The sequence below is a fragment of the Acinetobacter sp. NigerLNRRAM0016 genome (assembly GCF_054112845.1).
Map to the genome: position 1 here is coordinate 230,686 of NZ_JBSYVT010000001.1, position 57,671 is coordinate 288,356.

Genomic DNA, 57,671 nt, shown 5'->3' on the forward strand with positions numbered 1-57,671 from the left:
AAGCTCTGCAGCCTCTGCTTCTTGACGACGACGTTCTAAATGGTAAGCCAAACCTGTACCTGCAGGAATTAAGCGACCTACAACCACGTTCTCTTTCAAGCCACGTAAATCATCTTCTTTACCTGTTACAGCCGCTTCAGTTAACACACGTGTGGTTTCCTGGAACGATGCAGCAGAGATGAACGAGTCAGTAGAAAGCGATGCTTTGGTAATACCCATCAATTGACGTTCAAACTTCGCTGGGAACTTGTTCTGAGCAAGTACTGCTTGGTTTTCACCTACAACGCGGATGTAATCCACTTGTTCGCCTTTGATGAAGCTTGTATCACCACCATCCGTGATGTCTACTTTACGTAGCATCTGACGCACAATTACTTCAATGTGTTTGTCGTTGATTTTTACACCTTGGAGACGGTAAACGTCTTGAACTTCGTTCACGATGTAGTTGGTTAATGCAACTTCACCTTTCAAGCGTAAAATATCATGTGGGTTTTGTGGACCATCAGAAATGGTTTCACCACGGTTCACATGTTCACCTTCAAACACGTTGATTTGACGCCATTTTGGAATCAATTCTTCGTAAATTTCAGAACCATCATCAGGCGTGATTACCAGACGGTTCTTACCTTTGGTCTCTTTACCAAAGCTCACGATACCTGACACTTCTGCCAAGATTGCATGTTCTTTCGGCTTACGTGCTTCGAACAAGTCCGCAACGCGTGGAAGACCACCGGTAATATCACGAGTACGTGAAGATTCTTGTGGTACACGACCAATAACGTCACCCACACCAATTGTTTCGCCATCACGGACAGAAAGAATAGTGTTTTGTGGCAAGAAGTAGAACTGTTCGCCGCCATCAGCAGTATCCAATACCACCGCAGGACGTAAATCTTTACCAGAAGCAGGACGTGCTGTTACAGGCAAGATTTCAACAGTCGTCATACCTGTTGCATCATCCGTCTTAGAGGTTGCTGTAACACCATCAGCGATTTGGCTGAAACGGATTTTACCTGCAACTTCAGTAACAAGTGGATGTGTATGCGGATCCCAAGTCGCTACGATACCGCCCGCTTCAACAGCTTCGCCATCTTTCAACAAGATTGACGCACCGTATGGCAGTTTATAACGCTCACGCTCACGACCTAAGTCATCTGCAATACCGATTTCACCTGAACGTGAAACAGACACCAAGTGACCTTTGGCATGCTGTACAGTTTTCACGTTATGGAAACGTACTGTACCTTTGTTACGTACTTGTACACTGTTCGCAGCAGAAGTTCGGCTCGCAGCACCACCCACGTGGAAGGTACGCATCGTTAACTGTGTACCAGGCTCACCAATTGATTGCGCAGCCATTACACCCACAGATTCACCTGGGTTCACCAAGTGACCACGTGCAAGGTCACGGCCATAACATTTCGCACACACGCCAAATGTAGATTCACAGTTTACAACTGAACGCACTTTAACTTCGTCGACACCCGCTTCTTCAAGGAAGTTGGCAAGTTTTTCGTCAATTAAAGTGTTACGTGGAAGAATAACTTCGTCAGAACCCGCTTTCTTCACATCTTCTGCAACTACACGACCTAATACTCGAGTACCTAAGTTCTCGATCACGTCACCGCCCTGAATGAACGGAGTCATCACTAGGCCACCTAAAGTACCACAGTCAGGCTCAGTAATTACCAAGTCTTGTGCCACGTCTACAAGACGACGTGTTAAGTAACCAGAGTTCGCAGTTTTCAATGCAGTATCGGCCAAACCTTTACGTGCACCGTGCGTTGAAATAAAGTACTGAAGTACCGTTAAGCCTTCACGGAAGTTCGCCTTAATTGGCGTTTCAATGATCGAGCCATCCGGTTTTGCCATCAAACCACGCATACCTGCAAGCTGACGAATCTGCGCCGCACTACCACGGGCACCTGAGTCAGACATCATGTAGATACTGTTGAATGATTTTTGCTTCTCATCTTCACCCTGTTTGTTTTTCACAGTGGTATAAGACAAGTTGTCCATCATCGCTTTCGCAACTTGGTCGTTGGTACGCGCCCAAATATCGACAACCTTGTTGTAACGCTCACCGGCAGTTACGAAGCCTTGCTCAAACTGTTGTTCAATTTCACGAACTTCAGTTTCAGCTTTTTCAATAATTGAATATTTCGCTGGTGGAATAACCATGTCTTCCATACCAACCGATACGCCTGAACGAGTCGCTTGACGGAAACCAAGGTACATCAATTGGTCAGCAAAGATAACAGTATCTTTCAAGCCCAATTTACGGTAGCAAGAGTTGATTAACTTCGAGATGTTTTTCTTGGTCATCTCAACGTTAATTTGTTGGAAATCCATACCTTCAGGAACAACTTCCCAAAGTAAGCAACGACCCGGTGTAGTATCTACAACGATGGTTTGCTGTTCACGGTTACCATTTTCATCAATCACAGTTTGGTGTACACGTGCTTTAACGCGAGCGTGTAACGCAACCTGACCTGTTGCCAATGCGCGGTTTACTTCGTGAGTATCCGCAAATACCATGCCTTCACCTTTGGCATTGATTGCATCACGTGTGATGTAATACAAGCCCAAGACCACGTCCTGAGAAGGAACGATGATTGGCTCACCGTTTGCAGGTGACAAGATGTTGTTGGTCGACATCATTAACGCACGAGCTTCTAATTGAGCTTCAAGTGTTAATGGTACGTGTACCGCCATTTGGTCACCGTCGAAGTCGGCGTTGAACGCAGCACAGACGAGCGGGTGTAAACGGATTGCCTTACCTTCAATCAGAATCGGTTCAAATGCTTGAAGACCCAAACGGTGAAGTGTTGGCGCACGGTTCAACATCACTGGATGTTGACGAATCACAGATGCAAGAACGTCCCAAACTTCCGGAGTCTCACGCTCAACCATTTTCTTCGCAGCTTTAATGGTTGTTGCCTGACCAGATGCTTGTAATTTCGCGAAAATAAACGGCTTGAATAATTCAAGTGCCATTTTCTTCGGAAGACCACATTGGTGTAAACGTAAGTTAGGACCTACAGTAATTACCGAACGACCAGAATAGTCAACACGCTTACCAAGTAAGTTTTGACGGAAACGACCTTGTTTACCTTTGATCATGTCTGCCAAAGATTTCAATGGACGTTTGTTCGAACCCGTAATTGCACGACCACGACGACCATTATCAAGCAATGCATCTACAGACTCTTGTAACATACGTTTTTCGTTACGTACGATGATGTCTGGTGCAGCAAGGTCAAGAAGACGCTTCAAACGGTTGTTACGGTTGATCACACGACGGTAAAGATCGTTCAAGTCAGAAGTCGCGAAACGACCACCTTCAAGAGGAACCAACGGACGAAGATCTGGTGGAAGTACTGGAAGTACGTTCATCACCATCCATTCTGGTTTGTTGTTCGACTCTTTGAATGCTTCCATCAATTTCAAGCGTTTAGACGCTTTCTTCAACTTCGTTTCAGAAGTTGTTTGTGGAATTTCTTCACGAAGACGAGAAATCTCAGCTTCAAGATCGATATCTTTAAGCAAGTCTTGAACAGCTTCTGCACCCATTTTCGCAGTGAATTCATCACCGTGTTCTTCTAACGCATTGAAGTATTCTTCATCGTTAAGAAGTTGGTATTTCTCAAATGGAGTCATACCTGGGTCAGTAACCACATAAGATTCGAAATACAATACGCGTTCGATATCACGTAGTGTCATATCAAGGAGCAAACCGATACGACTTGGTAATGATTTCAAGAACCAGATGTGTGCAACTGGAGAAGCCAATTCGATGTGACCCATACGCTCACGACGAACTTTCGCAGTTGTTACTTCAACGCCACATTTTTCACAAATGACGCCTTTGTATTTCATACGCTTGTATTTACCACACAAGCATTCGTAATCTTTTACTGGACCAAAGATTTTGGCACAGAATAAACCATCACGTTCTGGCTTGAACGTACGATAGTTGATTGTCTCAGGCTTTTTCACTTCACCGTGAGACCATGACTTAATCATTTCTGGTGACGCAAGACCAATACGGATGCGATCAAACTCAACTGGAGCATGACCGTCTGAGTCCGTCTTTTTGCGCATGATATCGAGCAAGTCTTTCAATTTTTTTCTCCGTGTGTTGTGGAGATTTTCACTTCACAACTGGGTCACAAATATTGTTTCTTAACTGATTAATCCCCCTACTCCCCCTTGTAAGGGGGAAAGTCCCTCTTTCTCAAAGAGGGATTTAGGGAGATTTAATGGAGAGAATTAGTCACCATTTTTCAGTTCAATGTTGATACCTAAAGAACGGATCTCTTTGGTCAATACGTTGAACGATTCAGGCATACCTGGGTCCATGTAGTGGTTACCATCTACAATGTTCTTATAGATACGGGTACGACCTTCAACGTCATCCGACTTCACAGTAAGCATTTCTTGAAGTGTATAAGCTGCGCCATAAGCTTCAAGTGCCCAGACCTCCATCTCACCGAAACGCTGACCACCGAATTGAGCTTTACCGCCCAATGGTTGTTGCGTTACTAATGAGTAAGAACCAGTTGAACGCGCATGCATCTTGTCGTCAACCAAGTGGTTCAACTTCAGCATGTACATATAACCAACAGTTACAGGACGGTCGAAACGCTCACCTGTACGTCCATCAAACAATACCGTTTGACCAGAACGTGGAATTTCAGCCAACTCAAGTAACTCTTTGATTTGCTCTTCTTCAGCACCATCAAATACAGGTGTTGCTAAAGGTACACCAGCGCGTAAGTTACCCGCCAATACCAAGATTTCATCGTCAGTTAAGCTGTCTAGATCTTCTTGCTGACCGCCAACTTTGTTGTAGATCTTGTCAAGGAAGATACGTAATTCAGCAATTTCACGTTGTTGTTTGAGCATCTTATCGATTTGCTCACCCAAACCTTTCGCTGCCATACCCAAGTGAGTTTCAAGAATCTGACCCACGTTCATACGCGACGGTACGCCCAACGGGTTCAATACGATATCCACTGGTACACCATTGGCATCATGCGGCATGTCTTCAACAGGCAAGATGTTGGATACAACACCCTTGTTACCGTGACGACCCGCCATCTTATCACCAGGCTGGATACGACGTTTAACTGCAAGGTAAACCTTCACAACTTTCAATACGCCAGTTGTAAGTTCATCACCTGTAGAAAGTTTGCGTTTTTTCTCAGCAAACTTCTCGTCAATTTCGAAGCTCTTCTCTTTCAAGAACACTTGAATTTGCGTCAAACGCTCAGCAATTGCTTCATCGCTTGGCTGGATTTCAAGTAAGTCAACCAACTCTAAGCCAGACAACATATCTTCAGAAAGTTTGTCGCCACGCTTGGTACCGCCACCGCCATTCGATTCTTGACCCGTCAACAAGCGAACCACACGTTCACGAGCTGCTTCTTCGAAGATTTTATATTCTTCTTTCAAGTCTTTACGGTAAGCATCTAATTGAGCTTTCTCAATTGCAAGCGCACGTTCATCTTTTTCTAAGCCATCACGCGTGAATACTTGAACGTCGATGACTGTCCCTTTCGTGCCCGATGGAACACGTAAAGAAGAGTCTTTTACGTCAGCCGCTTTTTCACCGAAGATTGCACGAAGCAGTTTTTCTTCAGGTGTTAATTGCGTTTCACCTTTAGGCGTTACTTTACCGACAAGGATGTCACCCGCAGCAACTTCAGCACCGATATAAACGATACCAGACTCATCCAGTTTAGAAAGAGCAGCTTCACCCACGTTCGGAATATCAGCGGTAATTTCTTCTGCACCCAATTTAGTATCACGTGCAACACATGACAATTCTTGGATATGAATCGAAGTTAAACGGTCTTCTTGAAGGACACGCTCAGACAATAAGATCGAGTCTTCATAGTTATAACCATTCCACGTCATGAACGCGACGCGCATGTTTTGACCTAGCGCAAGTTCACCGCCATCTGTAGATGGACCATCAGCCAAGACGTCACCGCGAGCAACTTTGTCGCCCATACGCACTACAACGTTTTGGTTGATACATGTATTTTGGTTAGAACGTGTGTATTTGATCAGGTTATAGATATCTACACCTGCTTCACCCGCAACCATTTCTTCTTCGTTGACACGAATCACGATACGAGAAGCATCCACGTATTCAATCGCACCACCACGGTTTGCGATGACACACACACCCGAGTCACGCGCTACGTTTGCTTCCATACCTGTACCAACAAGTGGCTTGTCAGCCAATAATGTCGGAACAGCCTGACGTTGCATGTTCGAACCCATTAATGCACGGTTCGCGTCATCGTGTTCAAGGAACGGAATCAATGATGCTGCTACAGATACAACCTGCTGAGCAGATACGTCCATATGCGTCACTTTTTCAGGAGGCATACGTACGAAATCACCTTGGTGACGTACAGAAACAAATTCTTCTGTTAAATGGTTGTCCGCATCAACGGCAGAGTCGGCCTGTGCAATAACAGTACCTACTTCTTCAATCGCAGATAAGTATTCAACTTCGTCTGTTACACGACCATCAACAACTTTACGGTATGGAGTTTCCAAGAAACCGAAGTTATTACATTTTGCATAAACAGAAAGCGAGTTGATCAAACCAATGTTTGGACCTTCAGGCGTTTCAATTGGACATACACGACCATAGTGAGTTTGATGTACGTCACGTACCTCAAAGCCTGCACGCTCACGTGTCAAACCACCAGGACCAAGCGCAGATACACGACGTTTGTGTGTAATCTCAGACAATGGATTGTTTTGATCCATGAACTGAGACAATTGGCTTGAACCAAAGAATTCTTTGATTGCAGCAGCAACTGGTTTCGCGTTGATTAAATCTTGCGGAGACAAGTTGTCTGTTTCTGCTTGGCTTAAACGCTCTTTTACAGCACGTTCAACACGAACTAAACCAACACGGAATTGGTTTTCAGTCATTTCACCAACAGAACGCACTCGACGGTTACCCAAGTGGTCGATATCATCCACTTCGCCTTTACCGTTACGGATTTCAACTAATGTTTTTAATACATCAGTGATATCACCGTTTGAAAGAATACCTTCAACTTCACGTGACTTCTGGTCAGTACCCACTTCATATGGACGACCAAGACGACGGTTAAACTTCATACGACCCACTGGCGATAAGTCATAACGCTCAGAAGAGAAGAACAAGTTGTTGAATAAGTTTTCAGCCGCTTCTTTTGTTGGTGGCTCACCTGGACGCATTACCTTGTAGATTTCTACAAGTGCTTCTTCACGACCTGTCGTCGTATCGGCACGTAATGTATCTGCGATGAATGAACCGCGGTCGATGTCATTAGTGAACAGAATATTGAACTGTTTCACACCGCCTTCAGCCAATTTCACCATGATTTCATGGCTCAACAAGGTGTTAGCAGCAATCACTTCACCATCACGTAAAGTAATGTCTTCAGCAGTGATACGCTCGTACAAGTATTCATCTGGAACAGAAAGCTTGGTTAAGCCAGCAGCTTCCATTTGACGTACATGACGCGCATTGATACGTTTACCTTGTTCAACAATCACTTTGCCGTCATTATCAGCAATGTCGAATTGCGCCATTTCGCCACGTAGACGTTCTGGTACAAGGTCAATTTGATAGCTACCCATGTCTAAATAGACAGGTACTTTCTCGTAGAACAAGTCTAGAATTTGTTCGTTGCTGTAATCCAATGCACGAAGCACCACAGTCGCCAATAATTTACGACGACGGTCAATACGTACATAGACTAAGTCTTTCGCATCAAATTCAAAGTCTAACCATGAACCACGGTAAGGAATAATACGTGCTGAATAAAGCACTTTACCGCTTGAATGGGTTTTACCCTTGTCATGGTCAAAGAACACGCCCGGTGAACGGTGTAACTGAGATACGATTACACGCTCAGTACCATTAATAACGAAAGTACCGTTATCCGTCATGAGTGGCATTTCACCCATGTACACTTCTTGCTCACGCACGTCTTTGATTGATTTCGTTTCACGATCTTTAATGATCAAACGAATTTTTACACGCATTGGTGCCGCATAAGTTGAGCCACGAAGAATACATTCGCGTACATCAAACTCTGGCTTACCAAGACTATACTCAACAAATTCTAGAGCAGCATTGCCAGAATAACTTTCTATAGGAAAAACTGAACGAAATGCGGCTTGGAGACCGATATCTTCGCGGCTTTTTGGTGATTTGCCATCTTGCAAGAACGTTCTGTACGAGTCGACTTGAATCGCGAGCAAGTACGGAGCATCCATAACACTAGGCAATTTACCAAAATTCTTACGGATCCGTTTCTTTTCGGTATATGAGTATGCCATCTGGAGTCCTCGGAAAGTAAACTAAACCCGCCTGCAGAACGGGTTTAGAAGGAATTACGCAGGCCGATATGGCCACCACTGTTTACAAATGCTGCAATTTTTAGTGGTATTAAAACGCTTAACAATATTTTTTAAATGGAAAAATATTGGTAAGCGTTTAAAGTTTGTGTTTATTGTTTAAATTTGATGATTTTTACGTCAATCAAATTACAGTCGAGCCGATTATTGTAACGCAAAAAGGCTGATGACCCAAGAGCCATCAGCCATTTTGTGGAGCCGATTATAAAAAATCGACTCCCCTTAAGATTACTTAAGAGTAACTGTAGCACCAGCTTCTTCAAGTTTCTTCTTAAGCTCTTCGCCTTCTTCTTTAGACACGCCTTCTTTAAGAACTGCAGGGGCGCCTTCAACCATATCTTTAGCTTCTTTAAGACCAAGGCCAGTAGCTTCACGAACTGCTTTAATTACAGCAACTTTGTTAGCACCGAAAGAAGTCAACTCTACGTTGAATTCAGTTTGTTCTTCAGCAGCAGCAGCAGCGCCAGGAGCAGCAGCTACAGCTACAGCAGCAGCAGATACGTTAAATTTTTCTTCGAAAGCAGAGATAAGTTCAACAAGTTCAAGAACTGTTTTTTCAGCAACTGCGTTTAAGATTTCTTCGTTAGTTAAAGCCATGAGAATAACTCCAAATGGATATTGAATGGTGTGAAAGTAGGATTAAGCCGCTTCTGACTCGTTTTTCTCTTTGAGCGCTGTAATAAGGCGACCCAATTTCGAAATAGGAGCTTGAAGAACAGACGCAAGCATAGTAAGCGCTTTTTCTTGGTTCGGAAGATTTGCGATAACGCTAACTTCAGCACCTTGATAAACTTTGCCATCAAAGGCAGCAGCTTTAAGTTCAAATGCTTTGTTAGATTTTGCAAATTCTTCGAACAAGCGTGCAGCTGCACCCATGTCGTCTTCAGAAGTTGAGAAACCGAGAATGGTTGGGCCAACAAGATCGTCGTTCAAGATATTGAATTGAGTATCTTGAAGAGCGCGTTTAGCTAAAGTATTACGCACGATACGTGTAGTAACACCCAACTTACGAGCTTCAACACGAAGTTGTGTTAATTGCTCTACGCTTGAACCTTGATAGTTAGCCACAACAACAGAAAATGCCTTAGCAGCTACATCGCTAACTTCAGCAACAATCTGTTTTTTGTCTTCGATAAGAAGAGCCATTGTAAAACCTCCTAACGGTGATTTATGTACCTGTGAAGGCACACCCCAATTCGTAAGTCCTTTCAGACTTACACGCGGAGGAGGAATAAATCACACCACCGCGTCTACTCAGGCTGGGTTATTAAGAGAGAGGCATAAAACCCCTCTCGCCCGAGGTCTTTGACGCTGATAAATATATATTTATCAATTCAAAGTTTGCCTAAGTTCGCAAAATACGACAGCGCGTTTCTTGCGTAAAAATCAAAGCAGCACTTTGATTTTTACTCAGGGCTTTAAAATTCTGGACTAAGTCAAACTTAGTTAGAAACGTTGTTTACATCAACAACAAGACCAGGACCCATAGTTGAGCTCAAAGTGATCTTTTTGATGTATACACCTTTAGAAGTAGCTGGCTTTAATTTTTTCAAGTCAGCAACTAAAGTTTCAACGTTTTGGCGAACAGCTTCAGCAGTGAAACCTACTTGACCGATCGCAGCGTGGATAATACCTGCTTTGTCAACACGGTAGCGTGCTTGACCAGCTTTAGCATTTTTAACTGCACCAGCAACGTCTGGAGTCACAGTACCCACTTTCGGGTTTGGCATCAAACCACGTGGACCAAGGATTGTACCTAATTTACCTACAACGCGCATTGCATCTGGAGCAGCAATCACTACGTCGAAGTCAAGGTTACCTTGTTGAATGCTTTCAGCAAGATCATCAAAACCAACGATGTCAGCGCCTTCAGCTTTAGCAGCTTCAGCAGCAGCGCCTTGAGCAAACACAGCAACACGTACAGTTTTACCAGTACCTGCAGGAAGTGTAGTCGCGCCACGAACAACTTGGTCAGATTTACGAGGGTCAACACCTAGGTTTACCGCAACATCCAAAGATTCTTTGAATTTAGCAGCTGGTAAGCTAGAAAGAACTTGTACTGCTTCTTCCAAAGTGTAAACTTTGTTTGCTTCAATAGCAGCAGCAATGGCTTTTTGACGTTTAGTTAACTTTGCCATGTCTTATAGCTCCACTTCCAAGCCCATAGAACGTGCAGAACCAGCGATGGTACGAACACGTGCGTCTAAATCAGCACCAGTTAAATCTGGTTCTTTAGTAGTCGCGATTTCTTCTAACTGAGCACGAGTCAACTTACCAACTTTAGTTTTGTTAGGTACAGATGAACCCTTTTGGATACCAGCAGCTTTCTTAAGAAGAATAGATGCAGGTGGAGTTTTCATGATGAATGTGAACGACTTATCGTTGTACACAGTGATCACTACTGGAATTGGAAGACCTGGTTCAACTTTTTGTGTAGCAGCATTGAATTCTTTACAGAATGCCATGATGTTAACACCACGTTGACCTAGTGCAGGACCAATCGGTGGAGATGGATTTGCTTTACCAGCTGGAACTTGCAGCTTGATATAGCCGTCAATCTTCTTAGCCATTTCAATTACCTCTGGGTACGAACGCCTTTTACAGCTCCCCAATATTTTCTTGCAGTGGTATCCACTACAACAACAATGCCCGATTCAAGAAATCGGGCGTTTTAAACCAATTCAGATTAAATTGTTTTTTCGACTTGGCGAAATTCCAATTCAACTTGTGTTGGTCGATTAAATACATTAATCGTCAACGTTAAACGTGACTTATCGTATAGAACTTCTTCCACCACGCCTTTAAAGTCGGTGAATGGACCGTCAATTACGAGTAATTCTTCGCCTGGTTCAAACATCGTCTTCGGACGAGGTGCTTCACCAGTATTGCGTACACGAGCAAGAATCGCGTCTGCTTCACGCTGGGTAATTGGTGCAGGTTTTTCTGCTGTACCACCGATGAAACCTAAAACTTTAGGACACTCTTTTACGATGTGCCAAGTTTCATCATTCATTTCCATTTCAACTAACACATAGCCAGGAAAGAATTTACGCTCAGACTTACGCTTCTTACCATCCTTCATTTCTACCACTTCTTCAGTAGGAACGAGGACTTCACCAAAGCTATCGGCTACAGCGCTACGCTGGATTCGATCATTAAGTGAACGCATCACCTGTTTTTCATAACCTGAATAGGCATGAATAATGTACCAACGTTTCATAGCTCTCTTACCCGATAATAAACTTCATTAACCAGCCCAAAATATAGTCAAAACACCACAATAAAATAGATGCTACAACGACTACTGCAAGAACCTGCCATGAGGTGGTCACGGTCTCTTGCTTGGTTGGCCATGTGACACGACGCAATTCAATACGCGCATCTTTTAGCAAACGAACAAAGCCTTTGCCTTGATGGGTGGCGTATAATAAACCTAAAGCCACAACGATACAAGACAAAATTACACCAACACGCACCCAAATATCATTTGCTGGTGCCCAGTATGCTGGCAAGTGCTGATTTACCATGGTTGCACCAATGATTAAAATCAATGCAATAATCCATAGCACAACATCTAATGGTGAGCCAGAACTGACAACTTCAGCAGAATTATTTCTTTGAGGGATAGGCGCGTCGCTTAATGCGTCACGCGATTTATCATTCGACATTTTTTTACTCGTCGTAGAATTCGCGATTTATTATATGACTAGTTTAGCCAGCATCAAGCTCTTTTACGAAAAAAGTGGCAGGCCAGGAGGGACTCGAACCCCCAACATTCGGTTTTGGAGACCGACGCTCTACCAATTGAACTACTAGCCTGAAGAGTAAGTCGAGAATCGAAATTCTCGACTTAAAACATATGTACTTATTATGCAGTTACTTTCGCAACAACACCAGCACCTACTGTACGACCACCTTCACGGATCGCAAAACGTAGACCTGGGTCCATTGCGATTGGGTGGATCAATTCTACTGACATTTCAACGTTGTCACCAGGCATTACCATTTCCACGCCTTCTTGTAATTGGATCGCACCAGTTACGTCAGTCGTACGGAAATAGAATTGTGGACGGTAACCGTTAAGGAACGGAGTATGACGACCACCTTCTTCTTTAGAAAGTACGTATACTTCTGCGTCGAATTTAGTGTGTGGCTTGATTGTACCTGGTTTAGCAAGTACTTGGCCACGTTGTACATCTTCACGCTTAGTACCACGAAGAAGAATACCACAGTTCTCGCCCGCACGGCCTTCATCAAGAAGTTTACGGAACATTTCAACGCCAGTAACTGTAGTTGTTTGAGTATCACGGATACCAACGATTTCTACAGATTCGCCTACTTTCACGATACCAGCTTCTACACGACCAGTTACTACTGTACCACGGCCAGAGATAGAGAATACGTCTTCGATTGGCATTAAGAATGCTTTGTCGATAGCACGTTCTGGTTCTGGGATGTAAGAGTCAAGCGCTTCAACAAGAGCAAGAACTGAAGGCTCACCGTACTGACCAGCGTCGCCATTAAGCGCAGCAAGAGCAGAACCACGGATAACTGGAGTGTCATCGCCTGGGAAGTCATAAGTAGAAAGAAGTTCACGAACTTCCATTTCTACTAATTCAAGTAATTCTTCGTCGTCAACAAGGTCGCATTTGTTTAAGAATACGATGATGTAAGGTACACCAACCTGACGTGAAAGAAGGATGTGTTCACGAGTTTGTGGCATTGGACCATCAGTCGCAGCACATACAAGGATCGCGCCGTCCATCTGAGCAGCACCAGTAATCATGTTTTTAACATAATCGGCGTGGCCCGGGCAGTCTACGTGAGCGTAGTGACGAGTTGGAGAATCGTATTCTACGTGTGAAGTATTAATTGTAATACCACGTGCTTTTTCTTCAGGAGCAGAGTCGATTTGTGAGTAATCTTTCGCTTCACCGCCGTAAGTTTTTGCACAGATCGTTGCAATCGCAGCAGTTAAAGTAGTTTTACCATGGTCAACGTGACCGATTGTGCCCACGTTTACGTGTGGCTTATTACGTTCAAACTTAGCCTTAGCCATGTTTATATTCCTCGTTTACGTCGAACACACTTCTGAGAAAAGCTCAGCATCGACATATCGCCTAAAAAAGCAGACACCCAATACTTGAAAAGCAGACTAATAAGCCTGCTTTTTAAAATCTTTGTAGAATATCTACTAAACTGTATCTGGAGCTCTTATCGAGATTTGAACTCGAGACCTCTCCCTTACCAAGGGAGTGCTCTACCACTGAGCTATAAGAGCAATCATCTTCGATGGAGCGGGAGACGAGGGTCGAACTCGCGACATGTAGCTTGGAAGGCTACCGCTCTACCAACTGAGCTACTCCCGCTTAATGTTGGTAATGTACCACTTCAATCGAAGTCAATGGTGGTGAGAGAAGGATTCGAACCTTCGAAACTTTCGTAGCGGAGTTACAGTCCGCCCCCTTTGACCGCTCGGGAATCTCACCATATCACACTTATTTCAGTGTCGTTCTTTACTTCACAACTACACACCTTTAAGATGGTGCCGGCACACGGATTCGAACTGTGGACCTACTGATTACAAGTCAGTTGCTCTACCAACTGAGCTATGCCGGCTCTTCTTAGTGTTTCGTACATTTCGTATCGGAACGGTGTGCAGTTTAGCAAAACTTAGAATCCTTGCAAGTGTTTTTTTCAAAAAAATTGCGAAAAACTCATAAAATCAATCCATTTGACGATAATTCAACCGCTTTGATCACTGCGCGAGCTTTTATTTGGGTTTCATTCCACTCAGATTCAGGATTTGAGTCCGCAACCAGCCCTGCTCCAGCCTGAACATAGACCTTATTTTCACGAATGACACAGGTACGAATCGCAATCGACATGTCCATTTCACCATGCCAGCCTAAATAACCAACAGCACCACCAAAAATTCCACGTTTTACTGGTTCAACTTCGTCAATAATTTCCATGGCACGAATTTTTGGCGCACCAGAAAGTGTGCCTGCAGGGAAAGTTGCTTTAAAAACATCCAATGCATCTACATCATCACGTACTTCACCTTGCACATTGGAGACAATATGCATCACATGCGAATAACGTTCGATCACCATTTGATCAGTCACTTGTACTTTACCAATTTTAGAAACGCGACCAACATCATTACGTCCCAAATCAATCAACATTAAGTGCTCTGCAATTTCTTTTTCATCGGAAAGTAAATCTTTTTCCAACGCCAAATCTTCTTCTTTGGTTTTGCCACGTGGACGTGTGCCTGCTAAAGGTCGGACTGTGGCAATTCCGTTTTCTAAACGCGATAGAATTTCTGGAGATGAACCAACAATATGAAACGGCTTCTGATCTTCTAACGTCCGTCCTTGTACCAAGAACAAATAGGGCGATGGATTTAAGTGACGTAAAGCACGATAAACCTGTAATGCCTCACCATCAAAATCCGAAACCATACGATGTCCAGGCACCACCTGCATCACATCCCCTGCACGAATATACTCTTTGACCGTTTCAATTGACTCAAGGAACTTGTCTTTGCCCGTTAATGATTCAAAATGCGGTGCGGTATGTTTCTTCGCTTGCAAACTCACAGGGGTTGCTAGCAACCTTTCTAATATATCAAGCTGTGTTTGCGCTTTAAAGTAAGCTTCTGGATCATTCACATCGGCATGCACAATCAAAAACAGGGTGTCTTTTAAATTATCAAACACGATTACAGTTTTAGACAGCATCATCCAGATATCTGGCAAGCCTACTGGATCGGCTTCAGGTACATTATTGAGGCGTGGTTCGATATAACGCACCGCATCATAGCCAAAATACCCCACTAAACCGCCTGTAAAGTTTGGCAAAGTAGGTAAATCTGCTTGGGTTGGCACTTTAAATTGCGCTAGAAAATCACGAATGTATTGGAATGGATCGGCACAGGCCTGCTTTTCATGTGAACCATTAACATGCTGAATGGTGAGCTGTCCCGCATTACAGGAAAACACGGTCGACTCACCCAAACCAATAATCGAATAGCGCGCCCAGTTTTCACCACCCTCAACCGACTCGAATAAGTAGGCTTGCTGATGACCCTTTAGACGGGCAAAAACAGATAAGGGGGTTTCGGTATCCGCCAAACGTTGACGGTAAACGGGAATCAGGTTGTAGCCTTGTGTTTTTAATTGTTCGTATTGCACTTGAGTCGTCATAAGGTTCTCTTTAAATTTTCGATTAGGGTCAATTCAATTTTTCGTTACATCAGACTGAGCGACGCCATCGAAAAGCTTTACAACGACTCATGTGTCATTATTCCTTTTACAAATTATGCTGTGATTAATTCTCTTAAATCATCCACCACAAGTTGTGGTTGGCAATCCTGTATATCTTCTCCATGATTATAACCATAGCTTACGACAATACAATCAATACCCGCACGTCGTGCTGCTTCGACATCATTGCTTGAATCACCAAACATCAGTGTTTGAGATTTTTCAACCTGATATTCCTCGACACAATGCAATAACTGACGTGGATGCGGCTTACGCTCTTCAAAGCGATCACCACCAATGACATCGACAAAGTATTTCGACATCCCCAATGCTTCAACAATCATGCGTGCAGGTAGCTCAGGCTTATTGGTCACACAAATCATGGTTTTATTCTGTTGTAAGCCCCATTCCAGAAATTCCAGAATGCCGTGAAAAGGACGTGTTTCCACACAAGGCTCTGCATTGTAAATTTGCAAAAAGGTATCGAGCAATTGCTTATGCTGTGCAGGATCGACCTCGCCTGTGAGATATTGCAAGGTGCTGTGACAGAAAATTGAAGTCCCCTTTCCTACCCAAACACGGACTTGCTGCTCCGTGACCAATGGCAATTGAAGCACATTCAGGCTCATATTCATCGCACGATATAAGTCGGTTGCCGAATCGACCAAGGTTCCATCCAAATCAAACAGCATTAATTCACGGCGATCTAATTGTGCAATATTCATAAGCGACCCAAATTCTTCAGTAATAAAAAAGGCATGCCAGAGCATGCCTTTATTGTAGGGATTTCCCAGATTATTTAAACATCACCCACGCCAAGATGGCTAAAATCACCAAAACAATAATAGTGATTAAACCCAACGACGCATTTTTCTGTTGTACACGCTCTTCTTCGACACGCGAAACTGGTTGCTCAACGGGAATTGGCTCTGGATTTGGCGTGGCTTTAGACACATCCACACCTTCAGGAATTGGTGCAGGTTTTGGCACAGAGACATTCTGTGGCATACCATCTCGACTTAACTGCACATTGCCATCACGCTCAGTCAAGCTAGGCATTCCTTGATCATTCATCTGTTCTGCTGCGGTTTTTTCTGCAGTCGTTTCAGATGGTGCAACAGCTTCTGCAGGCTGCTCTACTAAGGTTTCAGCCTCTACAACGTCTGCCGATTGCGCAGGCGCTAACACGGAAAATTTAAAGCTGGCGAACTGAACAATGTCGCCCTCTTGTAATGGACTTTCAGTTTCAATTCTTAAGTCATTCACAAAAGTGCCATTAGATGAGTTTAAATCTTGCACCCATAACGCTTGTTCTTTTAACAACAACGCGGCATGTTTACGTGACACTTCTGCTGACTGCAACAACACATCTGCTTCTTGATGACGCCCAACCAACATATCGCGGTCAATGCTGATTTCCTGCCCCGCGTATTCACCCGTAATTGCCTGTATCTTCCAAGTCATTACATTATCTCTTTATTGATTTTGCATCATCATACCATGCAAGCAGTACATTTCAATTTTGCCCATTTACCATTAAGACGCTGGACGAACACTGATGGTGGTCACGGTATTTTTTGTTTTTTCCACTTCGGATTTCGGCACAGGCGTACTACTGATCGCAGGTTCAATCGCAACAGGAGTTGTTACGGCCACAGCATTAGATGGCTGTGCAGCAGAAGGCACTGACTGATAAGGACTGGTACGTGGTGCGCCAGATTTCACAGGCAAACGCTGCATATAAGCGTCATCTACCTGCTCAGGCAACTTGGCAAAACTACCATCTTTATCCAACGCCAACTGCAAGCTATACAACTGGCTATAGCGTTGCTGAGATAAGCGACGTACATCTTCACCGCTACCGACAATTGTTGGATGGATAAACACCAATAAATTGCGCTTCTGATTGGATTTCGAATCCGATCTAAATAAGCGCCCAACACCGGGAATTGCCCCCAATCCTGGCACAGATTGACGACTATAAACCGAATTATCTGAAATTAGACCACCCAAAACCACGGTTTGTCCATGTTCCGCCAGAATTGCAGTTTTAATCGCTCTTTTACTTGTCACCAGATCCGAAGCCTGACCTTTGCTGCTTTTCACTCCAGAAACTTCCTGCTCAACTTCCAAGCGAACCGTGCCATTTTCGCCAATGTGCGGAATCACTTTCAGCGTGACACCTACATCTTTACGCTCAATGGTGGTATAGGGGTTGACTGTGCCATTACTGGTACTCACTGATCCTGTCACAAACGGGACGTTCTCACCCACCACAATATAAGCTTCTTCGTTGTCCATGGTCACAATCGAAGGTGTTGAAAGCAGATTGGACTTGGTATTTTCCTTGAGCGCCTGAATCAGTGCACCATAAAGCTGACGTGAGCCATCACTGCTTTCTTTATAGTCACCCAGCACCAATGAACTACCAGCACCCGTCAATGCCTGCCCCAAACCAGAAGCACCGCCAGTTAAATAACCTGCTGCCAGACTCGCCAAACTTGAACCCACATTATCAAAGCTGATTAAGCCCACGCCGCTACTAATATCCCCCAAAGCCCATTGCACGCCAAGCTGATCGGCATCAGTGCCTTCAACTTCAATAATTGCCGCTTCAATCAGGACTTGCTGACGACGAATATCCAGTTGCTGAATCGCTGATTCGATTTCTCGCATCAATTGTGGATCGGCTTTGACCACCAGAGCATTTTGCGAACTGTCCGCAATGATACTGATGCCGTTGGCATTAAAACTGGTAATGTTATTTTGATTGCTACTCGAAGAACCTCCACCCAAATTAATAGATGGCGTCGAAATACTTGAAGAGGATGAACTGCTAGAGCTGGTGCTGTTATTACTATTTCCCAACATGCTGCTGTTCGAATTCGAAGCGCTGCTTCCCTTACTATCAGAGCCTGAAACTGCCTGCCCTGTCACTAAACCCTGTAAGATTTCCGCTAAATTTTTGGCACTGGCATATTTCAGACGAAAAACCTTCAACCCACCCAAGCGGTCCGCAGCAGGCACATCCAACATTTCAATCAACTGACGTAAACGCTTACGAGTTGCGGTATCACCTTTAATCAAAATGCGATTGGTCCGGTTATCCGCAATCACACGCACACGAGCACCTTTCAGGTCTTTGGCCGCACCCGTTGCTGTCATGGAATCCAATAAGCCAATCATTTCTTCAGCTTGGCTGGATTGCAAAGTAATAGCTTCAATATCGTGCTGGTCAGTCCCGTCCAAATTACGAATGATGGTTTCCAGTTGATAAATATTGCTAGCACGATCTGACACAATCAGTGCATTCGCCCCTGGCACAGCCGATAAGTTTGCGAACTGCGGCATCAATGGACGTAGTGCAGGAATCAAATCATTGGCATTGGTATTTTCCAGCCAGATCACACGGGTGACTATTTGATCCCCTGTCGCGCGCTTACGTGCATCGTAGGGAATACCAGAGCTTTTCACATTGCTGTCTGGCACAATTTTGACGGTATTACCTGAGGGAATCGCAACCACGCCATTTACATTTAATACCCCAAGGAACAGGTCATACACTTCATTTTTGTTCAGTGGCTTATTGGAAATCACCGTCACATTGCCACGCACACGCGGATCCACCGCAAAGTTTTTACCCGTAATATCGGCTACTTCATTAATAAATGCCGTTAAATCTGCATCACGTAGGTTAATTTTCCATGTTTGCGCATAGGTACTGCTACTTACAGCAGCAATTAAAGGTGCACTTGCGAGCAAAGCCCAAACTGGACGATTAGTATGAAATAAAGCCATATACTTCTGTGTTTCCTAACCCTAGGGGCGATTTCTCATCATTTAAAAATTTTGTTGTATGGTCATCACCTGATCACCACGTTTTATTTCAAGTTTGACTTGCCCTGCTTGTTTGGCTTGTTCAAGTAATTGTGCATCATTCTGTCCTTGTCCCACATTCTGTCCATTTAAAGACAAAATCCGGTCCCCAGGCTGCAATCCCAAAGTATTCCTTAATGCCGCTGGGGTTTTACTGGTCACCTCATAGCCTTCACCTGTTGCCGCCCCTACCCCCATATCTGCCAAGAACTGGTCACGGTTCTGCTGCATTTGCTGCACCGCCTGCCCCAGAGCATGCTGCGTCGTCGTTGGTGCTGTCGCTGTAGGCAAAGAGGTTGTCCCTGCGGGCGGAACGATCGGCTGATCTAAACCATTCGCAATACGGTTAAATGCCACTTCTCGGGTTTGCCCTGCCGCATCCCGCAACACAACATGATCCCAATACACTTCGGCCAATTGAAAGGCTGTACCTGCCAATGTTTCACCGACACGATATCGGTCAGCCACTTGATTGACTTTAATCACAGCGGAAGAGTATTGATTCGGATAGGACACCACCACGCCTTGCAAACTCAAATTATTGAGATTACTCATGCTGGCAGTATTGGACTCCTGAAACAAAGTAAATGCGCTGATATTAGGAACTTGCGGCTGCTGTGAACCTAACTGTACACGCTCTAGCTGCATAGGCATTGGCGGAGCGACCCACAACCAAAAAATACTGGCCAATTTCCAGCTTAGATAGGTCAACAATAACGCAAATAACCACGGTGCAAAACGATCCAACTGCCCAATGTTGAGTTTCTGTAGTTTGTCTTGTAACGCGCTCATCACATACCACCTTTCAATAGCGGTTGACGTGAACTCACCACATAAGTATCCAGACCTGCTTTACCCTGATAAGAAGGCACATTCATGAGCATACGCTGGGTAATCTGCACATCCAGCATCAGATTCTTATCCAATAACAGTTTTATCATTTTTTGGTCACGTTGATCACGTACATCAATATTCAGGACTTGATCACGATCACTCAAGCTTCCTTTTAAACTTGGGATATTCATTTGTTCTTGGCGTTGCGCAAACGTGTAAGTGAGTTCTCCACCGATCCATTGTGTTGCACCTTCAACCTTTTGAAAGCCATGTTCTTTTTGATATTTAAACTGAATATCTTGCAATTGAATCGGATTACTCGGCCATTGCCAATCTGCTACGCGCTTTAAGGTCTCAGGGGCTATTTCGCCAGAAAGCTCTTTAACCATCCAACGCTGTCCCAAACCATAACCGACTACCCCTTGCAACTGGGTACGGCCACTATGAATCTCAACTTGAGCACCTAATCGGAGTAACAATAGATCTAGGGGACGCACTTTCCAATTCAATGAGCCTTTTAATGCACCTTGATGCCAATCCGCCTGCCCCTGCCAAATATTGCCACTGACATTTTGTAGCACCTGGTTATTTTTATAAAATTTTGAAACGAGCCAAGCTGCTGGAATTTGCAGCACAACGAAAAATAAAAATGTACTTAAGGCAAAAATCCACCATCCAAGGTGCTTATTTTTTTTTGTCATCCCACCACAACCAACATCACTATTTTTCTTCCTAAAATATATATTTTATCTTTGCCACCCATTATGCACACTTTTTTTTCACCGCCAATTGATCAATATAAAAAAACCAAGCAGTTTTGCTTGGTTTGAATAATTTAATCAGATTGGATGACAATCTTATGAAGATTAGATAAGGAAATCTTCAAGTTTTGCACCTTTTTCCAATTCAGCCACTAACCAGCGCGGTTGTTTACCACGACCAGTCCAAGTTTCTGAAGCATCTGATTTATTGCGATAACGTGGTTCTACAGATTTACGAGTACTTTTCTTACGTTTAGTTGCGCCAAACTCTAAGATTTGTTCAATACTCAAACCTACTTTATCAGCAACATCCATAATCTGAGTATAAGCATCTTCAATTGCTTGATCTTTTTTAGAAACGATTAAGGCTTCCGCTTCTACTTGTAAACGCTTTAACTCTTCTACAGATAAATTACTAATGTCTGGCATCATATTAACTCCATTAAATACGATTTAATTTATAACACTGGATTATCATATTTTTATTAAATCCAATATTCAACACTTATATTTAAATTCACAACAATATACAAACAGTTTAAATAAAATAATCTAGATTCACTATTTAATAGTGCATCAGAATTAAATTAAATGTCCGACCGCATGTTCCATTTTGAGAATTTTTTCACGAATATCTTCTGGGATTGCCGCCTTTTGCATATTTTCTTGATCGACACACACGATCACTGCTTCTGCCGTTGCCACGAGTGCATTTTGTGCAGTGCTGAATAATTGATAGGTCATGCGCATTGCACTATTACGTAACTCATCCACTCGAACTGCAATTTTCAATTGATCAGGATAAAATACGGGACGTAAATATTTGCACTGATTTGATGCAACGACAGTTAATACTTTTTGTTCAAATATATTTAATGCATCAAAATAATTAATTCGTGCACTTTCAATATAGCGATAATACATCACATTATTTACATGACCAAAAGCATCCATATCCCCCCACGCGACATTTTGCTCATGCACGACTGGATATTCATTGAATAAAGACATATATTCCCTTAAATCTTAATTTTCATAAAATTTGCATTATTTTCAAAGATAAAATTTAACTGTTGAATCAAATCTTCACGATTTTTCAACGTCGATTTAATCCTCAAATAATTCATCAGCACATTATCAGGATATAAAGTTAATAATTCATCTGCTTTATTGAACCGACCAGTCGCGTCATAGACATGCCATTTTGCAAAGGTTAAAACAGGCAGCGACGGATACTTCAATTCCCAGTCCTGAATATGCTGTTCCACATCACTATAATTCGGCACTTGTTTCAACAACTGCTGCTGGAACCACAAATAAAAAACTTCTGCATTAAATTGCTGATCAAGCAAATGCAGGGCCAAATCTTCATGTTGCTGACTTAAATCGGGTAAGCGCGACAATAATTTCAACCATAAGGTTTTAATTGAATAACTCCGAGTTTCAATTTCGCTGGATAAATCTAAATAGCGCTGCTGCAAATCTTGCAAATTTTCAAGACTGGCACGATCAAACTGCTGTAACAGTTGTTCTAACCAAGCTTGCTTGGTTGCTTCATCCAGATGACCATATTGCATGGAACGTAAATATTGCCATGGAAACTGTACCGCAAATGCTCCCCATAACTCAGTTAAACGTTGCTCATAGGCCGTTTCTACATCTTTCAACCATGGAGAGAGTTCATGCTGGGTTAAAAACTCAAGGTGTGTCAGTGCCTGCTCTGCATCCTGCTGTGCAAGGAAAACCTGAATCCGCTGAATTTCTGCCAACTCAAATGCCATGGCATGACTCTGACTCAGTACCGACAAGGCTTCAGGATATTGTTGCTGCATCAAATACAGGCGTGAATCAATCACCCCACGCAACAATCCCGACTGGGTAAATGCATTCTGAATAAACTGCTGTTGCTCCCGTCCTGCATCCAAGAGCCAAATCACCGCCAACTGTTCATAAGGATGCAAGGTTTTGAAATCATAAATGGCTGTTTGCTTTCTTTGCTCACGGGTAAAATAACGTTTAAGCAATAACCAAACCAGCTGAAAGATAAAACCCAACACAGCCAATACGATAAACACAAACCAGACATTGCTCTGGAATTGCCATTCACGCCAATAGACGTAGACATAACCTGCGCCATAGCCATAACTCAAAACACTGAGCAATGCGATGAAGATCAGACAGATAAATACATAAGCCAAAAGAATCTGTTTCATATTAAGATCCCAGCAAAGCGCGTGTATTCAGGACTGGCATTGGAATAATGCTGAATCCTTTGATCTTCTCGACTTGCTGACGCAATTTCTGTGCCTGCGCATCAGGCAAGCTGGCTAAAATCTGGATAATCTCGTTTAAATCTTTTTGATATTCTAAATACTGCCCCTGCGTTAAGGCCTCACGTGCGACCAGTAAACGCAACTGTACTTCCTTCAAAATAATCGCCCGTTGCATCAATTGAGTTGCGGGCTGAGTAGCGGGTTGCAATACAAACCAGCGTTGCCAGAATGAGCTATTCTCCGCACTCGCTGGACGCATTTGCCCTTGTTTGATTTCTTGGGTTAATGCCAAATCAAGTTGTTGTGATAATTGTTGGATTTGTTGCTGTTGTTCTATCCGCGCTTGTACCGTCTGCTGGATCAGCTTCTGGTCTTTTGCAATCGCCTGATGCAAACTTTGTTTGAGGGCTGGTGCTAAAGCATACTGTTCCAGTTTCAGATTCAGCTGAGCCAACTTTTCTAAAGCATAATGATATTGCTGTTGCTGTAAGGCAAAACCCACCAAGTCTAATTGTTGACGAATCAATGCCATCGGATCAATCTGCAGCATGCTATTTGCCGCTGGTTCACCCGCAGCAGCAGGTGCTGATGCAGTGGTCGCTGCTTCAGACGGCTTAGGATTCTGACGTTGCAACGCCACAAGTTGATCGTTCAGACTGGCGCTATTACTTTCTAATTGCTGTAATGTGTTCTGCATGACCGTCTGGGTTTGATTCAATTGAAAAAGGTCATAACTTAATTTGGCAATCCATGCCACACAGACCAAAATCACAATAATTAAAAACTTTTTCATGCATTTCTCGGCATCGCCCGCAGGCACTGCAATATTGTTTCAGTACTTAAATCGGATAATAAATGAAGATGGAATTCTAAATGCTGCTGCTTTTGGGCTTTAAGCAGCAGTTGAAATAACCGCTCACCGAGCACCATAAAGTGCCCATGTGCAAAAAGGCGCTGATGGGATTGCATCAAAGCCAGCCAGTTCAGCCAACTGGCTTCACTGCTGATCAGCACACTATAAGACTGATGCTGTTGCAATTGTGCGACAACTTGCCCAAAATTTTGCATCGTTTGCGTCGGGCAACGACGCTGATACAAGATAAAATTTAAAATCGACACGCCCTGTTGTTGCAGGGTCTCCATCATAAATTGGCGTCCGCCTTGCCCACGCCAAAAAGCGATACAAGACGATGAAGACAAATGCTGCAGGAGTGGAATTTGTAACATTCCCTCTGAGGTTTCGACTTCAGGCACATGACTCTGGATTCCATACTCTGCCAAGGCTTGTGCGGTTTTTTCACCAACCGCAATCCATTGTAAGGCTTGCAGATCCTGCAACGTCAAACCACTGCGCTGCAAGCCTGCCATCCCAAACTCCACAGCAGAAGGACTCACCACCACGACACAACTTACCTTGGACAACTGCTGATACAAGCCCTGCAAATCTGCAGACCAAGCACATGCTTCTAATTCCAATAATGGAACATCTAGAACCTGAATATCTGCTTGCGCCAAAGCTAAGCTCAATTCCTGTGCACGCGCCTGCGGACGAGTATTAATAAACAACATGACTTAATGCAAAGCTCGTAACAGCTCTCCAGCACCTAAATCGAGCAAGCGTTTTGCCAAAGTTTCACCCAATTGTTCCGCATCAGCCACAGATCCACTTAATTCTGCAACCAGTAGATTCGCACCATCGACACTACCAACACGCCCTTCAATATGAATTTGCTCGTCATTTAAGGTTGCATAGCCTGCAATCGGCACCTGACAACCGCCTTCCAAATAGGCATTAAATGCGCGTTCTGCACGGACACAGGCAGAAGTTTCTGCATGTAATAACGGCTGAATCAGATTGAGCACCTGTTGGTCGTTTGCACGACACTCCAAGCCGAGTGCACCCTGTCCGACCGCAGGAAGACTCACACTGGCAGGCAAAGTATGGCGAATACGCTCCGCTAAACCGAGTCGTTTTAATCCTGCACTCGCCAAAATAATGGCATCATACAAACCTGCATCCAGCTTAGACAGGCGCGTCCCAACGTTGCCACGTAAATCAATGATATCAAGGTCTGGGCGTTGTTTTAAAATCTGGCATTTACGGCGCAAGCTTGATGTTCCGACTTTGGCACCCTGTGGCAAGTCATCAAAATGCGCATAGCTGTTTGAAACAAAAGCATCAAAAGGATCTTCACGCTCGCAAATCACCGCCAGACTTAAACCTTCAGGCAGTGCCATCGGTACATCTTTCATGGAATGTACCGCCAAATCTGCACGACCATCCAGCAAGGCTGCTTCAAGCTCTTTAACAAACAAGCCTTTGCCACCGATTTTGGCCAGCGGAGTATCTAAAATTTTATCGCCTTGAGTCACAAACGTTACCAGTTCTACTTTTAAATCGACATAACGTGCCTCTAAGCTAGAACGAATAAATTCTGCCTGCCATAAAGCAAGTGGGCTTTGGCGTGTTGCAATCTTCAAAGTTTTCATAAATTTTTAGATACATTGAATGAAGTCAGTTATTCTAAACTTAACTTGCAAACTTTAAAATGCAAGCAGAATTACCAATTCCATGCACGAAATCGTAGATTCATGTTCAAAGTTTCTGAATTCGTTCACGTAAATAGGGTAAATGGCGTCGACTGACCGATAAACGCTCGTCCAGCTCACGACAACGGACTTGATATTGCCCAGAATTGATCAGCTCCAAACCTTCCAGATAATGCACCGAAACTAAGGCATTACGATGAATACGGATAAACTGCTGACCAAACTCCTGTTCCAGATCTTTTAAGGTTTCATCAATCAGTACGCTGCCATTTTTATGGCGAACCGTGACATATTTTTGATCGGCTAAAAAATAATAAATATTTTCGACGGGTACCAATTCCACGCCACGATAAGTTTTCGCCGCGATTTGATGGCGTTGTTCTAGATTATCCATATCTTCTTTTTGTTCTAAGTGACTCACTTGCGCTTGCGTGAGTTTAGTCAGTTGATCCAAAACCTGCTGCAATTCCTGTTGCATAATCGGTTTAAGTAAGTAGCCCTCGGCATGCGATTTAAATGCATCCAAAGCATGCTGATCGTACGCTGTACAAAACACAATGGCGGGTGAAGGCTCCAACTGACGCAAGAATTGCGCACAGGTCAAACCATCCATTTCTGGCATTTGTATATCTAACAACACCACATCGGGTTGATAAAATTGCACCATCTCAATTGCTTCCTGACCATAAGCGGCAGTTGCAATGACTTGATGCCCCATTTGTGTGACCAATCTGGATAAACGCTCTACTGCAAGAGGCTCATCATCACAAATTAGGATGTCCATTCTTACTCCTTCGTTCAGTTAACATGGTTTATTTTTATAAGTTAACCGCCACTGTTCTACTTATACGGATATTGCACCACAGTGGTATACATCCCATCCCCTGCAAAGGTTCGAAAGATGACCGAACGCCCATAATATGCCATCAGGCGTTGTTTTACATTATCAATGGCAATACCGTGTCCTTGTCGTAAATTTATTTTATCCTGTATGTACGGGTTTGTAATGACGATATTGACTTGATTGTGTGTAATTTCGACCAATACACTGACTGTACTGGTTGATAAATTTTGCTCAACTCCATGAAAAATACTATTTTCTAGTAAAGGTTGTAAAGTCAGCAGCGGAATTTGCACCTGTGAAAATAATTCAGGATGCAGCAACTTCCACTCTAAATGTAAGCGCTTGCCTAGGCGAATTTGCTCAATGGCTAAATAACGTTGGCACAGTTCAATTTCATCTTGCAACTTGACCAATTTTAATTCTTGAAAGCTGGCACGAAATAAGCGTGATAAGTCCAAAAGCATCTGCTCCGCCTTATCGGGATCAACCGCAATTAAACTGATCGCACTATTTAAACTATTAAAAAGAAAATGTGGATGAATTCTTGCCTGCATGGCCTGAATACGGGCATTTAACTCGCTATGCTGCTGCCGCGTCCATTGTTCCCGAATATACAAATAGCGAAAACAAAAGGCTCCCAATAAGCCGCCATAACTTAAATGCAGCACCACACCCTGCAATGCCGTCCCCAAGGTTAAACCCCGAAAGGTAAAATTCTGCCCAAAAAATAAAAATACATTCAAAATGAAAGTTGTGCTGAAAATAATCCCTTGCAACAGCACAAAACCGAACACCAGCAGAGCGGTGAGCCCCCATTGCTGCAAGCGTAGTTGTAAACGTTCAATAATGGCGGTAAAAGACAGCAACACCCAGTTGATATAAAGCATAAACAACAACACGCGTGCTGTACTTAGGGCTTGCCATGAATGCGCTTCCGCCAAGGCCAATAAAATGGCCAATAGATTCCCTGCCACACACAGCTCGGCTAAATTTTGCCAACGCCCTGCCGTACTAAAAAAATAAGAATAAGCAGGCTTAGATCGATTTTGTCTGAAAGAATGCGATACTTGGGCTTCGGCAACTGCTTTTGAATTTGCTATACTCTGTTTGATTTGCCGATTTTTTATTTTACTGAGCCGACATGACCACATCTTCTAATTCCTCTAATCCGTCACAAGCCCAGACTTCTGGCATGTGGGGCGGTCGTTTTACTGAAGCGACTGACGCTTTTGTTGCAGAATTTACCGCATCTGTTCAATTTGACCAACGCTTTTATAAACAAGATATTGCAGGCTCTATTGCCCACGCAACCATGTTAGCAAAAGTTGGCGTACTGACCGAATCTGAACGTGATGACATTATTCAGGGTTTAAGTACCATTCAAGCTGAAATTGAAGCAGGTAATTTTGAATGGCGTATTGATTTAGAAGATGTGCATATGAATATTGAGTCGCGCTTGACTCAACGTATTGGCATCACTGGTAAAAAATTACATACTGGTCGTAGCCGTAACGACCAAGTGGCCACGGATATTCGTCTGTATGTGCGTGATGAAATTGATGCCATCTTAGAATTATTGGCAAAATTGCAAAAAGGGATTTTGTCTTTAGCGGCAAAAAACACCGACACCATTATGCCGGGTTTCACTCACCTTCAAACTGCGCAGCCTGTGACTTTTGGTCACCACCTGTTGGCATGGTTTGAAATGTTGGTGCGTGATTCTGAGCGTTTAATTGACTGCCGCAAACGTGTTAATCGCATGCCTTTAGGTTCGGCTGCACTTGCAGGGACCACTTACCCAATCGACCGTGCTTATACGGCTGAGTTGCTTGGTTTTGAAGCCGTGTCTGAAAACTCGTTGGATGCCGTATCTGATCGTGACTTCGGGATTGAGTTTAATGCTGCAGCATCCCTAATTATGATGCACTTGTCCCGTATGTCTGAAGAATTGATTCTATGGACGTCTGCTCAGTTTAAATTCGTAAATATTCCTGACCGTTTCTGCACAGGCTCGTCAATCATGCCGCAGAAGAAAAACCCAGATGTTCCTGAGTTGGTCCGTGGTAAAACAGGTCGTGTTTACGGTGACTTGATGAGCTTGTTGACCCTCATGAAAGGTCAGCCATTGGCTTACAACAAAGACAACCAAGAAGATAAAGAACCACTGTTTGATGCAATTGATACTGTACGTGGTTCACTCATGGCATTTGCAGACATGATTCCTGCCTTAGTGCCAAACATTGAGATCATGCGTGAAGCCGCTCTACGTGGTTTCTCAACTGCAACTGACTTGGCGGATTATCTGGTGAAGAACGGGGTTGCTTTCCGTGATGCACATGAAATCGTCGGTAAAGCCGTAGCGTTAGGCGTACAAGAAGCGAAAGATTTATCTGAGTTAACCCTTGAGCAACTTCAGCAATTCTCTGATTTGATTCAAGCAGATGTGTTTGAAAAAGCACTCACTTTAGAAGCATCAGTGAATGCACGTAATCACATTGGTGGTACTGCACCTGCACAAGTCGAAGCAGCGATTGCACGTGCTCACCTTCGCTTAGAAAAGCTTTACGCTTAAGAGGTCTTGCAATGACACGTCAAGTATTCTGCCGTAAATATCAAAAAGAGATGGAAGGTTTGGACTTTGCGCCATTCCCTGGTGCCAAAGGTGAAGAGCTGTTTAACAATATCTCTAAACAGGCATGGCAAGAATGGTTAAAACACCAAACCACGCTGATTAACGAAAAGCGTTTGAACGTGTTTGAACCAGAAGCCAAGAAGTTTCTAGAAGAACAACGCGAGAAATTCTTCAGCAATGACAGCAGCATTGAAACTGCCGAAGGCTGGAAACCTGAAGCTTAAGCTTTAGCGTATTTCCTCTTAAAAAGACCAGCATCCGTGCTGGTCTTTTTATTGATCGCGAGTTGATTTTCTTGACCCAAAAGGCACTTGCATCAAGCTTTGGGATGATGATCATGATTTCAAGGGATAAGATATAAAAAGCTACATATCCTTAAATAAGGCTACATTTGCACACAATATCCTACATGAGTAATGCGCAGCATCTCACTATAATGACAATTAAGGAGATGGAGACATCTCTGAACACTAGAAGAATATCCCCCTATTCATTTTCTTCCCAGATTTCCCCCAAAGTCTGGGATTTTTTTTAACTTGCTGCGCTTGAATTTATTTTCCGCTCAAGCTAAATCTTAGACAAATAAAAAGACCCACACCTTGCGTGTATGAGTCTCTTCAATTTTTAAAAGTTCAGTCGAAAATTCCAACTGAAAACAACGCAACTTAACGTTCTTGAACTTTTTCTTCAATTTCCGCCACGCTGGTATGGCGTACATCCAAGCCTTTTACCATATAGATGACTTGCTCGGAAATATTACGTGCATGATCGCCAATACGTTCCAGTGAACGCAATACCCACATCACATTAATCACACGTGAAATATGGCGTGGATCTTCAATCATATAGGTCATTAAAGTACGCGTTGCAGACTGGTATTCACGGTCAATATCGGCATCTGCCAACATGACACGTAAGGCTTGATCCACGTCTAAACGTGCAAAAGCATCCAAAGCATCATGAATCATGACACGTACTTGGTTGCCAATATGGCGGGTTTCCATATAACCGCGTGGTGAACCACCTTCTTCACACAGGGTTTGCGCGATACGAGCGATTTTCGCAGCTTCATCCCCAATACGTTCCAAGTCAGTATTGGCCTTACTCATGGCAATCACCATACGTAAGTCAATTGCAGCAGGATGACGGCGCGCGAGAATTAGAGTTAGCGCTTCATCGATTTCGCGTTCATAGCGATTCACCGTATTGTCTTGATACTGCACATCAATCGCCAGATTGGCATCGGTATCTAACAGCGCATGAATTGAATTCGCCACTTGCTGCTCAACTAACCCACCCATGGTCATAAATTTGGTATTGACCGCCTGCAAATCTTCGTTAAATTGCGAAGAAATATGATGGTTTAAAACAGGGTTACTTGGGCTCAAAATGCATACTCCACAACAGCGGTTAAAGACAAACGCTTTCGCTCAATATTAAAGCATATCTATTATGAACATTTGATGACAAGCGCACTATCCCCTAAATTTTTCCCATTATTTTTCGACCAACCAGACATTCATTTTTTCCAGCTCTTGCTCATTCAATTGACCCACCGCAGCTTTTAAACGCAACACATTCAAAATATAGTCATATTTGGCATTTACATAGTCTTGCTTGGTCGAAAATGCATTGCGCTGCGCCAGCAACACATCCACCATGGTTTTTAGACCTTCCTGATATTGCGCCTGTGAAGCGTCCGAAACCACTTGTGAAGACTGCATCGCCGCTTGACGTGCTTCAAGTTTGGCTTGGTCGGTTTCAACCTGATAATAGGCTTTTTTGACCTCCGTTTGGGTTTTACGAATCGCCGCCTCTAATTGTGCTTCGGTCTTGCGCACATTGACTGCTGCTTTTTGAATGGAACGCTGGGTGGTACCTCCAGTAAAGGCATTCCAGCTCATTTCAATCCCAATCTGGTCAAATTGTCCATCGCTAGAAAGCACGCTGGACGGTTGCTGCTGGGTATAACCATAAGTACCCACCGCTTCGAGTTGCGGATAGAGTGCAGCTTTTTCCACCCGCTTCTGATCTTCTGCATAACGCTGCTGTAAACGCGCTTGTTGTATTTCCAGATTATGGGTACGCGCCAAATCTTCCCATGCCGTCAGTTGCGCTGGATTGGGTTTTTGATAAACAAAATCTTCCCGTATCACTGCCAAATTTTCCCGATAAGGTCCAATCAGTTGTTGTAACTGCTCTTGTGCCAACAGCAATTGCACTTGGGTCGAGATTCGGTTTGCACGGGCATTCTGATACTGCGCCTGCGCTTCACTGACATCACTTTTCGCCACCAGTCCTTCACGTAACTTGGCATTCATCATATTCAATTGCTGTAACAAAGCCTGTTCTTCTTGTAGATAGGCTTGGGTCAGGCTTTGCTGCCGTAACACATCAAAATAACTTTCTGCTACCGTGAGAATATGCTGCTGTTGCTGTAGCTTTAAGGTTACTTCACTCAAATTGACCGAAGTTTCCACCTGCTTGTAGCCTTGCCACGCATCCCAACGAAACAAGGGCTGGCGTGCCGTCACGGCAATTTGATGCGTGGTCGTGGAAGATGGAATGGACAAACTCGCTTGCGCAGCATCTGAATTCTGCTGTGCTTTACGGATACTGCTGCCTGAAACGGTGATGGTTGGCAATAAATTGCCTTTGGCAATCCCCAGATTCAGCTGATCTGCTTCGTACTGTAATTTGTTCGCCTGCCAATTGGGATCAGTCTGCTGCGCTCTGGCATACGCCTGTACCAAGTCCAATGCATGTGCCTCAAACCCGAACCCGCATAAAGACAAACCCAGCAGCCAATGTTTTTTCATTCTTATCCCTGATGTAAAGCGTCACTCATGACAAGTTCTCTGCAAGAACCCACGCAAACGCTGATAAATTAACGTGATTAACCCGCTTTTGCACGAATTTTTCCACGCTTTTCTGCACTTCAAACCCATCTTTTGGTAACCAAACTCCCTCACAATAGTACAAACCCAACGCATTTTTTAGGCTTAAAATAATGTTTTCTCTCTACGCTTCTTCTAGGTCTACGTTCCAACGGTTGTGAAATTCAAGTTTATGCTTTCAATAAAACCCTGCTTTGCCTTGTTGTGCGGCATCTTGCTCTTTGGTTGCCAGCAACCTGAGTCTCCAGTGACTCAAGAACAACCGCCCAAACAGCAAAAACAAGAAGCAGTTGTTGATTTGACTCTAATGTGTAAAAACCTGAAAAAGAATATGTCTGAGATCAATAATCAGCGCACCACCTTTGCCCTTGAAGAAATTAATCAAGATTTAAAAGTCTGCCTCCCCCTTTTAAAATTAAATGAACAGAAACAGCTGTTAAAATTGTCGACAACGATGTACGACAATTTCCTAGAAGTCGAGCGCACACCACAACAGCAATTGGCTTTCGAGCAATATGCTTTTGATATGGCGCAACATCCAACCATTCAACAAAGCCACTTCGAGCAATTCTCTTTACGTGACCAATATCTGATTAAACATCAGGGGCAGGCCTATATTGAACTGATCGACCAAGGCGAAGGAATGCTAGCATATCGCCGCAGCCCACAATATCTTGCGATTGTCTTTGCACCCTACATGCCTGAAGCAGAAAAAGCCTTTATCACTGAGCTGGCTCAGCAAAATATGCAAGCCCCGTTTCTGGATGGTGCCTTGACCATTGACCCACAAGAAATTGTGGCACGAGCATTGTTCTGGGAAAATTATGTACAGCAATATCCGCAAAGCAGCTATAAACGTGATGCAGAATATTTACTGCAGATGTATACCCATTTCCTGTTTAAGGGCATGAATAATTCACCCGTATCCGAAAGCTATAGCGATCAAAGTGCGATTCGAAGTAGCAGCCTGTTTGAAATTGAAAAACTGGCGAAATTAAAGCAGTCGCATTTGGCATGGCAAGCCCAGCGCTTTCTGCAATTTCTGGATTTATCTGAGCAACAGCGCCAAGCACAAATTCCAGTAAAACTGACCCCGCAACAAAAGCAGTCTGGTCAAAACAACTTACTCACCTTAAAACAACTGGATCAATTTTTGGGTCTACCTGAACTGAATACGCGCTCACCTCGCGACTGTTTCCGTGATGCGATTTGCCTCGCTCCCGCCGCTTAAATCAAATTGTTTTTTTATTGTTAGCATCACAATCCTCATATTTTAATCCGCAATAAATGTCATCAAATATGCATGTGCATTTCCCAGATTGCATGCTAACATTTGCCCTAGCTTGACGGAGCGCGAGTAATGCCTCGCTGAGATTGTGTAGTTCTAAACATGAGCACAAGTACCGTTGAACCTGATCAGGTTAACACCTGCGTAGGAATCAAGCGCTCCCTAAAACTGCCGCCCTCCGTCTATCTGGTGAATTTACCACTCGCGTTTTAACCAGAAGACTTGCCAAGTTTTGGTCGTGCTTGATTCGTTGATGTCATTCATAAGGATCATGCTATGAACCAATTAACGAATCTTTCCCCTGCTGAAGTTTCAGCTCAACATGAGCAAGATGCAAAAGATTTAACTCGAATTTTACCTGCTTCAAGCAAAGTTTATATTGAAGGTTCTCGCCCAGATATTCGTGTACCCTTCCGTGAAATTAGCCTGACCGACACCCCGACAGGCTTGGGTGGTGAACAAAACCTGCCTTTACGCGTCTATGACACGTCTGGTGTTTATACGGACCCGAATGTTTCGATTGATTTAAATAAAGGTTTACCTTGGGTTCGTCAAACGTGGATTGAAGAACGTGAAGATACCGAAGTCTTAACAGGTCTAACCTCGAAATTCGGACAAGAACGTCTAAAAGACATTCGCACGGCTGAAATTCGTTTTGCGCATATTCAGAACCCACGTCGCGCCAAAACGGGTAAAAATGTCACGCAAATGCATTATGCCAAGCAAGGCATTATTACCCCTGAAATGGAATATATTGCGATTCGTGAAAACCAGCGCCAACGTGAAGGCGTCGACATGCGTCAGCATGCAGGGCAAAATTTTGGGGCACAAAACTTACGCGAAATTACCCCTGAATTTGTCCGTCAGGAAATTGCCGCGGGTCGTGCCATTATTCCTGCCAACATCAACCATCCTGAAATTGAACCCATGATTATTGGGCGTAATTTCTTGGTGAAAATCAATGCCAATATTGGTAACTCGGCACTGGGTTCTAGCATTGATGAAGAAGTGGCTAAAATGACCTGGGCAACCCGTTGGGGTGCAGATACCATCATGGATTTATCAACCGGTAAAAATATCCATGAAACCCGGGAATGGATTATCCGTAATTCCCCCGTTCCAATTGGTACTGTGCCCATTTATCAAGCGCTTGAAAAAGTTGATGGCGTGGCTGAAGACCTGACGTGGGAAATCTTTAAAGACACCTTGATTGAACAAGCCGAACAAGGCGTGGACTACTTCACTATTCATGCTGGGGTGTTATTACGTTACGTCCCAATGACCGCCAACCGTTTGACTGGTATTGTGTCTCGTGGTGGTTCCATCATGGCGCAGTGGTGCTTGGCGCATCATCAAGAAAACTTCTTATATACCCATTTCGATGAAATCTGCGAAATCATGAAAGCCTATGATGTGTCTTTCAGCTTAGGCGATGGTTTACGTCCAGGCTGTGTGCAAGATGCCAATGATGAAGCACAATTTAGCGAATTGAAAACGCTGGGCGAACTGACCCATCGTGCATGGGAACATGATGTACAGGTGATGATTGAAGGTCCGGGTCATGTACCCATGCACATGATTAAAGAAAACATGGATCTGCAATTGGAAGTGTGTAAAGAAGCACCTTTCTACACGCTTGGCCCACTCACCACCGACATTGCACCAGGTTATGACCACATTACCTCGGCCATTGGTGCCGCCATGATTGGCTGGTACGGTACGGCAATGCTGTGCTACGTCACCCCGAAAGAACACTTAGGCTTACCAAATAAGAAAGATGTGAAAGATGGCATTATCACCTACAAAATTGCCGCACATGCAGCAGACTTAGCGAAAGGACATCCTGGTGCGCAAGCCCGTGACAATGCCCTGTCTAAAGCCCGTTTTGAATTCCGTTGGGAAGATCAGTTTAACTTGGCCTTAGACCCAGACACAGCGCGTAGCATGCATGATGAAACCATGCCAAAAGAAGCACATAAATCTGCCCATTTCTGTTCGATGTGCGGACCAAAATTCTGCTCGATGAAAATCACGCAGAATGTGCGAGATTATGCGCAAAATCAAAAAAATGCGTCTGCTTCAGAAGCAATAGATTCAGAAGTAGAATCAGGTCTAGAAGCGATGAAAAATGCCTACCACGAACATGGTCAAAAATTATACCACAAGGTGTAATTGGCTAAAAAAAAGATTTGTGTTCAGAAAAAACTCCGTTAGGATGAAATAGTCATTTTCATCCTGACCGAGCTTTATGAATATTATTAAACGAGCCACGTATAACAGCGACGAAGTCGACATTCTTTCTCGAGAATATTTATTTCGCGGCTTTATTCAGGTTGAAAAAGTCAGCCTTCGGCATCGTTTATTTCAGCAAAGCGACTATACCTCTGTCATTCATCGGGAATTGATTCAACGTCCTGAAGCGGCAGGGGTTTTAATTTATAATGATCAACAACAAAAATTCGCTTTAATTGAGCAATTTCGTATTGGCGCTATGGATGATCCAGATTCACCTTGGCAACTGGAAGTGATTGCAGGTGTACTCGATGGTGATGAATCACCCGAAAGCTGTATTCGCCGTGAAAGCCTAGAAGAATCTGGATGTGAATTGCAAGCCTTGCAACATCTGTTTAGCTTTTACCCTTCTGCGGGTGCTTGTGCTGAACTATTTCATTTATATAGTGCAGAAGCGACATTACCAGAACAGGGTGGAGTTTTTGGTGTTGCGGATGAAGGTGAAAATATCCAACTGCATATTTTAGATTATGCAGACATTCGCAGCCTGTTGACCAATGGTCGGCTCAGAAATGCGCCTGTCATCATGGCATTGCAATGGTTAGAACAACATATTAATACAATAAGGAATGTCTAAGGGGAAGGACATGACTTTGAAACAATCACATGACCAGCCACAAGGCTGGACCATCATACAGATTTCAGATACACATTTAATGAATCAGGACGATTTAGAATTTGTGCATATGAATCCTGAACACAGTTTTCATCGTGTGATGGCACAAATTCAACACGAATATCCGCATGCGCATGCTTTGATTCATACGGGTGATTTGGCACAGGTGCCTGCACCAGAGACTTATCAGCGCTACCTGAGCTTTATGCAAGGCACGGGCTTTGCGCATTATCAGGTGCCTGGCAACCATGATAGTGAGGAATTCTTTCCATTTCATGACCAGCAAAACAAAGTCCATGCCATTTCCATGGGGAACTGGTGCTTAGTGCTGTTAAACAGTGCCGTCAAAGGAAAGATTGATGGCTGGATCGGAACCGAACAATTACAGCAATTGGATCTGATTCTGAATCAGCATGCCGAGCAACACATCTTGATTGCCTGTCATCATCATCCTTTTGAAATGCAGTCACGCTGGATTGATCAGCATATTCTGAAAAACACGGAACATCTGACCGATGTCTTGGCCAAGCACAGTAATGTGAAACTGGTGCTTTGCGGGCATGTGCATCAAGCTTCGGAAAATCAATGGCATGGCATTCATTTTCTGTCTACCCCATCGACCTGTGTACAATTTAAACCCCACAGTGATGACTTTGCGCTCGATGACGAAGCGCCAGGTTATCGTGTCGTACATTTAAAAGCCAATGGTGAGTTCAGCACTCAAGTTCATCGTACTCAGCCCATACAGAAAAAAATAAATATTGAAATTACAGGCTACTAACTTTTCATTTCATTTTATTTCCATTATGTTATGGCTGCTAAATAAAAGGTGATAGCTTAAATCGAAACATCAAAGACTATCCAGAACTGAAAAAAGTCTATATGATGACGACCCCTGTGGAACAATCTCCGCATGGGCGGTAGATAAAAACACTTGCATATCACCATATTTTTTGCGTATAGATGTACGTATATGATGAGGAATGCCCTATATGGCGAATGACAACCAAACCCAAGTCTTGGATGAAGATGTTGTAGATGACAAATCTACTAAGCGCGTACGTAAAGTGAAGCCGAAGGCAACAGAAGGTGGTTCTACTGCGAGCTTATTTGGTATTGAACCTTATCAGCCAAAAAAGAATGAAGAATACATGTCTGAAGGGCAGCTTGAGCATTTCCGTCAGATTTTATTGGCATGGAAAGCTGAGCTCATGTCTGAAGTGGATCGTACTCTCAACACCATGCAAGACGAAAATACTGCATTGCCTGACGTAAATGACCGTGCAACGCAAGAAGAAGAATTTGCAATTGAATTAAGAACACGTGACCGTGAACGTAAATTGATTCGTAAAATTGAACAATCAATTGAAGCCATCAAAAATGATGACTACGGTTTCTGTGAAACTTGTGGTATCGAGATTGGTTTACGCCGTTTAGAAGCACGCCCAACAGCGACTTTGTGTATTGATTGCAAAACTTTGGCTGAAATCAAAGAGAAGCAAAATAACGGTTAAGCATGTTATTCAATAATCCTCCCCTAACCCCTGCTTTCACCAAGGAGGGGGACAACAGGATGGCTTATGTGGGTCGGTTTGCGCCATCGCCAACCGGCCCTTTGCATTTTGGTTCCTTGCTTACCGCAGTGGCCAGTTATTGCGATGCCAAAGCACAACAAGGACAGTGGTTGGTTCGGGTCGAAGATACCGATATTCCGCGCATCTATCCAGGTAGTGAACAACATATTTTACAATGCTTAGACGCCTTTCAGCTTTATCCTGATGCCGAAATCATCTTTCAGAAAGATCGCTTGGCACTGTATGAAGCGGTACTTGAACAGTTAAAAGCAGCCCATCAAGTCTATGCCTGCGCCTGCACCCGTAAAATGCTGGGTTCCAATCATATCTATGCAGGAACTTGTCGTGATTTAGGCCTGGACTTTGAACATCAAGCCATTCGCGTCAAGATTGAAGACCAACTCATTTGCTTTCAAGACCGCCTGCAAGGTCAACATTGTTCCAATTTAAAACAGGATTTGGGCGACTTTGTCCTGAAACGTCGTGACGGCATTATCAATTACCAACTCGCCGTTGTGGTAGATGATTATTTGCAAGGTATTACCCACGTAGTACGCGGTGCAGACCTATTGGATAATACAGAACGTCAAATCTGGCTGGCGCAGCTTTTAGGCTACCCTCGCCTGAATTACATGCACTTGCCATTGGCCATGAATGATCAGGGACAAAAACTGTCGAAACAGAACCTCGCACAGGCCCTAGACCCAGCGCAAGCACCAGCATTATTACAACAAGCATTACAGGCTTTACATCAACCTGAAGTAGATATCGACCGACCTGAAGTAATGCTGCAACAAGCCGTGGCACAGTGGAATACTGAGCTGATTCCACATAGTATCGAATTAGAAGGACATTACCTCTAATCCAATTAAAAACTCCAGTCACTTTGGACTGGAGTTTTTAAATGAAGCATTGTTTGTAATCTGACACTTAACAATCCAACGTTATTAGAAGCTGGACTCTTCCTTACTCGGGTTGATGTCTTGTGTAGTGGCATCGATTTTCAGAATCAAACTGATCATCACTGCGCACATAATTAACGAAGAACCACCATAACTAATGAATGGCAAGGTCAGACCTTTGGTCGGCAACATGCCCATATTCATGCCTGCATTGACCAGAATTTGCAGCAAGAAAATGATACTGATGCCATACGCCAAATAGCCCGCACGCAAATACTGATTACGGAGTGCGCGATGACCAATCTTGATACAACACACCAGCATGCCAAAAGACAGCAGCAACACCACGGTAATCCCGAGAAAGCCAAATTCCTCCCCCAGTACCGCCAACATAAAGTCGGTATGTGCTTCAGGCAAATACGACATCTTCTGGATGCTGTGACCCAAACCGACCCCGACCCATTCACCACGACCAAACGCCATCAAAGCATTGGAAAGCTGATAACCTGCGCCCAATGGATCATTCCACGGATTGGAAAAAGACATCAAACGTTCAAAACGATAGGGTTCAAATACAATCAGGAAGAAGAAGGCAATCAGAATAGCTCCAAGTGCGATACCAAATTGAATCACGGGTGCGCCCGCCAAAAAGAACACACCTAGCATCATCAATACAATTACCACCGTTGCCCCCAAGTCAGGCTCAGCAATGATCAAGCCTACCGTAAGGATCATGATGGCAGCTAGACGCACCAGACCTTTGACGTTATTTCGTACTTCTGCGGCACGACGTACCACATAGTCCGCAGTAAAGATCGCCATCATCACCTTGGCAACCTCGGTGGCTTGCAAGGTAAAGCCTGCAATACGAATCCAACGGGTTGAACCGTTTACTTCTGTCCCGATCACCAACACCGCAGCAAGCAATGTAATGGTGATGAGCCACAGAGGAAAAGTATTATTGAACCATACGTTCAGTGAAACTCGGTATGCTAAAAAAGCCGCTACGGCAGCCACCACAATGGAAATGGCATGACGGACCACATAATGGAAAGGGTTCTCCATCATCCGATCGGCATACGGCATAGAGGCCGAAGCCACCATGATGGAACCTAAACATAGCAAGGCAATCACACAGAAAATCAGCACATTACGCGCGGTAAATTCCGCAGGAATTCTTGGGCTGACACGGTCATAGACTTGCTGAACTTTATTGATCGTTGTCTGAGCTAAACCCGCCATACAACTCTCTCCTTATCATTCTTTTAAGTTAGAGCATTCACACAATCGACAAACTGATGACCACGATCATCATAACTTTTAAACATATCAAAACTTGCACAGGCTGGAGACAATAACACCACATCATGCGCCTGTGTATGGGCTTGGCACAATGCGACCGCTTCTTTCAGCGTCGCAGCATGCAAGATGGTGGTGGTTCCTGCAATCGCCTGTTCAATCTGTTTGGCATCTTCACCAATCAATACCGCCAGCTTGCTGTATTTCGCCAGTGAGTCTTTCAGTGCAGTAAAATCCTGCCCCTTGCCTTGTCCACCCAAGATAATCGCCACTTTACCTTGTTGAGCTTCAATTGCTGCCCCCAAACCATCAATCGCCGCCAAAGTCGCGCCAATGTTGGTGCCTTTAGAATCATTATAATAACGAACTTGGTTCACTTCTTTGACAAATTCACAGCGATGTTCCAAGCCTTTAAAATGCTTCAAGGTATTTAGCATCGACTCTAGTGGTAAGCCAATCGCCTCGCCCAAAGCCAAACATGCCAAGGCATTCGCGACATTATGCGTGCCTTGGATATACATGTCCGAGCTTTTCAATAAACGCTCACGACCACGTGCCAACCAGATGGTGCCATCATCATCTTTAAGAATGCCATATTGGTTCAGGTCAGGTGCGTTCAGACCAAAGCTTTGTAATGGCGTAACATCGGGCACCAAAGGACGAGTTAAAGAATCATCACGGTTATACACTACTTTTTTCACGCCTTGGAAAATGCGGTGCTTGGCTTGATGATAGCCCCACATATCGCCATGACGGTCTAAATGGTCTTCGCTCATATTCAGCACCACTGCAACCGCTGCATTCAAGTTCGACGTGGTTTCTAACTGGAAGCTGGATAATTCTAGAATATACAGCTCTGGATCATCTTTGGTTAAATCCAGTGCTGGACGTCCCAAATTACCACCGACAGCCACTTTCTTACCTGCCTCTTGCGCCATTAGACCAAATAAAGTGGTCACTGTACTTTTCGCGTTAGAGCCCGTAATCGCGACGATTGGTTTATCCGTGGCACGACGTAAAATTTGAATTTCACTCACCACGGGAATTTGCTGTGCAACAGCCGTTTGAAGTTCAGGAAGTTTGAGATCCAAACCCGGGCTGACAATAATTTCTTCGGCTTGTAGTAACAATTCTTGATCCAATTGACCAAAACTGGTTTGTACTTCCGCGGGAATCTGATCATGCCCTGGAGGTGTCGCTCGTGAATCTGTTACTGCAACGCGGTAGCCATTTTCATGTAAGAAATTTACTGCTGCAACACCTGAAATTCCCAGCCCTGCAACGACTTTTAATCCACCACGCTGTATTAACATTTTTGCCCCATGTTTTGGTTGATTGGTAAAACTGACAAAATGTTAGCACTTTGCTGTTTTGAATGCTTTTTCTGTTTTGACTTTCTCTCTGTTTTTTTGTGTCAGCGCGTAAAAAAGCCGTCAAATTTGACGGCTTTTTTGTGATACGGGGGAAATTGCTTATTTCCACTTCACGGCTTGAATTTCAGTATTCTTATTGACACTAGGGGCATCGTCTTGGCTACAGCCACAACCACCACCACAGCCTGCGACAGGCGCAGGTTTAAGCCATTTCGAAACCGTATTCCAGCCCTGCTTTTGCGTCTGTTCTGCGAGCACTCCAAAGGTTTTATTGGCGGTTTTCGGAAATACCTTCTTAAACACCACCACTGTGCTCCACAGCACCAAGACTGCAACAATCAGAATTTCAACCATGTTCAGAGTCTCCTCTCAGATTAACCGAAATAGTGCGAGGCAATTTGATAGGTCAGGAATGACATCAAATACGCCAAGCCAAACAAGTACGCAGTCATAAAGCTCACAGTTTTCCATGAACCTGTTTCACGGCGCACGGTTGCCAACGTTGCTAAACAGTGCGGTGCATAAATAAACCAAACCAGTAACGACAAGCCTGTGGCCAATGACCAGCCCAAATCGCTATTCCCGCTGATCAGTGCGGCCAAACCTTGCGACATGGCATCATCATCTACCGCAGATAAGGCATACACAGTGCCTAACGCGGCTACCACCACTTCACGTGCCGCCATAGCAGGAATCAAGGCAATACAAATCTGCCAGTTAAAGCCAAGTGGTGCAAAGATCGGTTGCATCACATGCCCCAACATCCCCGCGAAGGAATAGTCGATTTCAGGCATGGTGGCGCCCACTGGCGGTTGCGGGAACGTACACAGGAACCAGAGCAAGACTGAAAGGGCAAAGATAATGCCACCGACACGCTTCATAAAGATTTTGGTACGGTCCAATAAACCAATCCACACGCTTTTTAAATCAGGGAAACGGTAGCTCGGTAACTCCATCAACAAGGCATGTTGCGACTTATCTTTCTGGAAAAATTTCAAGACGAACGAGACCGCCAAAGCACTGACTATGCCTGCCATATACAACGCGAACAGCACCAGACCTTGTAGATTGAAAATTCCCCATACGGTTTGCGCAGGGATAAAAGCGGCAATCAACAAAGCATAGACCGGCAGACGTGCCGAACAAGTCATGAGTGGCGCCACGAAAATCGTGGTTAAACGATCACGCGGGTCACTGATACTGCGGGTTGCCATAATCCCAGGGACTGCACAAGCAAAACTGGACAGTAAAGGAATAAAAGCACGACCACTCAAGCCTGCTTTAAACATCAGCTTATCCAGTAAAAACGCTGCACGTGGTAAGTAACCCGACTCTTCCAACACCAAAATAAAGAAAAACAGAATAATAATCTGCGGCAAGAACACCACGACACCACCCGCACCCGCGATAATGCCATCGACCACCAAGCTATTCAGCAGCGGATGGGCAATATTGGCACCCACCACCTCACCTAACCAGCCAAACAGACTTTCAATACCATCCATAAAAGGCGCGGCCCAAGCGAATACTGCTTGGAAAATCACGAACATCATGACCGCAAGGGTGACCAAGCCAAATACAGGGTGCAGGAAAATACGGTCTAGGAAATCTGAACGCTTATCTTCTTGATCGGCATATTGCACCACGTCATGCAAAATCGTAGCGATTTTCTGATGATGCGAACCTTTTAAACCACTGAGTTCAGTGTGCGGTACGGCATATTTCGCCTGATCCAAGGCATTTAACAAGTTTTCAATGCCTGCATTACGCACTGCAACTGTTTCTGCCACGGGAATACCCAAACGCTCAGACAATTTTTGGGTATTGATCTGCATGCCACGACGGCGTGCTTCATCCATCATGTTCAGTACCAACAGAATTGGACGTCCCAATTCGATCATTTCCAGTACCAAACCTAAATGCAGTTTCAAGTTAGTGGCATCCACCACACATAAAAATGCATCCTGATGACCTTCTTCGGCAATTTTGCCTTGTACCACATCACGGGTGATGGCTTCGTCAGGACTGGTCGCATCCAGACTATAAGTGCCTGGCAAGTCCAAAACACGGACAGGTTTGCCTGAAGGCAAAGAGAATTGCCCCATTTTACGTTCCACCGTGACCCCAGCATAGTTGGCCACTTTCTGGCGGGTTCCCGTTAAATGGTTAAATAAAGAGGTTTTACCGCAGTTAGGATTCCCGACAAGGGCAATACGCAACGCATCACTCATGCAGGTGCTCCTTCCATATCAACTTCAATTTTGGCTGCTTCAATTTTTCTTAGTGCGAAACGGGTAAATCCGACCTGAATTAAAATCGGATCGCCACCAAAAATACCTTTAGTCACCACCTGAACCGAAGTCCCAGGGACAAAACCCAAAGTCTCCAAACGGCTGGCCACAAGGTCGGTCTGAGCCGCATCACCATCCACCTGACGTTTGACGTTACGGATGATGGCTGTTTGCTTGACTTTCAAATCAGATAAAAGCACCGCACTAAACCCTATAATATTTTCTATAGTATACAAGCAAATGAGAATAATTACCAAATAAGGTTTGATTCCAATTCGCATTCACTTTATACCACAAGGTCAATCCAGAAAAATGTTGTAAAATTAGTTAAGATGGTCGTTCTAAATCGGTTTCCTGAATCTGAAGCGAAGATGTTAAATAAAAAACCTAGAATACCTACACCTGTGCAAATTCCAGAAAAACTCAGCTTTCTTCAGGGTTTCCGTGATTATTTAATTGCCCAGACCGTCAGTCCACACACCCGCAATGCCTATTTATCCGACCTGATTCAATGCAGCGAATTCCATTCAAAAGCCTTGATTGATTGGCAAAGTGAAGACATTGCCGATGTCTTACTGAGTCTGACCCAACAAGGCAAAAGCCCGCGCTCTATCGCGCGTAGCCTGTCTGCCCTGCGTTCATTCTTTAAATTTTTAAGAGAACAAAAACTGCGAAATGACAACCCTGTGGCCAGTCATCGTACCCCGAAAATTGGACGTGCCTTACCCAAAGATCTTTCAGAACAAGATGTTGAAGCACTCATTCTTGCACCAGACACCAATACCGCTTTGGGCTTACGTGATCGCGCCATGTTTGAAGTCCTCTATGCCTGCGGTTTACGTGTATCAGAATTGTTAAATTTGCGCTTAGAACTGATCAATTTAAAACAAGGCTATTTACGAATTGTCGGCAAAGGCAATAAAGAGCGTTTGGTTCCCTTGGGGCAAGTCGCTTGCCAGTGGATTGAAAGTTATTTGGCTCAAGCCCGACCAAGTCTGTATAAATCGGCAACCGACTACGTGTTTCTGACCCAGCAAGGCGGGATCATGAGTCGGCAAAACTTCTGGTATGCGATTAAACGTTATGCCCTACAAGCAGGCATTCAAGCCGAACTTTCCCCACATACCCTACGGCATGCTTTTGCCACGCATTTACTCAATCACGGTGCCGATTTACGCGTGGTGCAAGTGTTACTCGGACATAGCGATTTATCCACCACGCAAATTTATACCCATGTGGCACAAGTGCGTATGCAGCAGTTGCATGCCGAGTTTCATCCTCGTGCTTAAAGGCTAGATAGGCTTCACACAGTGCCCACCAAGAAATACAACGCGCTACATTTTTTTTTGCTATGCTAGCCTCCTGTTTTTATACCTAAAAGAAAGGGTTTTATATGTCATTTACCCGCACAAAATTATTGATTGCATGTACCTTGGCAGGGAGTTTCGCCCTCACGGCATGTTCCAATTCAAATAATGATGACAAAAAGCAAAACACCTTAACGGCAAGTGCCCCTGCAACAGGCGAAGCTTCTAACCTTTCAGAGCGCAATGCCCAACAACGTTTAATCAAAACGCTAGAACAACATTTTAAAACTGCGGGTATCAATGCCAAGATTGTGGATGTCAAAGCAACAGAAGTCCCAAATCTATATTGGATCAATCTAGAAGGCATGAGTTCGGTTTATGCCACCAGCGATGGTAAATTCCTGATTCAGGGTGATGTAATTCGTCTAGGTGACAAACAGCTACATAATGTCAGTGAAAATCTGCAAGCGGCTGCCAATAAGAAACATTTAGCCAGCTTAAAAACCGAAGACCTCTTGGTCTATCCAGCCCAAGGCAAAACCAAACATGTGATTTATGTGTTTACCGATGCCAGCTGTCCGTATTGCCACAAATTACATGAGCATATTCCTGAAATTACTGCCAAAGGTATTGAAGTCCGTTACATTGCATGGCCACGTGGTGAACAATTCATGCCTGCCATGGAAAGCGTCTGGTGTAGTACAGATCGTCGTGCGGCATTTGACCAAGCGATTGCGGGTGCACAATTACCACCAGCTACCTGCAAGAACCCTGTCCGTGAGCAGTATCAATTGGGTCTGAATATGGGCGTGAACGGCACACCAGCAATCTACAACACCGAAGGGGTTTATTTAGGTGGATACCTCAGCCCTGAAGAATTAGACAAGCGTTTAAATAACTAATTTTTATTTGTTATTTTACTATTAGTTATAGGTGGAGATTATCTTCTCTCCACCCTAGAGTCTGAGCGTTTTTTTAGCTATGATCTAGACTCGCGTAAAATTGAAGAAATAAATGGAGTGTGACGTGAAACCAGTTCGTCTGGCAATCCTCGGTCTTGGTACTGTGGGTGGTGGTGCCCTTAAACTACTAAAAGAAAACGCTGCTGAGATCAAACGTCGCACCGGTCGAGGAATTGAAATTACCCACGTGGGTACTCGTCGTCCGCGTCCAGACCTTGATCTTCCAGCATCAGTAAAACAAAGTGCAGACCTGATGGACATCGTCCGTCAACCCGACGTAGATGTTGTGGTCGAAGTCATGGGGGGTATTCACCCTGCTTATGAAGTCATCATGGAAGCCATCAAGCATGGCAAACAGGTGGTCACTGCCAACAAGGCATTACTGGCTGAACATGGCAATGAATTATTCAAAGCGGCAGAAGATAATGCCGTACAAATCGCCTATGAAGCTGCGGTTGCAGGCGGTATTCCAATTATTAAAGTGATCCGTGAAGGTCTGGCTGCCAACAAAATTGACTGGTTGGCGGGCATTATTAATGGTACAGGCAACTTCATCCTGACTGAAATGCGTGACAAAGGTCGTGCCTTTGAAGATGTTCTTCAAGAAGCACAAGAGTTGGGTTATGCCGAAGCTGATCCAACCTTTGACGTTGAAGGCATTGATGCTGCGCACAAACTCACGATTTTAGCCTCATGTGCTTTTGGTATTCCTTTACAGTTTGATAAGGTCTATACCGAAGGCATCAGTAAAGTGACTGCACAAGATGTGAAATATGCTGAAGAACTCGGTTTCCGCATCAAGCACTTGGGGATCGCTCGTCGTGCTGAAAAAGGGATTGAACTTCGCGTTCACCCAACCCTGATTCCAGCTGAAGAACTGATTGCCAATGTCAACGGTGTGAAAAATGCCGTATTGGTGCAAGCCAATGCCGTAGGACCAACGCTGTATTACGGCGCAGGTGCAGGTGCGGGCCCAACAGCGTCTGCGGTTGTTGCCGATGTCGTGGATATCGTGCGTGATATTTCTTACACCGAAGATGGTGCAGGGACTATTCCTCAATTGGCATTTGAAGCTTTAGCGGATTTACCAATTCTGCCACGCGAAGAAATGACCACGGGGTACTACATCCGTATTAATGCCGAAGATCAAACTGGTGTATTGGCGGATGTCACCACCATTCTAAGCCGCGCTGGGATCAGTATTGATGCCATTATGCAGCAATCACGCTTAAAAGACCTAATTCCAATCGTAATTTTGACTGATCCAGTCAAAGAATCGAAAATGGATGAAGCACTTGCTCAAATTCAAGCCTTACCCGTCATTCATGGCGAAATTGTGCGAATTCGTTTAGAATCGCTTGATAATTAATCGGGTCGAGGGGGCAATTCCCCCTTACCAAGCTCTACCCATAATTGGAACATCATCATGTCGAATGCCAATCGTTATACTGGTTTAGTTGACCGTTATCGTGACCGTTTACCAGTGTCTGCTACTACTCGTGGAATCTCTTTAGGCGAAGGGAATACCCCGCTGATTAAGTTGGAGAACATTCCACGTATTATTGGTAAAGATGTTGAAATTTATGTGAAGTACGAAGGCTTGAACCCGACTGGTTCATTCAAAGACCGCGGCATGACCATGGCTGTGACCAAAGCGGTTGAAGAGGGTTCAAAAGCAATTATCTGTGCATCTACAGGTAACACATCTGCCGCTGCAGCAGCCTATGCCGCACGTGCTGGCATCAAAGCATTTGTACTCATTCCTGAAGGCAAAATTGCCATGGGTAAAATGGCACAAGCGATGATGTACGGTGCGATCACCATGCAAATTCGCGGAAACTTTGACGATGGTATGCGCCTCGTGAAAGAAGTTGCCGACCAAGCGCCTGTAACGATCGTAAACTCAATCAACCCTTACCGTTTACAAGGTCAAAAAACCATTGCTTACGAAATCGTAGAAGCTTTAGGTCGTGCGCCAGATTATCACTGTTTACCTGTAGGTAACGCAGGCAATATCACGGCACACTGGATGGGTTATACCGAAGCGGTAGCAAACCAACCTGCTGATCAGTTTGAATACGTGACTTATGATGCTGCAACAGATCAATTCACGGGTCCTAAACCTGAAGGCTTACCTACTATGGTCGGTTATCAAGCTGCGGGTGCTGCGCCATTCTTACGTGGTGCACCAGTAGAACATCCTGAAACCGTTGCAACTGCAATTCGTATTGGCAACCCACAAAGCTGGAACCATGCCAAAGCAGTGGTACGTGACTCTCAAGGTTGGTTCGATGAACTACAAGATGCTGAAATCCTGGAAGCACAACGTTTGCTTTCTATGTATGAAGGTGTGTTTGTAGAACCAGCTTCTGCGGCTTCAATTGGCGGTGCAATCCGTGACATTAAAGCAGGTAAAATTGCTGAAGGTTCTGTGATTGTATGTACCGTGACTGGTAATGGTCTAAAAGATCCAGATACAGCCATCAAACAATGTGCTGATGCTGTGATGTTGTCTATTGATGCAACCATGACTCAAGTAAAAGACTCTATTCTTTCAAACATGTAAGTCATTAAAAGATTGATGGAAAGAAAAAGCCCTGTGATGACAGGGCTTTTTTTACGACTCAACTTTTGTGATTGGAGTGAATCGATGAAGAACGATGAATTAGATACGTTTAGGCAGTTGGCTTGCCCATGTCATCAAACGGGTCGCATCTTCAGTTCGACTTTGAGATGTACTTGCGCCTAAAATCACCACAACTGCTGGACGAGAATTCAAGGTGGTATGCATCACCACACAACGCCCTGCCTCATTGATATAACCTGTTTTGGACAGGTTGATATTCCAGCCACCGTTACGCACTAAAGCATTGGTATTGTTTGATTTTAAGACGCGATACCCCAAGTTAAAATCATAACTTGCCGTGGTTGAGAACTGACGAATTAAACCGTATTGCGATGCTGTACTCACCAAAATCCCCAAATCACGTGCCGAAGCAACATTGTGTGGATCAAGACCCGTAGACTCAACATAATGGGTAGAATTCATGCCCAATGCACGCGCTTTAGCATTCATTGCTGCAATGAAAGCACTACGTCCTCCTGGATACGTTCGCGCTAACGCTGCTGCCGCTGGATTTTCTGATTTCATTAAAGCAAAAAGTAACGCCTCGGCACGGTTCATGGTATCACCTGAACGTAAGGTCGAACTCGAGTTTTTGCCGCCCGCTCCCGCAAAATCAATCGACTGTAATGTAATTTCTTCTGACATGTCTAAACGTGCATCAGCAATCACAACCGCTGTCATTAATTTGGTAATCGAAGCAATGGGTAAAGCGGTATTGGTATTTTTACTATAAAGCACCTCACCTGTTTGTGCATCCATGACCAGCGCGGCACGAGCACTTACAGAAGGTTGGCTGCTATAGCCTGCAGAGGTATCAATAATGTGAACCGTTTTCGGTGCAGAATAGGTCGGTACCCCATTTGAACTGCGAACCGTGGTGGTCACTTTGGTTGAACCCTGCGGAGATATTTCCTCGCCGAGCGCAGAAACATCACTATTTAATAATTGACTTGCTTCCTCTGAAGACCAGCTCATTGAAGCCTGACCTGTACTCCCCGAGGAAGGATTAATGACGAGTTCAGCAAAACTTGTTGAACTCAGGCTGAGTAGAATAGACATACTCAACACATGCATGAATGACTTCTTAGAATTTTTCACAATCGTTTACTCAACTCAGGGAGGTAAGATACATTTGCGTATTACCTCAAATATGCCTTACATTTACACAGTAACGGGAATTTTTGATTCACGCTATTGTGCAAAACTTTTAATTTCGGAATAAGAATAGGATTGCTAATTTTGTCGTTTCATTGCAAGCTTATTTTGCTTTATGTAACAAAAATTATGTAATTTTTTAGCCAGAGGGAGAAATCGGTGATTACAGTTTTAGTGGTGGATGACCATGAATTAGTCCGTACTGGTATTTGTCGAATGCTAGAAGACCATGCTGATGTTCAGGTGATTGGTCAGGCGGAATCTGGTGAAGAAGCCATCAATCTGGTTCGCCAACATCACCCCAATGTTGTATTACTCGATGTGAATATGCCCGGCATTGGTGGCGTAGAAACTACACGCCGTTTATTACAAACTGCACCTGAGACCAAAGTTCTGGCGGTGAGCGGTTTAGCTGAAGAACCTTATCCTTCTTTACTCCTCAAAGCGGGTGCCAAAGGCTATATCACCAAAGGTGCACCAGTCAGTGAGATGGTACGTGCCATCAACAAAGTGATGCAAGGCGGTAAATACTTCAGTGCAGACATTGCTGAACAGCTTGCCAGCTCTTATTTATCCGATACGCAGCAGTCCCCTTTTGACTCGCTTTCAGAGCGTGAAATGCAAGTAGCAATGATGGTGGTGAACTGTATCAGCGCACAGGAAATTGCCGACAAGCTCTTTGTCAGCGTAAAAACAGTCAATACCTATCGTTACCGTATTTTTGAAAAACTGAATATCGATAGCGATGTCAAACTCACGCATTTAGCAATTCGTTACGGTCTCATCAAACCTTAATTACCATTATTTAAATCTCATCATCGGTTTGCAGCATGCAACATTCCCAATATTTCGAATTAAATCAATACTTTTTTGGGATCTGGTATGCCGCTTACCGATTACTGATTACCAGCTGCCTGGTCTTAATTTTTATTTTGACCCAAGATGAGCTGGCCAACAATTATGAATATCCCCAACTGTATTTCTATGGACTGTTGGGTTATTTTTTCATTAACTGTGTGCAGTTCTTTAATCTCAAACATTTTAAACAGCATATTCCACAGCAATTTGCTTTTATTTTCATTGTCGATGTCATCGCTTTAAGCTTACTGACCTTTGCCACCAATGGTCCAAGTTTAAGTATCAGCGTCTTATTTTTAACGACCATTTTTGCAGCTTCATTGCTTCTGAGTAAACAAAAAGCTTTAGCCATCACACTGATTGCAATCATTGCCGTCATTTATCAACAGTTTGTTATCAGCTTTCTGACCCTGCATTCTCTCCAAAATCTTAGCAATAGCGTCATTTTGGCGGTGCTGTTTATCGTATTTTATATTTGCGGGCAAATTGCAGTTCGGCGTTTTCAATTATTGGATCATGTCAATTTCTCACAATCGCAAGAACTAAAACGACTTCAAAACATTAACCGTTATATTCTGGAGCAAATTGAAACGGGCTATTTGGTGCTGGATGAAAATTGCCATATCGTATTAAGCAACCCCGCGGCCTGTGCACTATTAGGCATTTCCCCTTTCTATGCCTTTGATAAGTATCCACTGTATAAGCTCCAGCCCGATTTATTTGAATTACTCAATTTTGACCAAGTCCAAAATGGGGAAAAATTCCAATTTGAATCCCAGCTTAGTCACTATCATTTACATATTGAAGTACAAAAATTGATTGTCCCGCAGCAGATTCTTACGCTGCTGGTGATTCAAGATGGGCAAAAAATCAATCAACAGGTACAACAACTCAAACTGGCAGCATTGGGACAACTCTCTGCCAGTATTGCCCATGAAATCCGTAATCCTTTAGCTGCGATTGTACAAGCCAATGAATTACTGCCCAACAGCACCGCAGAACAACAACACACGCTGAGCCAAATGATTAACAAACAAACGCAGCGGATTGATAAAATTGTACAAGACACCTTAAGCATGGTGCGGAATAAGGGCACCCAACCGATTGATATTCAACTGGATCGCTTTATCCCGCTATTTATTCAAGAAGATTTACCAGATCTCAAAACTAAAATTGTCTGTCACATTGCACCAAAGCTAAGCTTGAGCTTCGATGAAGCACAATTTCGACAAGTCTTAATTAATTTAATTCGCAATGCGATCCGACATAATTCACCTGAACACAGTACAATAGAGCTGCACTGCTATGCGCAGGACAACAATATTCACATTGATGTGCGTGATTTTGGGGAAGGCGTGGCCATTCATGACCAAGCCCGCCTATTTCAACCGTTCTTTAGTACAGAAATTTCCGGAACTGGTTTAGGATTATATTTATCGCATAGCTTCTGTGAAGCCAATCAGGCACTTTTAAGCTATGTAGAACAACAACAGGGAGCATGCTTTCGGATTGAATGCCGACAGCTGACTTAATGATTTCAATTTTTACTGGGGTGATAAGGTGGCGCAACAACCACTCGTTTTATTTGTAGATGACGAAGAAGATTTATGTACGCTCATGCAAATGATGCTGAGTCGTATGGGGATTGAAACGCATGTGGCCTATCGTTTGTCACAAGCACGCAAAATGTTGTCGGAACATCAATATGATGTATGTTTCACCGATCTCAACTTGCCAGATGGCAATGGACTAGAACTGGTTGAAGAAATTTCACAACAATATCCTCAACTTCCTGTTGCTGTGCTGACTGCCTACGGCAATATGGATATTGCGATTGCTGCACTTAAAGCCGGTGCTTTTGACTTTGTCAGCAAACCCATCAAACAAACCCATCTGGAACAGCTGCTACAAAAAGCCCTAAACAAACCAATATCACAGCAAACCCTCAATGAAGATGCGTTGGAACAGCGCATGCTGATTGGGCAGTCCTTACCGATTCAGCAACTTCGCGTGACTTTAAAGAAAATCGCACGCTCGCAAGCACCTGTGTTTATTACTGGTGAGTCAGGTACAGGCAAAGAAGTGGTGGCCAATCTAGTACATCGCTTAAGCAATCGCAATGAAGGGCCTTTTATTGCCATCAACTGTGGTGCCATTCCTGCAGATTTACTCGAAAGTGAATTATTCGGGCACAAAAAAGGCAGCTTTACCGGTGCCACACAAGACAAACAAGGCCTGATTCAATCCGCCCACGGTGGCAGTTTATTTCTGGATGAAATTGCAGAACTTCCGCTGAATATGCAAGTCAAACTGTTGCGTGCGGTACAGGAAAAGGCCATTCGCCCGATTGGTTCTGAAACGGAAATTGATGTGGATTTCCGCGTGATCAGTGCCAGCCATCAAGACTTAGAAAGTCTGGTACAGCAGGGTAAATTCCGACAAGACCTGTTCTTCCGTATTCATGTCATGGACTTGGTCCTACCACCGTTACGAGAACGTGGTCAGGATATCTTGATTCTAGCACAGCATTTTATTCAAAAAGTCAGTCGTGAATGGGAAATTCCAGCCAAAGCCCTAACGCCACGTGCGAAAGAGTTTTTACTAGCGCAATATTATCCTGGCAATGTGCGTGAACTGCGCAACATCATTGAACGTGCCATCACCTTAAGTGATGAAGATTATATTGATGTGCAGCATTTACAAAGCGCACCGCTTCGCCGCAGCGTACAGATGCAATCCCCTTCTTCGGTCGATCAACTGTTAACCACTTCCTCTGAACTTACTTTAAGCTCGAAGAAATTACCGGAAGAAGGCCTGGAACTGTATTTAGAGAATATCGAGAAAGAGATTCTGTTGAATGCACTCAACATCACCCATTGGAATCGCACCTTGGCGGCGAAAAAACTGGGGATGTCTTTCCGCTCTTTACGTTATCGTCTGAAGAAATTTGGACTGGATACTGATGAATAATTAACGGCGATTGGCAATCATCTCTGCAACATGCTCCAGATAAGTTTCTTCTTTCATGTCATGTTGCAAGGGATATTGCTGATCGGGTTGAATGCCAATCCCTTCAATCATCTTGCCTGTCGGGGTGTAATAATGCGACACCGTCATTTGCAAGGCTGCACCATTGGATAAAGGGAACAGTTTCTGCACCACCCCTTTGCCATAACTTTTTTCGCCAATCACCCAAGCACGACGGTGTTCTTTCATTGCAGCGGTGAATACTTCCGCAGCAGAGGCTGAACGACCATTGATCAACACCCCCACTTTAAGATTCTGAAATTCGGAGCTGGGTAAAGCCTGAAATTGCTGATTGCCTTCCGAACGACTTTTGGTGGTGACAATAATACCCTGATTTAAAAACAGGTCGGCCGTTTCAACCGCAGCCGAAAGCAATCCTCCCGGATTGTTACGTAAATCAATCAGCACCGCCTTGAGGCGCGGTGAACTATTTTCTTCGATTAAACGCTTGATTTCATTCGCTGTGTCCTGCTGGAAGACACGAACTTTCAGGACCAGCACCTGATTGTGCAACAATTGCGACTCGATATCGGTTTCAATCTTCTTGGTACGAACCAAACTGAGCGGTTTGCTGGTTTGCCCCAGTTGTACACTCAGTGTCGAGCCTATCGCCCCATACAATAAGGCATTGACCTGCTCTCGATTGAGTTTTCGTAATTCTTGGTCATCAATTTTAAAAACGGAAGCCCCATTCCGTAAGCCTTGTTTATAGGCATCTGCTTCGGGCTTTAAACCCTGAATGGTCCACTGGCGTTGGTTGTCATAATTTAAATTAAAATCTACCGAAGCCAGATCACCATCAGTATATTGCACCAGTTGTTTATAATCTTCAGGAGATAAATAACGTGAATAACGGTCTAGTCCACTGACCAAACCTTGAATGGCTTGTTGGAAGAGTTGTTCATCATTTTTATTATCGACATAGTTGTCTTTGACAATGCCATAAATCTGCACAAACTGCTGAATCGATTCCACGGGAACTTCAGGATAGCTTTGCTCGACTTCATCAAAATCTGGAGCAGTATCAATTTCATTGACTGCCCCAGTGGCATGAGCACAACACATGAATAACGCTGTTAAGGGAATAACAAATTTCAAGTGTTGCGTCATTGATTCACCTGTAATCAGCCTGCTTAGGCTTGTAGGGTAATTAGGTTACGACCTTGCATTTCTGCTGGAATCGGTAAGTGCATCAGGCTTAATAGCGTTGGGGCTACGTCAGCCAAAACACCACCTTCCGCAATCGTTGCTTGTGTTGGACCGACATAAATAAATGGCACCAATTCAGTGGTATGCTGAGTATGCACCTGACCACTATGATAATCCTGCATTTGTTCCACATTACCATGATCGGCTGTAATCAGCATATGACCTTTTTTCGCCATCACAGCGTCATACACTCGACCTAAACAAGTATCCACCGCTTCTACTGCTTTGACTGCGGCTTGGAAGACCCCTGTATGTCCAACCATATCCCCATTGGCATAGTTCACCACCAATAGGTCATATTCACCCGAATTGATCGCGGCAACCAATTCATCGGTCACTTCATATGCGCTCATTTCTGGTTTTAAATCATAAGTCGCCACATTTGGAGATGGAATCAGAATCCGTTTTTCACCAGGATATTCATCTTCACGACCACCACTAAAGAAGAAGGTCACATGCGCATATTTCTCAGTTTCTGCAATACGCAACTGAGTTTTACCCAAGTTCGAAAGGTATTCACCCAATGAGTTATGTAACGCTTCAGGCATATACGCCACAGGTGCATCAATGGTTGCTTGATAACGCGTGAGCATCACAAACATAGACAGGTTTGGCACGACTTTACGTTCAAAGCCTGCAAAGTCTTGTTCAACAAATGCTTTGGTAATTTCACGCGCACGATCGGCACGGAAATTCATGAAGACAATGCTGTCACCGTCTTCAACTTTTGCCAGCTCACCAATACGGGTCGCTTTCACAAACTCATCAGATTCATCTGCTGCATAAGCCATTTCCAAGCCTTCAACAGCGGTTGCTGCGGTGCGAACTGCTTCACCTTCAGTCAAAAGACGATAGGCTTGTTCTACACGGTCCCAACGATTGTCACGATCCATTGCGAAATAACGACCAATCATCGTGGCAATACGACCCTGATTTGGATATTGCGCAAATAAGGCATCCAACTTTTCTAAAGAAGGCTGTGCACTTTTTGGCGGAGTATCACGACCATCCAAGAAGGCATGTAAATACACTTTTGCACCGCGCTTCAATGCCAATTCAGCCATGGCTACAATATGATCTTCGTGCGAATGTACACCGCCTTCAGACAATAAGCCCATAATATGCACCGCACCTTGCGCAGCTTTGGCTTTTTCAACCGCATCAATCAGGACTTGATGTTCAAAAAAAGCACCTGTACGGATATCTTTGGTAATCCGGGTAAAGTCTTGATAGAGCACACGACCTGCACCCAAGTTCATATGCCCCACTTCGGAGTTGCCCATTTGACCATCAGGCAAACCCACATCTTCGCCAGAACCAGAAATCAATCCATGCGGATGCTTTTGTTGCATAGCCGTCAAGTTTGGTCGTTGTGCAGCAAGGAAAGCATTATCTTCGACCGCCTCACGGTGTCCAATACCATCCATAATTACCAATACGTGCGGAACTTTGCCAGCAGTTGCATCCGTCATGATTTACACTCTTTGTCTATAAATTGGTCGCACTATCTTACCGAATTTTCGCTCAAGACTCCATGTATCCGACATGGTTAAACTCGCTTGTGCAGATGGTTTTCTCCGATCTGCACGAATAATTAGCGGGCACGGCGCAATAAATAACCACCAACAATAAACATCAAGATGATCGGTACAAAGACGAACCAAGCTGGTGATGGAGAATAGACCAAGCTGGCATAGCCAAGGAAATCCTGCAAATAGAAGAAAGTCAGACCAATGAACAAAGCAATCACCAAACGGAAACCCATGGATTGCTGGCGCAAAGGTCCAAAAATAAACGAGCAGGCAATCAAAACCAACGCAATCAGGGCAAACGGTGAACCCACTTTTTGCCAGAAAGCCAACTGATAGGTTTTCGGGACTTGGCTATATTCATGCATATAGCGCATGAAACTGACCAATTGGCTTGGTGATAAATCTTCAGGGTCAATCGTGACCATATGCACATATTTCGGTTGCAGTGCCAACGACAAAGGCTGCTGTGCAGCACGCTGTTGAATGGCATTGCCAGCATCCTGAATTTCAACTTGCTCGGTCTCTTTTAAGTTCCACTGCCCATCTTGTACAAACTGCCCTTGCTCTGCGTTCAACACACTATTCAAACGGTATTCTTGGTCAAAATCGACCACTTGAATATCACGCAGTTGACCTTGTGAATTGGCATAGTCGATATAGATAAAGCGTTGCCCTTCACGTGTCCAATACCCTTTGACTTCGCCCAGAGCTGCCACGCTACGATGGCTTTTCACACTCTTGGCCTGTTCATTGGTATAGGGAATCACCCACTCACTCAGCACAAAAGACAGCACCACCAAAATCAAGGCAGAACGGATTACCCAACCGACAATACGCCAGAGACTAATCCCGATTGAGCGCATCACAATCAGTTCACTATTGGATGCCATGGTTCCTAAACCCAATACCGCACCAATCAACGCAGCAATCGGCAGAATCTCATACAGGTAACGTGGCGCACCCCACAACACATAAATCAGCGC

48 protein-coding genes, 5 tRNA genes, 2 pseudogenes and 1 riboswitch (2 of these 56 only partly in view) are annotated in these 57,671 nt (G+C 44.1%); of the genes and pseudogenes, 16 read left to right on the forward strand and 39 right to left on the reverse strand.

Features of this window, described 5'->3' with window-relative positions:
* The 28 genes from rpoC to ACWQ4X_RS01250 all read right to left on the reverse strand — a co-directional run.
* Window positions 1–4,125 carry the 5' portion of a DNA-directed RNA polymerase subunit beta' gene (gene rpoC / locus ACWQ4X_RS01115; protein ID WP_100242781.1) on the reverse strand. Its footprint begins 75 nt before the window's first position, so the window shows 4,125 of its 4,200 coding nt (coding positions 1–4,125); it begins with the start codon at window positions 4,123–4,125; the stop codon falls past the left edge of the window.
* Window positions 4,126–4,272: 147 nt separating this feature from the next.
* Window positions 4,273–8,361 (reverse strand): DNA-directed RNA polymerase subunit beta, encoded by a 4,089-nt coding sequence (gene rpoB, locus ACWQ4X_RS01120; protein WP_142769691.1) that lies wholly within the window; start codon window positions 8,359–8,361, stop codon window positions 4,273–4,275.
* 306 nt (window positions 8,362–8,667) lie between these two features.
* Window positions 8,668–9,036, reverse strand: a complete 369-nt coding sequence (rplL, locus tag ACWQ4X_RS01125; RefSeq protein ID WP_016168444.1) for a 50S ribosomal protein L7/L12 — start codon at window positions 9,034–9,036, stop codon at window positions 8,668–8,670.
* 42 nt (window positions 9,037–9,078) lie between these two features.
* Window positions 9,079–9,585 (reverse strand): 50S ribosomal protein L10, encoded by a 507-nt coding sequence (rplJ, locus tag ACWQ4X_RS01130; protein ID WP_100242783.1) that lies wholly within the window; start codon window positions 9,583–9,585, stop codon window positions 9,079–9,081.
* Between the two features lie 296 nt (window positions 9,586–9,881).
* A complete protein-coding gene (gene rplA, locus ACWQ4X_RS01135; RefSeq protein ID WP_161933128.1) occupies window positions 9,882–10,577 on the reverse strand; it encodes a 50S ribosomal protein L1 in 696 nt (231 codons plus the stop codon).
* Window positions 10,578–10,580: 3 nt separating this feature from the next.
* The gene (rplK, locus tag ACWQ4X_RS01140) at window positions 10,581–11,009 is read right to left on the reverse strand and encodes a 50S ribosomal protein L11 (protein ID WP_001074682.1); all 429 of its coding nucleotides are present in this window, start codon (window positions 11,007–11,009) and stop codon (window positions 10,581–10,583) included.
* A gap of 116 nt (window positions 11,010–11,125) precedes the next feature.
* Window positions 11,126–11,659 (reverse strand): transcription termination/antitermination protein NusG, encoded by a 534-nt coding sequence (gene nusG, locus ACWQ4X_RS01145; RefSeq protein ID WP_100242785.1) that lies wholly within the window; start codon window positions 11,657–11,659, stop codon window positions 11,126–11,128.
* Between the two features lie 7 nt (window positions 11,660–11,666).
* A complete protein-coding gene (gene secE, locus ACWQ4X_RS01150) occupies window positions 11,667–12,107 on the reverse strand; it encodes a preprotein translocase subunit SecE (protein WP_100242786.1) in 441 nt (146 codons plus the stop codon).
* Window positions 12,108–12,182: 75 nt separating this feature from the next.
* Window positions 12,183–12,258, reverse strand: a tRNA-Trp gene (locus ACWQ4X_RS01155).
* 49 nt (window positions 12,259–12,307) lie between these two features.
* Complete coding sequence (tuf, locus tag ACWQ4X_RS01160) at window positions 12,308–13,498, reverse strand: elongation factor Tu (RefSeq protein WP_100243336.1); 1,191 nt, start codon at window positions 13,496–13,498, stop codon at window positions 12,308–12,310.
* Window positions 13,499–13,645: 147 nt separating this feature from the next.
* Window positions 13,646–13,720, reverse strand: a tRNA-Thr gene (locus tag ACWQ4X_RS01165).
* Between the two features lie 12 nt (window positions 13,721–13,732).
* Window positions 13,733–13,808, reverse strand: a tRNA-Gly gene (locus ACWQ4X_RS01170).
* A 36-nt stretch (window positions 13,809–13,844) separates the two neighbouring features.
* A tRNA-Tyr gene (locus ACWQ4X_RS01175) sits at window positions 13,845–13,928 on the reverse strand.
* A gap of 54 nt (window positions 13,929–13,982) precedes the next feature.
* Window positions 13,983–14,058, reverse strand: a tRNA-Thr gene (locus tag ACWQ4X_RS01180).
* Window positions 14,059–14,156: 98 nt separating this feature from the next.
* Window positions 14,157–15,650, reverse strand: a complete 1,494-nt coding sequence (gene trpE / locus ACWQ4X_RS01185; RefSeq protein WP_457902415.1) for an anthranilate synthase component I — start codon at window positions 15,648–15,650, stop codon at window positions 14,157–14,159.
* Between the two features lie 113 nt (window positions 15,651–15,763).
* The gene (locus tag ACWQ4X_RS01190) at window positions 15,764–16,435 is read right to left on the reverse strand and encodes a phosphoglycolate phosphatase (RefSeq protein ID WP_457902416.1); all 672 of its coding nucleotides are present in this window, start codon (window positions 16,433–16,435) and stop codon (window positions 15,764–15,766) included.
* A gap of 70 nt (window positions 16,436–16,505) precedes the next feature.
* Complete coding sequence (locus ACWQ4X_RS01195; RefSeq protein WP_457902417.1) at window positions 16,506–17,174, reverse strand: FHA domain-containing protein; 669 nt, start codon at window positions 17,172–17,174, stop codon at window positions 16,506–16,508.
* Between the two features lie 72 nt (window positions 17,175–17,246).
* On the reverse strand, window positions 17,247–19,508 hold the full coding sequence (gspD, locus tag ACWQ4X_RS01200) for a type II secretion system secretin GspD (RefSeq protein ID WP_457902418.1): 2,262 nt from the start codon (window positions 19,506–19,508) through the stop codon (window positions 17,247–17,249).
* Between the two features lie 42 nt (window positions 19,509–19,550).
* Window positions 19,551–20,378: a type II secretion system protein N gene (locus ACWQ4X_RS01205; protein ID WP_457902419.1), complete on the reverse strand. Its 828-nt coding sequence runs from the start codon at window positions 20,376–20,378 to the stop codon at window positions 19,551–19,553.
* Entirely contained in the window at window positions 20,378–21,121 is a 744-nt protein-coding gene (gene gspN, locus ACWQ4X_RS01210; protein ID WP_457902420.1) for a type II secretion system protein N, read from the reverse strand. The genes ACWQ4X_RS01205 and gspN overlap by 1 nt, the downstream gene beginning before the upstream one ends.
* A 165-nt stretch (window positions 21,122–21,286) precedes the next feature.
* Window positions 21,287–21,613, reverse strand: a complete 327-nt coding sequence (locus ACWQ4X_RS01215) for an H-NS histone family protein (protein WP_100242553.1) — start codon at window positions 21,611–21,613, stop codon at window positions 21,287–21,289.
* Between the two features lie 150 nt (window positions 21,614–21,763).
* Entirely contained in the window at window positions 21,764–22,192 is a 429-nt protein-coding gene (locus ACWQ4X_RS01220) for an acyl-CoA thioesterase (RefSeq protein ID WP_457902421.1), read from the reverse strand.
* Window positions 22,193–22,200: 8 nt separating this feature from the next.
* A complete protein-coding gene (locus tag ACWQ4X_RS01225) occupies window positions 22,201–23,394 on the reverse strand; it encodes a heme biosynthesis protein HemY (protein ID WP_457902422.1) in 1,194 nt (397 codons plus the stop codon).
* Window position 23,395: 1 nt separating this feature from the next.
* Window positions 23,396–24,247, reverse strand: a complete 852-nt coding sequence (locus ACWQ4X_RS01230) for a hypothetical protein (protein ID WP_457902423.1) — start codon at window positions 24,245–24,247, stop codon at window positions 23,396–23,398.
* On the reverse strand, window positions 24,244–25,023 hold the full coding sequence (locus tag ACWQ4X_RS01235; protein WP_457902424.1) for a uroporphyrinogen-III synthase: 780 nt from the start codon (window positions 25,021–25,023) through the stop codon (window positions 24,244–24,246). Before ACWQ4X_RS01235 ends, ACWQ4X_RS01230 begins: the two co-directional genes overlap by 4 nt.
* Window positions 25,024–25,026: 3 nt before the next feature.
* A complete protein-coding gene (gene hemC / locus ACWQ4X_RS01240; RefSeq protein ID WP_457902425.1) occupies window positions 25,027–25,944 on the reverse strand; it encodes a hydroxymethylbilane synthase in 918 nt (305 codons plus the stop codon).
* A gap of 106 nt (window positions 25,945–26,050) precedes the next feature.
* Window positions 26,051–26,788, reverse strand: coding sequence for a LytR/AlgR family response regulator transcription factor (locus ACWQ4X_RS01245; protein WP_457902426.1), 738 nt, complete (start codon window positions 26,786–26,788; stop codon window positions 26,051–26,053).
* Between the two features lie 56 nt (window positions 26,789–26,844).
* The gene (locus ACWQ4X_RS01250) at window positions 26,845–27,999 is read right to left on the reverse strand and encodes a sensor histidine kinase (protein ID WP_457902427.1); all 1,155 of its coding nucleotides are present in this window, start codon (window positions 27,997–27,999) and stop codon (window positions 26,845–26,847) included.
* Here ACWQ4X_RS01250 and argH point away from each other — a divergent pair.
* Entirely contained in the window at window positions 27,990–29,420 is a 1,431-nt protein-coding gene (argH, locus tag ACWQ4X_RS01255) for an argininosuccinate lyase (RefSeq protein WP_171334103.1), read from the forward strand. The genes ACWQ4X_RS01250 and argH overlap by 10 nt on opposite strands.
* A gap of 11 nt (window positions 29,421–29,431) precedes the next feature.
* A complete protein-coding gene (locus tag ACWQ4X_RS01260) occupies window positions 29,432–29,704 on the forward strand; it encodes an oxidative damage protection protein (RefSeq protein WP_100242562.1) in 273 nt (90 codons plus the stop codon).
* Window positions 29,705–30,145: 441 nt separating this feature from the next.
* Here ACWQ4X_RS01260 and phoU read toward each other — a convergent pair whose 3' ends face one another.
* Complete coding sequence (gene phoU, locus ACWQ4X_RS01265; RefSeq protein WP_100242563.1) at window positions 30,146–30,868, reverse strand: phosphate signaling complex protein PhoU; 723 nt, start codon at window positions 30,866–30,868, stop codon at window positions 30,146–30,148.
* A gap of 108 nt (window positions 30,869–30,976) precedes the next feature.
* On the reverse strand, window positions 30,977–32,299 hold the full coding sequence (abuO, locus tag ACWQ4X_RS01270; protein ID WP_457902428.1) for a multidrug efflux outer membrane protein AbuO: 1,323 nt from the start codon (window positions 32,297–32,299) through the stop codon (window positions 30,977–30,979).
* Window positions 32,300–32,549: 250 nt separating this feature from the next.
* Here abuO and ACWQ4X_RS01275 point away from each other — a divergent pair, with 250 nt between their 5' ends.
* The 6 genes from ACWQ4X_RS01275 (at window position 32,550) to gluQRS (ending at window position 39,010) form a co-directional block, all read left to right on the forward strand.
* Complete coding sequence (locus ACWQ4X_RS01275) at window positions 32,550–33,608, forward strand: hypothetical protein (protein WP_457902429.1); 1,059 nt, start codon at window positions 32,550–32,552, stop codon at window positions 33,606–33,608.
* A 106-nt stretch (window positions 33,609–33,714) separates the two neighbouring features.
* Window positions 33,715–33,833: riboswitch (TPP riboswitch) on the forward strand.
* A gap of 108 nt (window positions 33,834–33,941) precedes the next feature.
* A complete protein-coding gene (gene thiC / locus ACWQ4X_RS01280) occupies window positions 33,942–35,837 on the forward strand; it encodes a phosphomethylpyrimidine synthase ThiC (protein ID WP_457902430.1) in 1,896 nt (631 codons plus the stop codon).
* A 76-nt stretch (window positions 35,838–35,913) separates the two neighbouring features.
* Window positions 35,914–36,534, forward strand: a complete 621-nt coding sequence (locus ACWQ4X_RS01285) for an NUDIX domain-containing protein (protein ID WP_457902431.1) — start codon at window positions 35,914–35,916, stop codon at window positions 36,532–36,534.
* Between the two features lie 10 nt (window positions 36,535–36,544).
* Window positions 36,545–37,354, forward strand: coding sequence for a 3',5'-cyclic-AMP phosphodiesterase (gene cpdA, locus ACWQ4X_RS01290; RefSeq protein WP_457902432.1), 810 nt, complete (start codon window positions 36,545–36,547; stop codon window positions 37,352–37,354).
* Between the two features lie 211 nt (window positions 37,355–37,565).
* Window positions 37,566–38,087, forward strand: a complete 522-nt coding sequence (gene dksA, locus ACWQ4X_RS01295; protein WP_100242568.1) for an RNA polymerase-binding protein DksA — start codon at window positions 37,566–37,568, stop codon at window positions 38,085–38,087.
* A gap of 2 nt (window positions 38,088–38,089) precedes the next feature.
* On the forward strand, window positions 38,090–39,010 hold the full coding sequence (gluQRS, locus tag ACWQ4X_RS01300; protein ID WP_457902433.1) for a tRNA glutamyl-Q(34) synthetase GluQRS: 921 nt from the start codon (window positions 38,090–38,092) through the stop codon (window positions 39,008–39,010).
* Window positions 39,011–39,094: 84 nt separating this feature from the next.
* On the opposite strand, the gene ftsW is transcribed toward gluQRS, so the two are convergent.
* The 5 genes from ftsW to ACWQ4X_RS01325 all read right to left on the reverse strand — a co-directional run bounded on the left by ftsW (window position 39,095) and on the right by ACWQ4X_RS01325 (window position 44,212).
* Window positions 39,095–40,291 (reverse strand): putative lipid II flippase FtsW, encoded by a 1,197-nt coding sequence (gene ftsW / locus ACWQ4X_RS01305; protein WP_100242570.1) that lies wholly within the window; start codon window positions 40,289–40,291, stop codon window positions 39,095–39,097.
* Window positions 40,292–40,314: 23 nt separating this feature from the next.
* Entirely contained in the window at window positions 40,315–41,661 is a 1,347-nt protein-coding gene (murD, locus tag ACWQ4X_RS01310; protein WP_457902434.1) for a UDP-N-acetylmuramoyl-L-alanine--D-glutamate ligase, read from the reverse strand.
* A gap of 159 nt (window positions 41,662–41,820) precedes the next feature.
* A complete protein-coding gene (locus ACWQ4X_RS01315) occupies window positions 41,821–42,075 on the reverse strand; it encodes a DUF6587 family protein (protein WP_457902435.1) in 255 nt (84 codons plus the stop codon).
* Window positions 42,076–42,095: 20 nt separating this feature from the next.
* Window positions 42,096–43,952, reverse strand: coding sequence for a ferrous iron transporter B (feoB, locus tag ACWQ4X_RS01320; protein WP_100242573.1), 1,857 nt, complete (start codon window positions 43,950–43,952; stop codon window positions 42,096–42,098).
* The gene (locus tag ACWQ4X_RS01325) at window positions 43,949–44,212 is read right to left on the reverse strand and encodes a FeoA family protein (protein ID WP_100242619.1); all 264 of its coding nucleotides are present in this window, start codon (window positions 44,210–44,212) and stop codon (window positions 43,949–43,951) included. Before ACWQ4X_RS01325 ends, feoB begins: the two co-directional genes overlap by 4 nt.
* Before the next feature lie 171 nt (window positions 44,213–44,383).
* Between ACWQ4X_RS01325 and xerD the strand changes: the two genes are divergently transcribed.
* From xerD to thrC, 4 genes are all read left to right on the forward strand, one after another.
* Window positions 44,384–45,301: a site-specific tyrosine recombinase XerD gene (gene xerD / locus ACWQ4X_RS01330; protein ID WP_457902436.1), complete on the forward strand. Its 918-nt coding sequence runs from the start codon at window positions 44,384–44,386 to the stop codon at window positions 45,299–45,301.
* 104 nt (window positions 45,302–45,405) lie between these two features.
* Window positions 45,406–46,221 carry a DsbC family protein gene (locus ACWQ4X_RS01335; protein ID WP_457902437.1) on the forward strand — a complete coding sequence of 272 codons (816 nt, stop codon included), beginning with the start codon at window positions 45,406–45,408 and terminating at the stop codon, window positions 46,219–46,221.
* A 124-nt stretch (window positions 46,222–46,345) separates the two neighbouring features.
* Window positions 46,346–47,650, forward strand: a complete 1,305-nt coding sequence (locus tag ACWQ4X_RS01340; protein ID WP_142769712.1) for a homoserine dehydrogenase — start codon at window positions 46,346–46,348, stop codon at window positions 47,648–47,650.
* A gap of 57 nt (window positions 47,651–47,707) precedes the next feature.
* Complete coding sequence (thrC, locus tag ACWQ4X_RS01345) at window positions 47,708–48,847, forward strand: threonine synthase (RefSeq protein ID WP_100242576.1); 1,140 nt, start codon at window positions 47,708–47,710, stop codon at window positions 48,845–48,847.
* 99 nt (window positions 48,848–48,946) lie between these two features.
* On the opposite strand, the gene pbpG is transcribed toward thrC, so the two are convergent.
* Complete coding sequence (gene pbpG, locus ACWQ4X_RS01350) at window positions 48,947–50,005, reverse strand: D-alanyl-D-alanine endopeptidase PBP7/8 (RefSeq protein ID WP_100242577.1); 1,059 nt, start codon at window positions 50,003–50,005, stop codon at window positions 48,947–48,949.
* A gap of 216 nt (window positions 50,006–50,221) precedes the next feature.
* Here pbpG and gacA point away from each other — a divergent pair, with 216 nt between their 5' ends.
* The 4 genes and pseudogenes from gacA to ACWQ4X_RS01370 form a co-directional block, all read left to right on the forward strand.
* On the forward strand, window positions 50,222–50,857 hold the full coding sequence (gacA, locus tag ACWQ4X_RS01355) for a response regulator transcription factor GacA (protein WP_100242578.1): 636 nt from the start codon (window positions 50,222–50,224) through the stop codon (window positions 50,855–50,857).
* A 35-nt stretch (window positions 50,858–50,892) separates the two neighbouring features.
* A complete protein-coding gene (locus tag ACWQ4X_RS01360) occupies window positions 50,893–52,452 on the forward strand; it encodes a sensor histidine kinase (RefSeq protein WP_457902438.1) in 1,560 nt (519 codons plus the stop codon).
* Window positions 52,453–52,480: 28 nt separating this feature from the next.
* A pseudogene (locus tag ACWQ4X_RS01365) lies at window positions 52,481–53,642 on the forward strand (sigma-54-dependent transcriptional regulator); the annotation flags it as partial.
* 68 nt (window positions 53,643–53,710) lie between these two features.
* Window positions 53,711–53,890 (forward strand): annotated as a pseudogene (locus ACWQ4X_RS01370) (helix-turn-helix domain-containing protein); the annotation flags it as partial.
* Here ACWQ4X_RS01370 and ACWQ4X_RS01375 read toward each other — a convergent pair.
* The 3 genes from ACWQ4X_RS01375 to lptG all read right to left on the reverse strand — a co-directional run.
* The gene (locus ACWQ4X_RS01375) at window positions 53,891–55,057 is read right to left on the reverse strand and encodes a S41 family peptidase (protein ID WP_457902439.1); all 1,167 of its coding nucleotides are present in this window, start codon (window positions 55,055–55,057) and stop codon (window positions 53,891–53,893) included.
* 23 nt (window positions 55,058–55,080) lie between these two features.
* Window positions 55,081–56,628 carry a 2,3-bisphosphoglycerate-independent phosphoglycerate mutase gene (gpmI, locus tag ACWQ4X_RS01380; RefSeq protein ID WP_457902440.1) on the reverse strand — a complete coding sequence of 516 codons (1,548 nt, stop codon included), beginning with the start codon at window positions 56,626–56,628 and terminating at the stop codon, window positions 55,081–55,083.
* 122 nt (window positions 56,629–56,750) lie between these two features.
* Window positions 56,751–57,671: the 3' portion of an LPS export ABC transporter permease LptG gene (lptG, locus tag ACWQ4X_RS01385; protein WP_457902441.1), read on the reverse strand. Its footprint extends 150 nt past the window's final position; only the last 921 of its 1,071 coding nucleotides appear in the window; its start codon lies off the right edge, out of view — the gene reads right to left on this strand; the stop codon is at window positions 56,751–56,753.

Excerpts from the sequence above, each read along its gene's own strand:
- secE (WP_100242786.1), bottom strand. The coding sequence starts at position 12,107 with ATGTCGAATGATAAATCGCGTGACGCATTAAGCGACGCGCCTATCCCT.
- ACWQ4X_RS01260 (WP_100242562.1), top strand. The coding sequence starts at position 29,432 with ATGACACGTCAAGTATTCTGCCGTAAATATCAAAAAGAGATGGAAGGT.
- ACWQ4X_RS01190 (WP_457902416.1), bottom strand. The coding sequence starts at position 16,435 with ATGAATATTGCACAATTAGATCGCCGTGAATTAATGCTGTTTGATTTG.
- ACWQ4X_RS01275 (WP_457902429.1), top strand. The coding sequence starts at position 32,550 with ATGCTTTCAATAAAACCCTGCTTTGCCTTGTTGTGCGGCATCTTGCTC.
- gluQRS (WP_457902433.1), top strand. The coding sequence starts at position 38,090 with ATGTTATTCAATAATCCTCCCCTAACCCCTGCTTTCACCAAGGAGGGG.
- argH (WP_171334103.1), top strand. The coding sequence starts at position 27,990 with ATGACCACATCTTCTAATTCCTCTAATCCGTCACAAGCCCAGACTTCT.
- nusG (WP_100242785.1), bottom strand. The coding sequence starts at position 11,659 with ATGAAACGTTGGTACATTATTCATGCCTATTCAGGTTATGAAAAACAG.
- tuf (WP_100243336.1), bottom strand. The coding sequence starts at position 13,498 with ATGGCTAAGGCTAAGTTTGAACGTAATAAGCCACACGTAAACGTGGGC.
- ACWQ4X_RS01215 (WP_100242553.1), bottom strand. The coding sequence starts at position 21,613 with ATGATGCCAGACATTAGTAATTTATCTGTAGAAGAGTTAAAGCGTTTA.
- ACWQ4X_RS01230 (WP_457902423.1), bottom strand. The coding sequence starts at position 24,247 with ATGAAAAAGTTTTTAATTATTGTGATTTTGGTCTGTGTGGCATGGATT.
- thiC (WP_457902430.1), top strand. The coding sequence starts at position 33,942 with ATGAACCAATTAACGAATCTTTCCCCTGCTGAAGTTTCAGCTCAACAT.
- murD (WP_457902434.1), bottom strand. The coding sequence starts at position 41,661 with ATGTTAATACAGCGTGGTGGATTAAAAGTCGTTGCAGGGCTGGGAATT.
- rplJ (WP_100242783.1), bottom strand. The coding sequence starts at position 9,585 with ATGGCTCTTCTTATCGAAGACAAAAAACAGATTGTTGCTGAAGTTAGC.
- gpmI (WP_457902440.1), bottom strand. The coding sequence starts at position 56,628 with ATGACGGATGCAACTGCTGGCAAAGTTCCGCACGTATTGGTAATTATG.
- rplA (WP_161933128.1), bottom strand. The coding sequence starts at position 10,577 with ATGGCAAAGTTAACTAAACGTCAAAAAGCCATTGCTGCTGCTATTGAA.
- trpE (WP_457902415.1), bottom strand. The coding sequence starts at position 15,650 with ATGACGACTCAAGTGCAATACGAACAATTAAAAACACAAGGCTACAAC.
- ACWQ4X_RS01360 (WP_457902438.1), top strand. The coding sequence starts at position 50,893 with ATGCAACATTCCCAATATTTCGAATTAAATCAATACTTTTTTGGGATC.
- rplK (WP_001074682.1), bottom strand. The coding sequence starts at position 11,009 with ATGGCTAAGAAGATTGACGGCTATATCAAGCTGCAAGTTCCAGCTGGT.
- rpoB (WP_142769691.1), bottom strand. The coding sequence starts at position 8,361 with ATGGCATACTCATATACCGAAAAGAAACGGATCCGTAAGAATTTTGGT.
- xerD (WP_457902436.1), top strand. The coding sequence starts at position 44,384 with ATGTTAAATAAAAAACCTAGAATACCTACACCTGTGCAAATTCCAGAA.
- ftsW (WP_100242570.1), bottom strand. The coding sequence starts at position 40,291 with ATGGCGGGTTTAGCTCAGACAACGATCAATAAAGTTCAGCAAGTCTAT.
- gspN (WP_457902420.1), bottom strand. The coding sequence starts at position 21,121 with ATGACAAAAAAAAATAAGCACCTTGGATGGTGGATTTTTGCCTTAAGT.
- ACWQ4X_RS01225 (WP_457902422.1), bottom strand. The coding sequence starts at position 23,394 with ATGAAACAGATTCTTTTGGCTTATGTATTTATCTGTCTGATCTTCATC.
- ACWQ4X_RS01375 (WP_457902439.1), bottom strand. The coding sequence starts at position 55,057 with ATGACGCAACACTTGAAATTTGTTATTCCCTTAACAGCGTTATTCATG.
- thrC (WP_100242576.1), top strand. The coding sequence starts at position 47,708 with ATGTCGAATGCCAATCGTTATACTGGTTTAGTTGACCGTTATCGTGAC.
- ACWQ4X_RS01235 (WP_457902424.1), bottom strand. The coding sequence starts at position 25,023 with ATGTTGTTTATTAATACTCGTCCGCAGGCGCGTGCACAGGAATTGAGC.
- feoB (WP_100242573.1), bottom strand. The coding sequence starts at position 43,952 with ATGAGTGATGCGTTGCGTATTGCCCTTGTCGGGAATCCTAACTGCGGT.
- abuO (WP_457902428.1), bottom strand. The coding sequence starts at position 32,299 with ATGAAAAAACATTGGCTGCTGGGTTTGTCTTTATGCGGGTTCGGGTTT.
- ACWQ4X_RS01285 (WP_457902431.1), top strand. The coding sequence starts at position 35,914 with ATGAATATTATTAAACGAGCCACGTATAACAGCGACGAAGTCGACATT.
- ACWQ4X_RS01315 (WP_457902435.1), bottom strand. The coding sequence starts at position 42,075 with ATGGTTGAAATTCTGATTGTTGCAGTCTTGGTGCTGTGGAGCACAGTG.
- ACWQ4X_RS01335 (WP_457902437.1), top strand. The coding sequence starts at position 45,406 with ATGTCATTTACCCGCACAAAATTATTGATTGCATGTACCTTGGCAGGG.
- ACWQ4X_RS01245 (WP_457902426.1), bottom strand. The coding sequence starts at position 26,788 with ATGGACATCCTAATTTGTGATGATGAGCCTCTTGCAGTAGAGCGTTTA.
- cpdA (WP_457902432.1), top strand. The coding sequence starts at position 36,545 with ATGACTTTGAAACAATCACATGACCAGCCACAAGGCTGGACCATCATA.
- gspD (WP_457902418.1), bottom strand. The coding sequence starts at position 19,508 with ATGGCTTTATTTCATACTAATCGTCCAGTTTGGGCTTTGCTCGCAAGT.
- dksA (WP_100242568.1), top strand. The coding sequence starts at position 37,566 with ATGGCGAATGACAACCAAACCCAAGTCTTGGATGAAGATGTTGTAGAT.
- hemC (WP_457902425.1), bottom strand. The coding sequence starts at position 25,944 with ATGAAAACTTTGAAGATTGCAACACGCCAAAGCCCACTTGCTTTATGG.
- ACWQ4X_RS01195 (WP_457902417.1), bottom strand. The coding sequence starts at position 17,174 with ATGACTTGGAAGATACAGGCAATTACGGGTGAATACGCGGGGCAGGAA.
- ACWQ4X_RS01205 (WP_457902419.1), bottom strand. The coding sequence starts at position 20,378 with ATGAGCGCGTTACAAGACAAACTACAGAAACTCAACATTGGGCAGTTG.
- rplL (WP_016168444.1), bottom strand. The coding sequence starts at position 9,036 with ATGGCTTTAACTAACGAAGAAATCTTAAACGCAGTTGCTGAAAAAACA.
- ACWQ4X_RS01220 (WP_457902421.1), bottom strand. The coding sequence starts at position 22,192 with ATGTCTTTATTCAATGAATATCCAGTCGTGCATGAGCAAAATGTCGCG.
- ACWQ4X_RS01250 (WP_457902427.1), bottom strand. The coding sequence starts at position 27,999 with ATGTGGTCATGTCGGCTCAGTAAAATAAAAAATCGGCAAATCAAACAG.